The organism is Pseudomonas sp. SLFW (assembly GCF_009905615.1).
Taxonomy (GTDB): Bacteria; Pseudomonadota; Gammaproteobacteria; order Pseudomonadales; family Pseudomonadaceae; genus Aquipseudomonas; species Aquipseudomonas bambusae.
The window spans coordinates 1-50,773 of record NZ_JAAAKW010000029.1; the positions used below are offsets into that span (position 1 = coordinate 1).

The window sequence follows — 50,773 nt, forward strand, 5'->3', positions numbered from 1 at the left end:
TGTAACTCGTTGATCTTCAAGGAGTTTTCGGTTCCGACTGCGCCGGAAGTGGGGCGAATTATAGACACATCCGGAGGAGCGTCAACCCCTAATTTGAAATTAGCTGGAAGTTTCACGTTTTGAGCTGCAAGAGGCCGTGTAGATGGCCCACCCACGGCCATCGCTCACCCAGTTGTCAGCCGCGGCCATGCCGTCTTCTATATATAGCCACTCACTTTATCGCGGTGCCGCGCCATAACCTCAGACGCCTTGATCGCCGAAGCTGCGCCTGTGAAGAACTGAAAGAAGACTCAGTCGATCTGATTGAGCGCTTCGCCCACTGCGTCGAACATGCGGTCCAGATCTTGGGGTTTGCTGTTGAAGGTTGGCCCGAACTGCAAGGTGTCGCCACCGAAGCGCACGTAGAAACCCGCCTTCCACAGTTTCATCGCGGTCTCGAACGGACGGACAATCGCGTCACCATCCCGTGCGGCGATCTGAATGGCGCCAGCCAGACCGTAGTTGCGGATGTCGATCACGTTTTTGCTGCCTTTTAAACCGTGCAGCGCGTTTTCGAAATGCGGCGCTGTCTCGGCCACCTGCTGCACCAGATTCTCGCGTTGGAGGATATCCAGTGCCGCCAGACCTGCAGCGCACGCTACCGGATGCGCGGAGTAGGTATAGCCATGAGGAAATTCCACGGCGTACTCAGGCGTCGCTTGATTCATGAACGTCTGGTAAATCTCGCTGCTGGCAATCACCGCACCCATCGGAATCGCGCCGTTGGTGACTTGTTTGGCAATGCACATCAAATCCGGGGTCACACCGAAGCTGTCGGCACCGAACATCGAGCCAGTACGACCGAAGCCAGTGATCACTTCATCGAAGATCAGCAGGATGTTGTGCTGATCGCAGATTTCACGCAGGCGCTTCAAATAGCCCTGCGGCGGAACGATCACGCCCGCCGAGCCCGCCATAGGTTCCACGATGACCGCTGCGATGTTCGAGGCGTCGTGCAGCTCGATCAGCTTGAGCATTTCGTCGGCCAATGCGATCCCGCCTTGCTCTGGCATGCCTCGAGAATAGGCATTGCTCGCGAGCAACGTGTGAGGCAGATGATCAACGTCCATCAATTGACCGAACATCTTGCGGTTACCGTTCACGCCACCCAGGCTGGTGCCCGCAATGTTCACGCCGTGGTACCCACGGGCACGACCGATCATTTTGGTTTTGGTCGCCTGCCCTTTAAGGCGCCAGTAGGCTCGCACCATTTTCACGGCAGTATCGGCGCACTCGGAACCCGAGTCGGTATAGAACACATGGTTCAGGTTACCCGGCGTCAGGTCTGTGATCTTTTCGGCAAGCTGGAAAGACAGTGGGTGGCCGAACTGGAAGCCCGGCGAGTAATCCAGCGTGCCCAGCTGTTTCGAGACGGCTTCCTGAATTTCCTTGCGCGTATGCCCGGCACCACAGGTCCACAGACCAGAAAGTCCATCGTAGATCTTGCGGCCCTTATCGTCTGTCAGATAGCTGCCCTCTGCCGCAACGATCAATCGGGGATCGCGCTGGAAATTGCGGTTTGCGGTGTAGGGCATCCAGTGCGCGTCGAGCTTGAGCTGACTGGCCAAGGACATATCGGACGATTCGGGCATGTTCATTGGAATAACCTCACAAGGACGTGGGTGGTCGGTCATCAAAAGCCCTGAAGCCGGGCCGGGTTGCAGCTACGTTGCCACGGGCATAAAGTCGCTAAAACCCCGCTTTTATGATCTTTAGTTCATGGACCACTAAACAATGAGCACACGCCGTTCCGATCCTTTGGCGCAAGTCAGCGACTTCGATATCCGCCTGTTGCGAATCTTTCGAAGCGTAGTCGAAGCGGGTGGGTTCTCTGCCGCCGAAAGTAGCTTGGGCATTGGCCGCTCTGCCATTAGTCAGCAGATGAGTGATCTTGAGCAACGGCTCGGATTGCGCCTCTGCCAACGTGGCCGGGCAGGGTTTTCGCTGACGGAAGAAGGCCGTGAGGTGTATCAGTCATCGCTACAACTCTTGAGCGCACTTGAGAGTTTTCGCACAGAGGTGAACGGCCTTCACCGACACTTACGGGGTGAGCTGAACATTGGGCTGACCGATAACCTGGTCACCCTCCCCCATATGCGGATCACCCATGCGTTGTCGGAGCTCAAGGAGCTCGGTCCGGACGTGCACATCAATATCCGTATGGTCGCGCCCAACGAAGTTGAACAAGGCGTGCTCGATGGCAGCTTGCACGTGGGTGTAGTTCCCCAAGCCAACGCGCTGTCAGGCCTTGAATATCAGTCGCTCTACAGCGAGCGCTCGTTGCTGTATTGCGCCGTTGGTCATCCCCTCTTCTATGTAGACGACGCGCAACTTAGCGATGGACGTCTGGCCGACCAGGAAGCGATCGCGCCGACCTTTCGCCTGCCGGCAGATATCCAGGCGCACTATCAGGCGCTGAAATGCACCGCCAGCGCGTCTGACCGGGAGGGCATGGCCTTCCTGATCCTCACCGGCCGTTACATCGGCTATTTGCCAGACCACTATGCGACGTTCTGGGTGCAACAGGGTCGGCTGCGAGCCTTGAAACCTCTGTCGCGCTTTTACGATTTGAGTCTGGTGACGGTGACGCGCAAAGGTCGCCGCCCGCATTTGGTGCTGGAAAGCTTTCTAGAGAGCCTGGCCGCCACACGATGAGGCAGCAGCGCCGTAACCCAGGCCTTACGCACCCCCTTAAAAATCGCCAATAAAATTTTAATCGTCTGATTTATATAGGTTTATCTAAATAAACAGAAGCCGTATCTGATCATGTGGACAGGTTTTTGCAACGAGGCTTTCAATAGAGGTTCGATAGCTGAACGCTCCCGATCACGAGTCTGCTCACGCCTGCGGGTTCGCGATGTTTCGCCGGGGCCAGACTTATCGAACAGGCCAGACACAAAACCCGAGAGTCCAGCATGCAACCTGAAGCGCCAGACAATAACGATCTGATCTACGGCCTCAACGACCGCCCGAAACCTGCGCCGGCCATTCTGGCTGCTGCTCAGCACGTACTGGCGGCATTTGTCGGCATCATCACGCCGCCGCTGATCATTGGGTCCGCGTTGGGACTGGGTGCCTACCTGCCTTACTTGATCAGCATGGCGTTGATGGTGTCGGGTGTAGGCACTTTCATTCAGGCGCGTCGTCCGTTCGGCATCGGCGCCGGGATGATTTGTTTGCAAGGCACCAGCTTCGCGTTTCTCGGTGCCGTGCTGTCCGCAGGATTCATGGTCAAGCAACGCGGGGGCAGCCCCGAAGACATCATGGCCATGGTGTTCGGCGTGTGTTTTTTCGGCGCTGTCGTGCAGATCGTGCTCAGCCGTTTCATTGGCCAGTTGCGTCGGGTCATCACGCCGCTGGTGACCGGGATCGTCATCACCCTGATCGGCGTCAGCCTGATCAAGGTGGGTGTGACCGACCTGGGCGGCGGCTTCAATGCTCCTGATTTTGGCGAACCGGTCAATCTGATGCTGGGCGCATTCGTGTTGTTGGTGATCATTTTGCTCAATCGTTCGAGTACGCCTTGGGTGCGGCTGTCGGCAATTATCATCGGGTTGGCAGTGGGCAGTGTCGCAGCCTGGTTCAGCGGCAAGCTGGTCCCTCATTCCATAAGCGATGTCGCGTTGGTCAGTATTCCTACGCCCTTTCGGTTCGGTTTTAACTTCGATTGGGCGGCCTTCCTGCCTGTCGCGTTAATTTATCTGATCAGCAGTATCGAAACCGTCGGCGATCTGACTGCCAATTGCATGCTCTCCCGCGAACCGATCAAAGGCCCGACCTACATTGCACGTCTCAAGGGTGGTGTATTGGGGGATGGCGTGAGCTGCATGATCGCCGCGACGTTCAGTGCATTTCCCAACACCACGTTCGCGCAGAACAACGGAGTGATTCAGCTGACGGGCGTGGCCAGCCGCTACGTCGGTCTCTACATCGGAGCGATTCTTTTTTTGCTCGGTCTTTTCCCGGTCATCGGTGCGATTCTTCAGCAAATTCCAAAACCTGTGCTGGGTGGTGCGACGTTGGTGATGTTCGGAAGCGTTGCCGCTGCGGGCGTGCGCATCCTCGCGCAAGCCCAGCTGGATCGACGCAGCATGTTGATCATCGCCACCTCGTTCGGCGTTGGGCTGGGCATCGCCGCTCAACCGGCATTGCTGCAACATCTACCGATGCTGGTACAAAACCTGTTCGACTCTGCGATTACCAGCGGCGGCCTCACCGCCATCGTCATGTGCCTCGTACTGCCAGAAAGCAAGGAGGTTCGCGCTGAAAAGGAAATGGAGGCCCTCGGGCACTAATTTCCACCACGAACGCTTGTCGGATCGCCTTGGGTGCGTTATCTGTTCACCCCGTCGCACCCAATGATCCGTCTGGAACCGCACATGGCCCTTGAAGTCCCCGCTCACAGCGTCAGCGCCGCCAAACCGGCGAGCCGAATTCGTCAAAAGAATGAAGAAGCGATCATGAAGGCTGCCGAAGACGAGTTCGCTCGTCACGGGTTCAAAGGCACCAGCATGAACACCATTGCGCAGAACGCCGGGCTGCCCAAGGCTAACTTGCATTATTACTTCACCAACAAATTGGGGCTGTACATCGCGGTCTTGAGCAGCATCATTCAGCTGTGGGACAGCACGTTCAATAACCTGAAGGTCGAGGACGATCCCGCTCAGGCGCTGGCTCAATACATTCGCGCGAAGATGGAGTTTTCCCGCCGCCAGCCACAGGCCTCGCGCATTTTCGCGATGGAAATCATCAGCGGCGGCGAATGCCTGAATGAGTATTTCAGTCAAGATTACCGGGCCTGGTTCCAGGGACGGGCCGCGGTGTTTCAAGCGTGGATCGATGCTGGAAAAATGGACCCGATCGATCCGGTGCACCTGATCTTCCTGTTGTGGGGCAGCACTCAGCATTACGCCGATTTCGCCACGCAAATCTGCCAGGTGACCGGACGCTCGCGCCTGACCAAGCAAGACATGGACGATGCCGGCACCAACCTGATTCGCATCATTCTCAAAGGTTGTGGGCTGACGCCTCCGATCTGAATGTACGAAACGTCCTGATTTCAGCTGGAACCGTCATGCCTTCGACCCTCATCGGCCCTTGCGAATTTCGCGAGGAAATTCGCAAAAGCCGCTTCATCACCTTTGCTGCGCCTATCAGCAGCCCCGCCGACGCTCAAGCCTTCATCGAGCAAAACAGTGACCTTAATGCCACGCACAATTGCTGGGCCTGGAAGCTAGGCGCGCAGTACCGCAGCACGGATGACGGCGAGCCCGGCGGCACGGCGGGGCGCCCCATTTTGGCGGCCATCGAGGCGCAGGATTTCGATCAAGTCGTGGTGTTGGTGATTCGATGGTACGGCGGCATTCAGTTGGGCACCGGCGGCCTGGCCCGAGCGTACGGTGGCGGTGCAAACAAATGCCTGCAACAAGCGGAGCGCCTGCCGCTGGTCAACCGTGTCTTGCTCCACTTCGACTGCACCTTCAGCGAACTGACGCTGGTCAAGCTGCGACTGGCTGAACTGAACGGGCTGCTACAGGACGAGCAGTTCACGGCGGTAGGTGTGGATCTCTCGGTCGCACTGGGCCCGGATCACATTCAGACTTTTCAACGTCAGCTGTCCGACATCAGTCGCGGGCGTATTGTTTTGCGCGAGGATGACGCTGACTGACATGCGTGGGCTTGAGAAGCGAGGACTGATCGTTGCCCACATCTACTGTGCATCCGGCTGTGGACAAACTGAGCATATCCAGCTGCAGGCCTTGATTTATATAGCGCGCACGATTCTGATCATTTTTCGCACAATTCCCTTATCCACTGCGTAAAACGGCCAAAAAACAGGGGGTTAGCACGCCTTATCGCGACGGGGTCCTACGCGCACGGCCCTTATACCCACTGTTTGAGCTTGCGCACATTAACTGTGGAGCAACCTGTGGATAACACGTGCAACGTTGTCCACAATGCCGAAGCTATCTTGCTCAGCGGGATTTGGTCATTTTTTGTACAAGAAAACTGAACCAAATTGACATTACGCTGCAACACTGTTCTGTTCGCGACAACTGCCGGAGGTTCGGCCACCACCACAGGGATCGCCAGAGCCAGCGGACCGTTACGCCGGAAAAATAAATTCCTGGCTCTGCGTGCGGTCCAGTCTGCTAACCCTGCCCGTTTAGTTCTTCAAGGAGTGACATTCATGTCTGCCAAAAAAACTGCGCTCATCATTGGCGCCTCTCGTGGCCTGGGCCTTGGGCTGGTGCAACGTCTGACTGAACAAGGGTGGGACGTTACGGCCACCGTTCGTGATGCGCTCAAGGCCGATCACCTGAAAGCCACCCCCGGCGTGCATATCCAGACGCTGGACATGGATGAGCAGTCCTCGCTGGAGGTCCTCACTCACAATCTCAAGGGTCAGGTTTATGACCTTCTCTTCGTCAACGCCGGCATCATGGGCCCGTTGCACCCCTCTCCTACCGATGCCACCGCGGGCGAACTGGGCCAGTTGTTCCTGACCAACGCCGTGGCACCCATTCGGCTGGCCAAACGCTTCGTCGACCAAATCCGGCCGGACACGGGCGTCATTGCTTTCATGAGCTCGGTCCTGGGCAGCGTGACCATGCCTGACGCCCCCGAAATGGCGCTCTACAAAGCGAGCAAGGCGGCGCTCAACTCCATGACCAACACCTTCGTCACTCAACTGGGCGACAACAAACCTACCGTGCTGTCCATGCATCCGGGTTGGGTCCGTACCGCCATGGGCGGCGAAGGCGCCGACATCGACGTGGAAACCAGCGTTCGCGGAATGGTTGAGCAGTTGGAACGGTTCGCCGGGAAAGGTGGGCACCATTTCGTGAATTACAAAGGGGAAACGATTCCTTGGTAATCGCTTCGCTTATGTAGCCGTGCGGCTTGCCGGCGGTGACTTCAATAACGCCGCAGGCAACGTGCTGCTGAAGATTCCACACACGGCATCTTGCATCGCCTCAACGGACGCACCTAAACTCCCCTTCGCCTCGCGACCGATCCAACGGCGCGGCGACCCTGGATCAGCAGACAGGGCAAAACTGAGCTGGCTACCTGAATCCACTTTTCAGAGGAGCCGGCCCATGCCCGCGATCCGTATCTGGTTGAAAAATCCCCTCGCCGTGTTTACCGCCAATGACCTCGATGCCCGAGGTGGGCTGGTGGTGCAGAACGGTGTGATTGTCGAAATGCTCGCCTCGGGCCAATCGCCTGCCCAGCCGTGCGATCAGGTCTTCGATGCCCGCGAACATGTGCTGTTGCCGGGGCTGATCAACACCCACCATCACTTCTACCAAACCCTTACCCGTGCCTGGGCGCCAGTGGTCAATCAGCCTTTGTTTCCATGGCTGAAAACCCTGTACCCGGTATGGGCACGACTCACGCCGGAAAAGCTGGCGCTGGCGAGCAAGGTTGCACTGACCGAACTGTTGCTGTCCGGCTGCACGACTGCCGCCGATCATCATTATCTGTTTCCGGACGGTCTGGAGCAGGCTATCGATGTCCAGGTCGAGATTGTGCGGGAGTTGGGCATGCGAGCGATGCTGACGCGAGGGTCGATGAGTCTCGGCGAGGCCGATGGAGGCCTGCCGCCACAGCAAACGGTCCAGCAGGGGCAGGTGATTCTGGAGGACAGTCAGCGGCTGATCGAGCGTTATCACGAGCGTGGCGAAGGTGCGCAGATCCAGATCGCGCTGGCGCCCTGCTCGCCGTTTTCCGTCACCACCGAGATCATGTCCGAGAGCGCAGCGCTGGCTGAAAAGCTCGATGTTCGCCTCCACACCCACTTGGCCGAAACGCTGGATGAAGAGGGTTTTTGCCTGCAACGTTTCGGTCTGCGAACGGTGGATTATCTCGACAGCGTGGGTTGGCTCGGACCTCGGACCTGGCTCGCTCACGGGATTCATTTCAACGAGCAGGAAATCGCCCGGCTGGGCGCTGCGGGAACCGGTATTTGCCATTGCCCGAGTTCGAACATGCGCCTGGCGTCGGGGATCTGTCCGACGCTCGACCTAAGCGCAGCGGGCGCTCCGATTGGCTTGGGGGTCGATGGCTCGGCGTCCAACGACGGGTCGAACATGATTCTCGAAGCGAAGCAGGCGTTGTACTTGCAACGATTGCGTTATGGCGCCGAGAAGATCACCCCCGAGGCGTCATTAGGCTGGGCGACGCGAGGTTCGGCGCAACTGCTTGGCCGCAGCGACATTGGCGAACTGGCCGTAGGGAAACAGGCCGACATGGCGCTGTTCAGGCTGGATGAGCTGCGTTTTTCCGGCAGCCATGACCCGCTGTCAGCCTTGTTGCTGTGCGGGGCTGATCGTGCGGACCGGGTGATGATTGGCGGCGAATGGCGGGTGATCGATGGGAAGGTCGAGGGGCTGGATTTGAAAGGGTTGATCGCAGACCACCGACAGGCGGCAGCGGAGTTGATCAAAGGGTGAGGTGACACGCTGTAGCAGTCCGGCTTGCCGGCGGCAGTGATTTTGAAGACGCTATCGCCAGCAAGCCTTGCTGCTACAGATCATCTATAAGCCCATCAACGACAGCATCACAAACGTTGCGAACAACACGAAGTGAGTCATGCCTTCGATGGCATTGGTTTCGCCGTCGTTGAGGTTGATGGCGCTCACCAGCAGGGTGACGAAGATCATCACGGTTTGCACCGGCGTCATTGCCATCTGGAACGGCTGGCCGGTGTACAGCGCCATCGCTTCCATCACAGGAACCGTCAGGATCACCGTCGACAATGACGCACCCAACGCGATGTTGACCACCGACTGCATGCGGTTGGCCAACGCGGCCCGCAAGGCGGTAAGGATTTCGGGCGCCGCGGAAATCGCGGCCACCAGAATTGCGGTCATGACTGGCGGCGCCCCGCTGCCTTCCAGTCCGAGGTCCACGGTCTTGGACATGACTTCCGCCAACGCGCCGATGATCACCACACCAAACACCAGAATGCCGATGGAAAGCGACAGGTTCACCTCTTCGGCGGCGTGCTCCGGCTGATCCTTGCGACGCTTCTTATCGGGATAGCTGTAGCTGAAGAAGTAACTGTGCGGCCCCACTTGCATGCGCAGGAACAGCGCGTAAAGCAGGATCATCGCGCCGATCGTGAAGCCGGAGTACACCTTCCAGTTCGACTCGGGGATGAACTCGGGCACGACCATCGACACGGCCATCGCGGTCAGAATCATCACGCTGTAGGAGCGTGCGGAGTCATCGTTGTAAGACTGTTCTCCATGCTTGAGCCCACCCATCAACGCGGCGAGACCGAGAATGCCGTTGATGTCGAGCATGACCGCCGAATAAATGGTATCCCGCACCAGCGTCGGTGAGGGTTCGTTGCTCATCATGATCGCCAGAATGACGACCTCGACCAAGACCGCCGATAGGGTCAGGATCATGGTGCCGTAGGGGTCCCCGACCTTTTCCGCCAGCAGTTCGGCGTGGTGCGCCACGCGCATCGAAGCACAGACGATAAAGGCTACCAGGACAATTCCCGCGATCAGCGCGACGGTGTTGCCGTGGCTGAGCAGCTGGTGCTCGAACGGGTAGGCGAAACAGGTCGCGATTGCCGCTAACAGAAGAAACTTTTCTTGCTTGAGAATCGTGCCCATCGTTGCCTCTTGTCCTCGCGACCGAGGCCGCACATCCATGGAGTGATTAGTGCTCACGGCGATGAGAATGCTTGTTGTAAATAAAGGTTTCAAGACACGTGTGTCACGCACTGCAGCCCGATTCCGTACGGGAGCATGATCGTTGCCGTCCGGACCTGAACCTTTCGGTCAGGTTTTTAACCAGTCGATGCGCATGACTCTGTAGAATGCCGGCCATTGCACCTGATGAGAAAAAGCACATGTACGACTGGCTGAACGCCTTACCCAAGGCTGAATTGCACCTGCATCTGGAAGGCTCGCTGGAGCCTGAACTGCTGTTCGCGCTGGCCGAACGCAACAAGATCGCCCTGCCTTGGACGGATGTTGAAGCGCTGCGCAAGGCCTATGCCTTCAACAACCTCCAGGAGTTTCTCGACCTCTATTACCAAGGCGCGGATGTGCTGCGCACCGAGGAGGATTTCTACGATCTGACGTGGGCGTACCTGCAGCGCTGCAAAGCGCAGAACGTGATTCACACCGAGCCCTTCTTCGATCCACAGACCCACACTGATCGGGGCATCCCCTTCGAAGTGGTCCTCAACGGGATTTCGAAAGCACTGAAAGATGGCAAAGAGCAACTCGGTATTGGCAGCGGCCTGATTCTGAGCTTCTTGCGGCACCTGAGTGAAGACGACGCCCAGAAAACCCTCGACATGGCCCTGCCCTATCGCGACACCTTCGTTGCCGTCGGTCTCGACAGTTCAGAGATGGGTCACCCGCCGAGCAAGTTTCAACGTGTGTTCGACCGCGCGCGCAGCGAAGGCTTCCTGACCGTGGCGCACGCTGGAGAGGAAGGCCCCCCTGAATACATTTGGGAAGCGCTCGATCTGCTGAAAATTCAGCGCATTGATCACGGCGTACGGGCGATTGAAGATGAGCGATTGATGCAACGGATCATCGACGAGCAGATTCCGCTGACCGTCTGCCCGCTGTCCAACACCAAACTGTGCGTATTCGACCACATGAGCCAGCACAACATTCTTGACATGCTGGAACGAGGCGTGAAGGTCACCGTCAACTCCGATGACCCGGCGTATTTCGGCGGCTATGTAACCGAAAACTTCCACGCGCTGCATGAACACCTGGGGATGACGCAAGACCAGGCGAAACGCCTGGCTCAGAACAGCCTGGATGCACGGCTGGTAAAACCCTGAACGGGTGATTCGTGGGGGGCGAATCGTGTCGCCCCCACGGTTTGATCGTTAGCCTGCCGCCCCTTGAAAGCGTTTCCCTCCTTCCGCCTGATCAAGCCGCTGCCGCTATCTTGCTGATTTCCCGTTGCCCGTTTGAAGAAACCTGCAACGTGCACGCCTCTTCCGTAGCACGCAACCAGCCCAACTGCATGAATAGCTGCAGCAGCCCGGCTCCCAATGCCCCGCCAAGATGCGGGTGCACATCACTGCAATCGATGCAGGCGCACACGGTTTCGCGCTGCCGAAGAGCAAGCGCTGGAACGAAGATGCCCCGCTCGGCGAACCGGGAAATGCCAACACTGGTGACTTCCAGCCGTTGATCGCATTGCTCGATCCAGCCAGCACCGAGTAACCGTTGATACAGCGCTGTCGCCAACTCTCCGCCCAAATGATCGGAGCACACGCTGGCTCGACGTAAAGGCAGCTGCGGCAACGGCTGTGCGACGCTGCGGCTGATGACTTCCGCGCTGATCACCGATGCACTGGCTAACGCCTGAACTGCGGTGCCGACCTCCGGTGCAGCCAGCCGGAAATATCGCTTTTTGCCTCGCGTTTCCAGCCTGAGCAAGCCACCGGACGCCAACCGTGCGAGATGCGCGCCTGCCGATGACGTGGATAACCCCACCAGCAGTGCCAGTTCATCCGCCGCCCGAGAGGCCCCATCCAACAATGCCCACATGATCGCGCTGCGTTTCGGGTCCGCCAGCAGTGCGGCAATCTGGCTGATGCAAGGTGCATGTTCCATGTTTTCACTCCCTGTTGAAACATTCGTATAACGGTGGCCGGGTCGCCACATATCGTAAGCAGCCAACAGTGTTGCCATGACCGAATGATGGCCTTGATTTACGTCATATCTTGAAAACTCTGTGCAACAGAAGTCGTGTGGCAATACAGATTCGTCCGCGCGACCACAACAGGTTCAATGTCTTGTCATTAAATCAGATTCACAGTGGTGGCATAGTATAAGCGTTGCATCACGCGAGAGAATCGGCTCGCGGATACTTGATACTGAAGTTTGTCAGTATTGTCAGCAAAACGTGACGCAAAGGCTCCCCTGTGTGGCGTGCCCAACAAACATTCACCAAGCGTCAGCATGCACGACTCGCGGGGCTTTCAGGCCGATTCACGCAAACGTCTCATCCGACGACCACGGTAATTGCCTACAACAAACTCTCCGATACCTCTCAAAAAAAACATCCATTAGTCTAACTCTGACCACGAGATTCTCTGATTGAAAAATCAGCTGTTTTATTTTTACAGAAGCGGAGCTGTAAGAAATGTCTTTTTTAAAGTAGTAAAAGGCAACCTATTAGTTTCGATTCTTCTACGCACCGGACACGATCAAACAGGTTCGGAGACGTCCGACACTCTGGATCAGGGCCGCCTGACTGCGACGCGCCGTGCGTCGCAGTGCAGGGTTCAGACGCGGACGTCGGCGTGAGGCATCGCCGCATCACGTTTTTGCTGAGCGCGGCGGGTCACCATCGCCAACCCTACCGCCAACACACCACACAGCGTGATGACGGTCGCCATTGGAACCGCTGTGCCGTCGTGGAGAAACCCCACTAACGACGCCGCACCCGCTGCCACGCTGAATTGCAGGCAACCGAGAAGAGCCGACGCGCTTCCGGCACGCTTGCCTTGTCCGGCCATTGCGCACGCGGAGGCATTGGGAATGATGCAGCCCAGGCTGGCAATGTAAATGAACAGCGGAATCAACAACGGCCACAGTTGTTGAGTGTGCAGCGAGGCAATCGTCAGCAGCACGACGGCTGCGCTGCAATAAAGCCAGACCGCACGGGACAGCAGCCATGCCGGACCGAAACGCCCCACAAGGCGGGCATTGACTTGCGCCACCAGGATGAAACCTGCGGCATTGGTGCCGAACAACCAGCCGTAATGCTCAGCAGGAACGCCATACAGTTTGATAAAGACGAAAGGAGATCCCGCGATGTAAGAAAACATACCGGCCATCGCAATCCCGCCGGTCAAGGCGTGGCCCAGAAAGATCCGGTCGCCGAACAGCGCCCAATAAGACCCCAATGCGCCCGAAAGTGGTAAGCGCGGATGCCCGGGGGGCATGCTTTCCGGCAATCCAAGCGCAACGGCGAGCGCCGTGAGTGCGCTGAACAGGGTCAGCGTCAGGAAGATGGCTTGCCAACCGTAGACGTTCACCAGCAGGCCGCCGAGCATCGGTGCCAGAATGGGCGCCAATCCCATCACCAGCATCAGTTGCGAAAATACTTTGGCGGACTGCACCGGGGAGCATTTGTCGCTGACGATTGCGCGAGACAGCACCATTCCCGCGCAGCCGCCCAAGGCCTGTACGAAGCGGGCGGCGATCAACCATTCAAGCCCAGGGGCAAAGGCGCAGGCCAGAGAAGCCAGGGTGAACAGCCCTACTCCGAACAGCAGCGGGATGCGTCGCCCGAAACGGTCAGCAATCGGGCCATAAGCCAGTTGCCCGATACTCAGCCCGAGAAAGTAGGACGCCAGGGTCATCTGGACGTGCTTCTCGTCAGTCCCGAATGCCAACGCCATCGCGGGGAAGCCAGGAAGATAAAAGTCGATGGCCATCGGGCCAAATGCGCTGAGGGCGCCGAGAATAAGGATCGTTCTAAGGTTCATCAATCTTCCTAAGCCGTTTTACGCAGCTCGGCAGTTTAACAACCTTGGCTGTTTTTCAGGTTGTCTAGAAAAAAATTACCAGAAGTTTTTTCACCCATGGCGGCCGTCAGGCGGAAATCGGGAACTAATCAGGGCTGACCGAGCATCGGTTAATGGATTTATCACACGCCTTTTACAAATAACTTACGAATCCGCTTCTAGACTTTTTACATAAGTCGAGGAATACGGAAATGAATACGCGCTGGGTTGTGCTGTGGTGCTGTTTAGTGGTGGCCGGATGTCAGTCTACCCACGACCAGTTAGTGTCTGAAGGCTATCCGCCTGCTTTCGCTGACGGGTTTCAGGATGGTTGCGGCAGCGGTCGTCAATCCATCGACCCCATGAAGGGGCAATACAAAAAGGATGTGCAGCGTTACTTGCGCGATACGATTTATGCGCAAGGCTGGAGCGACGGTTTCAATCAATGTCAGGGCCAGTTGGCCAATCGCAATGTTCAGGACCAGGGCCGGGACAGCATCTGGAATGATCGTGATCGAGCCTGGGACCAACAGAAAACCCAGGACGCCGCCAAGGCCTATCGCTCCCACTGATGCCTGTGTCGCTGCCAGGCATTTCGCGAAACTTACGGGATGCCAACATGGCCCAACGCGTAGGCAGTCAGTCACGAAAGGGAGCACGCCATGAGTCGGGCCTTCGTCAATGAAGACCATGCCGCTGCGCAGGCCAGCCAGCCGGTGGAGCGTCACGTCAGCACACATCCCAATTACGTCACCGCCCGTGGGCTTGCTCAGTTGCAAGCCCACGTCGCGGCGTTGCAGGAAGAGCACGGCACGCAGTCGGCACTGGGCGAGGCGGCAGACAGACAGCGTCTGGCCGATATCGAGCGTGACCTGCGTTACTTCAATCAACGGGTGCAGAGCGCGCAGGTGGTCTCGGCGGCAAACACCACCGACAAGGTGCAGATTGGCTGTTGGGTGACGTTCGCCGATGAGGAGGATCGTCAGCAACGGGTGCAGTTGGTGGGAGAGGATCAGGCCGACGCGGCGGCTCTGTTGATCAATTGGGCCTCCCCGCTGGGCAAGGCGTTGCTGGGCGCGCACGAAGGGGATGAGGTGACGTGGAAGCGTCCGGCGGGAGATCAGGTGATTGAAGTGGTGCGGATCGATGCAGATGTTTGAGTAAGGGTGAGCCATGGGCGCCGAATTACGCGGCGATGGATAACCCTGTGGGAGCGATTCATTCGCGATAAGGGCTCACAGCCGATGCGTATTTATCGTCTGGCCTATTCTTCGCGACTAATTCGCTCCCAGTGAAACCCTGGCACCTGCCGAAAAATGAGTGCCGCAGATTTTTTCCCATAAAAAACGGAGCCCGAAGGCTCCGTTTTTATGACACCGACCCCAAGGGATCAGGCCAGTTTCTTGTGTCGCACACGGTGCGGCTGGGCAGCAGCATCGCCGAGGCGTTTTTTGCGGTCGGCTTCGTACTCGGTGTAGTTACCTTCGAAGAAGACTGCTTGCGAGTCGTCTTCGTACGCCAGGATGTGAGTCGCCACACGGTCCAGGAACCACCGATCGTGAGAAATCACAATGGCGGCGCCCGGGAAGTCCAGCAGGGCTTCTTCCAGGGAACGCAGGGTTTCGACGTCGAGGTCGTTGGACGGTTCGTCGAGCAGCAGAACGTTGCCGCCCTCTTTCAGCGTCAGCGCCAAATGCAAACGACCGCGCTCACCACCGGACAGGTCCTTCACGAACTTCTGCTGATCGCCGCCCTTGAAGTTGAAACGTCCGACGTAGGTGCGCGACGGGATTTCGTAGTTGCCGATCTTGATCTGATCGGAACCGTCGGAAATCTGCGCGAACACGGTTTTGCTGCCGTCCAAATCGTCGCGGCTCTGATCGACGCACGCCAGTTGCACGGTTTCACCGATTTCGATGGAACCCGAATCCGGCTGTTCCTTGCCCATCAGCATACGGAACAGTGTCGATTTACCGGCACCGTTACCGCCGATCACGCCGACGATGGCGCCTTTGGGCATGGAGAACGACAGGTTGTCGATCAGCACGCGATCGCCGTAGCCCTTGCTGACGTTCTTGAATTCGATGACCTTGTCGCCCAGACGTGGACCGGCCGGGATGTAGATCTCGTTGGTCTCGCTGCGCTTCTGGAATTCCTGCGATTGCATTTCTTCGAAGCGTTGCAGACGGGCCTTGGATTTGGACTGACGAGCCTTGGCGCCTTTGCGCACCCACTCCAGTTCTTCCTTCATGGCTTTTTCGTGGGCCGATTGCTGCTTGGATTCCTGGGCCAGACGATCGGATTTGGCTTCCAGCCAGCCCGAATAGTTGCCCTCGTAAGGAATGCCCGCGCCGCGGTCGAGCTCCAGAATCCAGCCGGCAACGTTGTCCAGGAAGTAACGGTCGTGCGTGATCGCAACCACAGTACCCGGGAAGTCGTGCAGGAAATGTTCGAGCCAGGCAACGGAATCGGCGTCCAGGTGGTTCGTCGGTTCGTCGAGCAGCAGCATGTCAGGCGCCGACAGCAGCAGGCGGCACAGGGCCACGCGACGCTTTTCACCACCGGACAGGTGTTCGACCTTGGCATCCCAGGCGGGCAGACGCAGCGCATCGGCGGCGACTTCCAGTTGACGCTCAAGGTTATGGCCATCGCTCGCCTGAAGGATGGCTTCGAGCTTGGCCTGTTCGGCCGCGAGTTTGTCGAAGTCGGCATCCGGCTCAGCATACGCCGCGTAAACCTCGTCCAGACGCGCTTGAGCGTCCTTGATCACGCTGACGGCTTCTTCGACCACTTCACGCACGGTCTTGGTCGGGTCCAGTTGCGGCTCTTGCGGCAGGTAACCGACGTTCAGTTCCGGCATCGGGCGCGCTTCGCCGTCGAACTCGGTGTCGACCCCGGCCATGATTTTCAGCAGTGTGGATTTACCCGAGCCGTTGAGGCCGAGGACACCGATCTTGGCGCCCGGAAAGAACGACAGGGAGATGTTTTTCAGGATTTCCCGCTTCGGCGGAACAACTTTGCTCAGCCGATGCATGGTGAAGACGTATTGAGCCATGGAATGAAAACCTGGTTAGGACTGTGAAATAAAGGCGCGAGCCCGGTTTGCCGCGCAAACCCGGTGCCTCGTCGCAAAAAAAACGTTTATTTAGCGTTGCGACTTGTCGTGCGACGCATCCGGGCCTTGAATGAATAAGGCACGAACAGAAGCGTTGCGACAAAACTTCCGAGTATCGGTCGTCAAGCTGGAGCAAAGTTTGCAAGCATTGCAGCCATTTGCAGAAAACCGGCTTGCAGATTCGGGCACATCGCGCGTGGCGCAAAGCTACCCGAATGCAGTCGAGAGGGCAAACCGTGCGGGCCTTAAGGGCTGGCACTTAGCCACAACTCAGGGCATGCTAGCCGCCATTTGGGCGTCAGGCTTATAGTGCATTTCGCACACGCTGATTCAGTCCAGCAGTCAGGATCACCAGTTTGTCCACACCAACACCCACTTCCCCGTTGCGCTCACCCAAAAGCGCGACGGCCGCAGCTTTTCGAAGCTCGCCCAAAGGTGCGCTGGCAGTGCTGGTGCTGCTCATGCTCGCGCTGTTGATATGGCAACTGGTCGAACAATTTCAGCAGACTCAGGACCGCCAACGCCAGCGTAGCGTGGACTACAGCATTCAGCTGGCCGACCGTCTGAGCTTGAACATGGCGCTCAGTGCGCAGGTGGCCCTCAACATTCTGGACGACGCCAAAGGCGAACCGCCCGTGGCCGATCAACGGTCGGCAACCCTGGAACGCCTGCGCTTGGCACTGCCGGGAATGCGCAGCGTGGCGTGGCTTGATGAAGACGCCAATATTCTCAGCGACAGCGCCAACAACGGTGCAGATGTCAGTTTTTTGACTGAACAGCGCGAGCGCATCAACGGTCGCACCTATTATTACGCTGACTCACCGGACGGCTCGACGCTCTACCTGTTCGTACGCCAGCCAGGAAACCGGGAAGAATGCCATTGGGCCATCCGACTCGACCCGCAGGTGATGAAAAACCTGACTCGGCAAAGTGATCAGGATTTTCGCGCGACGTGGCGGCTTGAGAACCGCACCACCGAGCACGTCATCTATGAGGCGGAGCCTGCGGACGACAATCGGACCGACAGCGCGACCCAGACAGTCCTCCTCGAACCCCTGACCAATAGCGACTGGCAATTGCGCGGTCTGTTCGACGCCAGCAAAACCCGTCAGGCGCTGATCGCCCCGCTCGTCGCCAAATGCCTGATCGCGCTGTTGTGCTCGATCCTTCCGCTGCTGGCCCTGCGCAGCCTGCGTCGCCGCCAATTGCAATTGCACGAGAGTCGTCGCCGCTACAAGGACATCTTTGAAGGCACCGGCGTCGCGCTGTGCGTGCTGGACTTGTCCGGTCTGCCGGACTATTTGAAGCACCTGCAACTGACCACCAGCGATGAATTGCACAAACGCCTGATCAACCATCCGGACCAGTTGAGCGGCCTGTTGCATCAGCTACGCATTACCGAGGTCAACCAGGTTGCGGCCACGCTGCTCAATGCCGACTCTTCGGCGCGTGTCTGGCAGCAACTGATCGAGGGTTGCCCACGGTCGCGCAACGGCATCGGTGTGCAACTGATCAGCGCGGTGCTGGATCGCCAGCCTCAACTGGAACTGGAGATTGTGCTGCCCAACGCCGATGGCCAGGATCATCACCTCTGGCTGGTGGTTCGGTTGCCCGAGCAGCCAGAGGACTTCAACGCCGTCATCCTGAACATCAACGACATCACCAACCGCAAACAGACCGAGCTGGCGCTGCTGGAGCGCGAAAGCTTCTGGTCGGACGTGGTGCGCACGGTTCCCGATCACCTCTACGTGCAGGACGTCGTCAGCCGTCGCATGATCTACAGCAACCACCATCTGGGCCAGACCCTGGGCTACAGCAAGGAAGACTTGCAGCAGATGGGCGAGTATTTCTGGGAAATTCTGCTGCACCCTGATGACGCCGACCCTTATGAACAACTGCGCCTGACCCGCACTGAAGAAGGCCGTCGAGACCTCACGGAATGCCAGTTGCGCTTCCGGGATCGCCAAGGTCGCTGGCGGCGCTTTGATATCCGCGAACAAGCCCTGGCGCCAGACCAGAATGGTCGTGTGACGCGCATCATCGGCGTCGCCAAGGACATCACCGAACAGATCGAGGCCAGCCAGTCTCTGCGTGACAGCGAACAGCGCTATCGCATGCTCGCGGAAAGCATCAGCGACGTGATTTTCTCCACCAATCAGAAGCTGCGCCCCAATTACGTCAGCCCGTCGGTCAACGCCGTGTTGGGCTACAGCGCCGACTGGATTCTGCAGAACGGCTGGAATTCGATCATCGCCAACCCTCAACAACTGGCGAGTCTTCAGGCCCTGCTGAACCGCATCGGCAAGGCGCTCAACAAGCCCGAGACACTGACAGAGCTGCGCAACGAAGTGACCACGCAGTTGTATCTGTTCGACTGTCTGCGGGCCGATGGGCGCAAGATTCCGGTCGAGTTGCGTCTGGTGTTGTTGTGGGACGAGGCCGGTGCCTTCGAAGGCATTCTCGGCGTAGGCCGTGACATCAGTCAGCAGCGCCGGGCGGAAAAAGACCTGCGCATGGCGGCGACGGTGTTCGAACACTCGACCTCGGCGATCCTGATCACCGACCCTGCGGGCTACATCGTGCAGGCCAACGACGCATTCAGTCGGGTCAGCGGGTATGCCGTTTCCCAGGTACTCGATCAACTGCCGATGATGCTGACCGTCGAGGACCAACAGGAAGCCCACATGGGCTATATCCTCAAGCAACTGCATCAGCGCGGCAGTTGGGAGGGTGAACTGTGGCTGAAACGTCGGGACGGCGAACATTATCCCGCTTGGGTCGGCATCACGGCCGTGTTCGACGACGAAGGTGACCTCGCCAGCTACGTGTGTTTCTTCAGCGACATCAGCGAGCGCAAGGCCAGCGAGCAGCGCATTCATCGCCTCGCGTATTACGACGCCCTGACGCACTTGCCGAACCGGACGCTGTTCCAGGACCGTCTGCACACCGCCTTGCAGCATGCCGAGCGCCAGCACGCCTGGGTCGTGCTGATGTTTCTCGACCTGGATCGCTTCAAACCCATCAACGACTCCCTGGGTCACGCCGCCGGGGACCGCATGCTCAAGGAAATGGCCGCGCGGCTGCTGGGGTGCGTCGCCGAAGACGACACGGTGGCGCGCATGGGCGGGGACGAATTCACGTTGCTGCTGCAACCCGGCGCCACGCAGCAGGCGGCGCTGACCCGCGCCATCCATGTGGCCGAACAGATCCTCGCCAGTCTGGTGAAGCCCTTCGTACTGGAAGGCCGCGAGTTCTTCGTCACGGCCAGTATCGGCATTGCCCTGAGTCCTCAGGATGGCAATGAGCTGAGCCAGTTGATGAAGAACGCCGACACCGCGATGTATCACGCCAAGGAGCGCGGCAAGAACAACTTCCAGTTCTATCAGGCGGACATGAACGCCAGCGCTCTGGAGCGCCTGGAGCTGGAAAGCGACCTGCGCCATGCGCTGGAGCAGGAAGAGTTCACGCTGTATTACCAGCCGCAGTTCAGTGGCGACGGCAAGCGTCTGACCGGGACCGAAGCCCTGCTCCGCTGGCGCCACCCGACCCGCGGATTGGTGCCGCCCGGCGATTTCATTCCGGTGCTCGAAGAACTGGGGCTGGTGGTCGAAGTCGGCGAATGGGTCATCAAAGAAGCCTGTCGCCAATTGCGCGAATGGCACCTGGCGAAAGTCCGCGTGCCGAAAGTCTCGGTCAACATTTCCGCACGTCAGTTCTCCGATGGACAGCTCGGCATGCGCATCGCCAACATCCTTCAGGAGACCGGCCTGTCCCCGGCCTGTCTGGAGCTTGAGCTGACGGAAAGCATCCTGATGCGCGAGGTCAGCGAGGCCATGCAGATTCTCGCCGGGCTCAAGCGTCTGGGCCTGAGCATTGCGGTGGACGATTTTGGCACCGGCTACTCGTCCTTGAACTACCTCAAGCAGTTCCCGATCGATGTGCTGAAAATCGACCGCACGTTCGTTGACGGCTTGCCCTCGGGTGAACAAGACGCGCAGATCGCCCGCGCCATCATCGCGATGGCCCACAGCCTCAACCTGGCGGTGATCGCAGAGGGCGTGGAAACCTACGAGCAGTTGGAGTTCTTGCGCGAGCATGGCTGTGATGAGGTGCAAGGCTACCTGTTCGGCCGCCCGATGCCTCCCGCGCGGTTCGAAGCCCAGTTCAGCAATGACGCGCTCTTCATGCTGGACTAGAAGCAGCCGCGAGCTTTGAGCTGCAAGCTGCGAGCAGAAGCAGGCCTGCGGTGCTCGCACTATATGGCTTGAAGGTCGGAGCAAATAAAAGCACATGGCAAAAACAGAAGCCGTTACGCGATCAGCTTGAGGCTTGAGGCTCAAAGCTCGAAGCTGTAATCCGCTCATCTGCCGCATGACCGCCTTTCATATGCCAGATAAAACGCGATGTTGTAGAATGCCCCCCTTTTCTACTGCCCGATCCCCGAGGACCGCCATGTTCAGCCGTAATTTGACTATCGCCAAGTACGACTCCGACCTGTATGCCGCTATGGAACAAGAAGCCAAGCGCCAGGAAGAGCACATCGAGCTGATCGCCTCGGAAAACTACACCAGCCCGGCTGTCATGGAAGCCCAAGGCTCGGTGCTGACCAACAAATACGCCGAAGGCTACCCAGGCAAGCGTTACTACGGTGGTTGCGAGTACGTCGACATCGTCGAGCAACTGGCCATCGACCGCGCCAAGGAGCTGTTCGGCGCTGATTACGCCAACGTCCAGCCGCACGCCGGTTCGCAGGCCAACAGCGCCGTTTACCTGGCCCTGCTGAACGCTGGTGACACCATTCTGGGCATGAGCCTGGCCCACGGCGGTCACCTGACCCACGGTGCCAGCGTTTCGTCCTCCGGCAAACTGTACAACGCCGTTCAATACGGCATCGACGGCAACGGCCTGATCGACTACGACGAAGTCGAGCGTCTGGCGGTCGAGCACAAGCCAAAAATGATCGTGGCCGGTTTCTCGGCTTACTCGCAGGTGCTGGATTTCCCGCGTTTCCGCGCTATCGCTGACAAAGTCGGCGCCTACCTGTTCGTCGACATGGCCCACGTGGCCGGTCTGGTCGCAGCGGGCGTCTACCCTAACCCGGTTCCATTCGCTGACGTCGTGACCACCACCACCCACAAGACCCTGCGCGGTCCACGTGGCGGCCTGATCCTGGCGCGCGCCAATGCCGACATCGAGAAGAAGCTGAACTCTGCTGTCTTCCCAGGCGGTCAAGGCGGTCCTCTGGAGCACGTCATCGCGGCTAAAGCGATCTGCTTCAAGGAAGCACTGCAGCCTGAGTTCAAGGCTTACCAGCAACAAGTGGTGAAAAACGCCAAGGCCATGGCCGCTGTGTTCATCGAGCGCGGTTTTGACGTGGTGTCCGGCGGGACCGAGAACCACCTGTTCCTGCTGTCCCTGATCAAGCAGGACATCTCCGGTAAAGACGCTGACGCTGCGTTGGGTCGTGCGTTCATCACCGTGAACAAGAACTCCGTGCCGAACGATCCACGCTCCCCGTTCGTCACCTCCGGTCTGCGCTTCGGCACCCCGGCTGTGACCACTCGCGGCTTCAAGGAAGCAGAGTGCAAGGAACTGGCAGGCTGGATCTGCGACATTCTGGCTGACCTGAACAACGAAGCCGTAATCGACGGCGTTCGCGAGAAAGTCAAAGCCATCTGCGCCAAGCTGCCGGTTTACGGCGCTTGATAGCGGTTGCTTGATGTGAAAAAGCCCGGCGCTTGAGCCGGGCTTTTTTATGTCTGACGGTCGGCGATCAAACCTGTGGGAGCGACTTCATTCGCGATTGGACGGTACATCCAATACACATCTATCGGCTGTAAGACCGAATCGCGAATGAATTTGCTCCCACAGGGTTCGGCGTACTGCCTTATTGCGCCGCGACCTTCGCAAACCCTTCCCGAATCTTGTCTTCTGGCAGATCGTCGGCAATGAACACGATCACGCTCTCACGCTTCTCGTCCGTGCCCCACTCCACGTCGAAATCAAAACCATAGAGCTTGAGCACGCCCTGAAACACCAGCTTGCGGTCTTCACCGGCGATATTCAGCACGCCTTTGTAACGCAGCAATTGCTTGCCGTGCTCTTCCAGCAGGTCGTTCATGAAGGTGCTGAGCTTGTCGATGTCCAGCGCTTTGTCGCTGCGCAAGACCAGACTGCTGATGCGGTCGATGCCACGACCTGCGGGGGCTGCCGGGCGCAGGACCATGCCGCCGACGTCGGCGTTCAGGTTGAAACCGCGCACATCCAGCAGTTCGGCCAGATCGATCTTGCCGTGCTCGACCACGCGAATCGGCGCCCGGCGGTTGATACGGGTCAGCCGCTCGCTCAGGGCTTTGAACGTGGCCGCGTCCACCAGATCGGTCTTGCTCACCAGCAGACGGTCGGCAAAGCCGATCTGGGCCTGGGCGATGGTCTGTTCCAGATGGGTGTCGGCGTGAGCCGCGTCCACCAGCGTGATGATGCCGTCGAGGATGTAACGCTCACGCAGTTCTTCGTCGATGAAGAAAGTCTGTGCGACCGGCGCCGGGTCAGCGAGGCCGGTGCATTCGATCACCAGACGGTCGAACTTGATCTCGCCGCTGTCCAGTCGCTCCAGCAGCAAAACCAGCGCTTTGGTCAGGTCGGTGTGGATGGTGCAGCACACGCAGCCGTTGGACAGGGTCATCACCTGCACCGGCTCGCTGCCGAGCAACTGGGTGTCGACCCCGGCATCGCTGAATTCGTTTTCAATCACGGCGATTTTCAAGCCGTGCTCTTCCTTGAGCAGGTGACGCAGCAACGTGGTCTTGCCCGCGCCGAGGAAACCGCTCAGAACGGTGACGGGGATGGGTGTGAACACAAAAATCTCCAGCACAAAAATGACTGTAGGAGTGAGCTTGCTCGCAATGGCATTGTGTCAGATACATCAACGTGTCTGGCACAACATCATCGCGAGCAAACTCACTCCTACAAGGAACGTGTTAATCGATCAGCGGATCAACAACACTTAGGCCCGCCCTTACCACCGTAACGCGCGTCCTGGCGTTCCCGAAAGAACGCCTCGTACGACATCACCGGTTTGTCGGGGTGGGTGTTCTGCATATGCTCGACATAGTTGTCGTAGTCCGGCATGCCGACCATCAAGCGCGCAGCCTGACCCAGATATTTACCCAGACGACTCAGGTCATTGAACATGTGCAGCTCCTCGCCTCACAGCGTACTCAATGGGTTTTAGGGAAGGCCTGAAACGGCGCTTCCTTGTCGGTACGCTCTTTCTTGACCCACGCTTCGCGACCGACTTTGATCGCGTAGAACAGGATACTCAACACCACGAACAGGAACAGCGAGGTCAGCGCCGCGTTGGTGTACGCGTTGAAGATCACGTGCTGCATCTGCTCGACGCTTTTCGCCGGGGCGAGAATCTGGCCTGCATCTGCCGCTGCACTGTATTTCTTGGCCAGGGCCAGGAAACCAACGGCAGGGCTCGGGTCGAACAGCTTGATGAAGCCTGCGGTCACGGTGCAGATCAGCAGCCAAGAGGCTGGCAGGATGGTCACCCAGACGTATTGCTGACGTTTCATTTTGATCAGCACGACTGTCGCCAACATCAGCGCAATCCCGGCCAGCATCTGGTTAGAGATGCCGAACAGCGGCCACAAGGTGTTGATGCCACCCAGCGGATCGATCACGCCTTGATACAGCAGGTAACCCCACAAGGCCACGCAGCCACCGGTGCCGATGGCGTTGGCGGTCCAGGACTCGGTGCGTTTCAGTGCGGGCACGAAGCTGCCCAGCAGGTCTTGCAGCATGAAGCGTCCGGCACGGGTACCGGCATCGACAGCGGTCAGGATGAACAGCGCTTCGAACAGAATCGCGAAGTGGTACCAGAACGCCATGGTGTTCTGGCCCGGGAACGCCTGGTGCAGGATCTGCGCGATACCCACGGCCAATGTTGGCGCGCCACCGGCACGGGCCAGGATGGTGTTCTCGCCGATGTCTTTGGCGGTCGCCACCAGTTGATCCGGTGTGATCACGAAGCCCCAACTGCTCACCATTTGCGCGACAGCGTTGACGTCACTGCCAACGATGGCGGCCGGGCTGTTCATGGCGAAGTACACGCCTGGCTCGATGACCGAGGCAGCGACCATGGCCATGATGGCCACGAACGACTCCATCAGCATGCCGCCGTAGCCGATGTAACGGGCATTGACTTCGTTATCCAGCAGCTTCGGCGTGGTGCCCGAAGAGATCAGCGCGTGGAAGCCCGACACGGCGCCACACGCGATGGTGATGAACAGGAACGGGAACAGGGTGCCTTTCCAGACCGGGCCGGTGCCGTCAGTGAACTGGGTCAAGGCCGGCATTTTCAGCTCAGGCGCGAGAATCAGGATGCCGATGGCCAGCGCGATGATGGTGCCGATTTTCAGGAAAGTGGACAGGTAGTCGCGCGGGGCGAGGACCAGCCAGACCGGCAACATCGCCGCAACAAAACCGTAGCCCACCAGCATCCAGGTGATCTGCACGCCGGTGAAGGTGAACAGCGGCGCCCACTCAGGGCTGGCCGCCACCTGACCGCCGACCCAGATCGACAGCAGCAACAGCACAACGCCGACGATGGAGATTTCACCGATGCGGCCCGGGCGAATGAACCGCATGTAGACGCCCATGAACATCGCGATCGGGATCGTCGCCATGACCGTGAACATGCCCCAAGGGCTTTCGGCCAAGGCTTTCACCACGATCAGCGCCAGCACCGCGAGGATGATGATCATGATCAAGAAGCAGCCGAACAAGGCGATGGTGCCGGGGATACGGCCCATTTCCTCGCGGACCATGTCGCCGAGCGACCGGCCATTACGGCGTGTGGACAGGAACAGGATCATGAAATCCTGCACCGCACCGGCCAGGACCACACCGGCGATCAGCCAGAGGGTGCCGGGCAGGTAGCCCATTTGCGCCGCCAGCACCGGACCGACGAGCGGACCTGCGCCTGCAATGGCTGCAAAATGGTGACCGAAAAGGATGTGTTTGTTGGTCGGAACGTAGTCCAGACCGTCGTTGTTCAGCACCGCAGGGGTGGCCCGAGTCGGGTCCAGCTGCATGACGCGGCTGGCGATGAACAAACTGTAGTAGCGATAAGCGACCAGATAGATGGCGACCGCGGCGACCACGATCCAGAGTGCGTTGATTGCTTCTCCCCGACGCAATGCAACCACTCCAAGGGCCCAGGCCCCGAGAATCGCAACGATCAGCCAGGGCACATGGCGCAGCAGACTATTATTATTTTTCATTTTTGAGTTCCAGCAGAGTGGACGTGTTTTGAGCAGCACCCAGAGTTTAGCGCTGCTGGAGCGAAAGGCCACCCCCCACGATGGTCTAGCGCGGGATTTGGCCTATAGTCAGAGCAGCTGTCGCCCTCGGGGCGGAATGATCGGCGCTCGGGTCCACGAAACCTGGCCGCCAGAGCCTAGGAGAAGTCGCGTCATGACAGATGCCCACGAAGACCGTCGACGTTTTAAACGTATCTCGTTCGATGCCAAGACCGAACTGACCCAAGGCCCGAAAAGCTGGCCGGTGCACCTGATCGACCTGTCGCTCAAAGGGCTGCTCATCGAACGGCCATCGCCGTGGCAGGGCAATCCGGACGAGCCATTCATTGTCGACATTCACCTCAACGTCGATATCGATGTGCGAATGGAAGTGCGGCTGACCCACGACGACCACAATCATCTGGGGTTCGTGTGTGAGCACATCGGGCTGGATTCGGTGACGCATTTACGGCGGCTGATCGAGCTGAACCTGGCGGATCATGCTGAACTGGAGCGGGAATTGGCGGCGTTGATTAAAGTGTGACGCTGCCAGACCTGAATAACCTTGAACCCTGTGGGAGCGAATTCATTCGCGATTGGTCGGTACATTCGACACATTTCTATCGATTGCACTGGTGTCTCGCGAATGAATTCGCTCCCATAGGTATTACGTACGTCTGACGAGCTGGATTGATCGTCCTTTATTCCTCAAACAACGCATCCAACGCCTGATCCAACCGGGTCACGCCGATCACGGTCAGCCCCGGTGGCGATTCTTTTGGGGCATTGCCTTTCGGCACGATGGCGCGTTTGAAGCCATGCTTGGCCGCTTCCTTTAAACGCTCCTGGCCGCTCGGCACAGGCCGCACTTCGCCCGACAGCCCCACTTCCCCGAACACCAGCAAATCCCCCGGCAAGGCCCGATTGCGAAGACTCGACATCACCGCGGCCATCAACGCGAGGTCCGATGCCGTTTCCAGCACTTTCACCCCGCCCACCACGTTGAGAAAAACGTCCTGATCGTGCGTAGGAATTCCGCCGTGACGATGCAGGACCGCCAACAGCATCGCCAGCCGGTTCTGATCCAGCCCCAACGTCACGCGACGCGGATTGGAGAGGTGACTGTCATCCACCAGCGCCTGCACCTCGACCAGCATCGGGCGAGTGCCTTCCCACGTCGCCATGACCACACTGCCTGCGACCGCTTCCTGCGCGCGGGTCAGAAAAATCGCTGACGGGTTCGAGACTTCTTTCAGACCCTTGTCGGTCATGCCGAACACGCCCAGCTCGTTGACGGCGCCGAAACGGTTTTTCACCGCCCGCAGCAAACGCAAACGTCCGTCCGATTCGCCCTCGAAATACAGCACGGTGTCGACCATGTGTTCGAGGACGCGAGGGCCGGCCAGTGCGCCCTCTTTGGTCACGTGGCCGACGAGAAAGATCGCCGTCCCGCTCTGTTTCGCGTAACGCACCAGCAGCGCCGCGCTTTCCCGCACCTGTGCCACGCCGCCGGGTGCGGATTGCAGCTGCTCGGTGAAGATGGTCTGGATCGAGTCGATCACCATGACCTTCGGCTGTTCGACGCGGGCCGTGGCGATGATGGTTTCGATGGAGGTTTCGGTCATGACCCGCAGCTTGTCCTGGGGCAGGCTCAAACGGCGGGCGCGCATGGCGACCTGTTGTTGCGATTCCTCGCCGGTGACGTACAGCGCGGGCATGCGCTCGGCGATGGCGCAGAGGGTTTGCAGCAGGATCGTCGACTTACCGATGCCGGGGTCGCCACCGATCAACACCACTGAGCCGTCCACCAGACCGCCGCCGAGCACGCGGTCGAGTTCGGCTGAATTGGTGGAAAAACGGGGAATCTCTTCAACGCTGACTTCGGCGAGGGTCTTGATCTGTGCCTGCTGCCCGGCCCAGCCGCCACGGCCCGCTGGCGCCGCCGCGCCGCCGCTTTCGATCATGGTTTCGGTCAGCGTATTCCAGGCGCCGCATTCGCCGCATTGCCCGGCCCATTTGGGAAAGGTCGCGCCGCACTCGGTGCAGCCATACATGCGTTTGGCCTTGGCCATAACCCCTCCCGATGATCAAAAGTCGGCAATCATAACGCAGTTTGTGAGCCCCGAGACGTTGCTGATCGGGGACGTAGTGCCCCCGATTCGCAGGTCAGTCCGAGAGCTGGGCGGCCAGACGTTTGACGTGGACAAGATCGCCCCGCGCCACCTTGGTCACCCCTTTGCCGTAAGATGGATCGGCCTTGTACAAGAAGGAAAGGATGATGTGCTTGCTCACTTCATCGGCAGTGGCCAGTGAAGCACCGAAGCTCTGGATCAGGTCCTTGCGCTCCTGCTTGCTGAACGAGCGGTAAAGCTCACCGGCCTGTTTGAAGTTCTGTTCGCGCTGGATGCGCGCTTGTTGGGTCGTGCCTTCAAGCGGCAACTGGCTGTAGCGCGCCTCGGGCAGTTCCTGACGAAGATGCAGACGGCTTGGCTGATAATTCACACCGGAAATGGTTCGGCCGCTGTTGAGGGCGCCGTCCTGATTGCCATTATTGACCCGAACCCTCGGCGCATTGACGGGCAGCTGACGTGCGTTCGCCCCCAAGCGATGGAGTTGGGTATCAGCGTAGGAAAATACTCTTCCCTGCAGTAGGCGATCTTCCGATGGTTCGATGCCCGGCACTAGGTTCGACGGCGCCAAGGCGACCTGTTCGGTCTCCTGAAACACATTGCTTGGGTTGCGGTTCAGCACCATTTGCCCAACTTTGCGGGCGGGAACGGCGGGCCAGATTTTGGTCGCGTCGAGGGGGTCGAAATCGAACGTTGGCAAGTCTTCAGGCTTGAGTACCTGCACGTACAGGTCCCATTTCGGGTGATTGCCCTGGCGGATCTGGCTCACCAGATCACGGGTCATGTGACTGAAGTCGCTTGCCTGAACCTTGGCGCTTTCAGCGGGCCTGAGATTCTTGATGCCTTGCAGGCTTTTCCACTGAAACTTCACGTAATGCACCTGGCCGCTCGCGTTGACCAGCTTGTAGGCATGCACGCTGTTGCCGTCCATCTCCCGGTAGCTCGCCGGCGTACCGTAGTTGGAATACAGCTCAGTCAGAGTCCGTGTGGCCTCGGGCACGTGAGACAGGAAGTCGAAGCGTCGGGCATCGTTGTCCAGATTGTTTCGGGGGTCAGGTTTGAAGGCGTGGACCATGTCCGGAAACTTGATCGCGTCGCGGATGAAAAAGGTCGGGAGGTTGTTACCGACCAAGTCCCAGTTGCCTTCGCGGGTGTAGAACCGGGTAGCGAAGCCTCTTGGGTCGCGCAGAGTTTCGGGCGAGTGATTGCCGTGCACCACGGAAGAAAAACGCACGAACACCGGGGTGACTTCGCCCCTCTGGAATACCTGGGCCTTGCTCAAGTCACCGAGATCGTCCGTCACGGTGAACTCGCCGTAAGCCCCGGTTCCGCGTGCATGAACGACACGCTCCGGGATGCGCTCGCGGTCAAAGCGCTGCAGCTTCTGAATCAATTGGACGTCTTGCAATAAAACCGGGCCGGTGGGGCCTGCGGTTTGCGAATTCTGGTTGTCACCGACGGCCGCGCCGTTATCACGGGTGAGGGTGTGAGCCGAGGCGGAGACTGAGACCAAAAACAGGCTAGTGGCGATAAGGGACAGACGGGTCGTTTTCGACAATGCGGTTGAAACAATCGAGGCTGGCATAGATTCACTTCCATTTGGGTTTTCTGAGCGCATTCATGGGCGCCCTAGAAGGCTAAAGCACCTCCCATCGATTAAGGCGCAATCGTCACTCGCAGAAATGAATATGGAAAATTCTCTTAAAATCAGCAACTTACAAACACAGGACCCTTGAATCGACACTTTCGGCAAAACTAACGCGACCAGAACCGGTCGATTGAATGGATTACGCGAGATGCAGGTAGCTGACATACACTGCATTCACCACCCTCATCTGTAACAAAGGAATACACCATGAGCGTACTAAGCGAGTTCAAAGCCTTTGCCGTCAAAGGAAACGTGGTCGATATGGCCGTCGGTATCATTATTGGCGCGGCATTCGGCAAGATCGTTTCGTCGTTCGTCGGCGATGTAATCATGCCGCCCCTGGGGCTGCTGATTGGCGGCGTGGACTTCAGTGACCTGGCGATCACCCTCAGAGGTGCCGAGGGCACGGCGCCAGCGGTAGTGCTGGCTTACGGCAAATTCATTCAGACCGTGATCGATTTCATCATCGTGGCGTTTGCAATCTTCATGGGCGTGAAGGCCATCAACCGCCTGAAACGTGAAGAAGCCAAGGCCCCTTCGGTTCCGCCTGCGCCTACCCCACAGGAAACCCTGTTGACCGAGATTCGTGACCTGCTGAAAGAGCAGAACAACAAGCCTGCCGCGCCACTGCCGGTGAATCCTGATCGGTTGGTTTAACCCCTCAACATTGCCTGACATCGGTCACACAACCTGCTGAATCATCTGTGGGAGCGAATTCATTCGCGAGACGTGGGTACAAACGATGGAATTTCATCGGCTGATACACCGCATCGCGAATAAATTCGCTCCCACAAAATATCGTTCGCCTCAAAGACCGTGCGTACATCCCTACCAATAATTCTCCACCGCCACCTGCCCCGGCTTGCGGGTCAGGGCCAGGCGCATGTCGCGGGTTTTGAGCAAGGCGCGGGTGTCGTCGATCATCTGTGGGTTGCCGCAGATCATCACCCGTGAATGTTCAGGCGACAGCTCGACCCCCGCCGCCTTTTCCAGCTCACCGTTTTCGATCAGCGTCGTGATCCGGCCATTGAGCGCGCCGGGATGCGCTTCACGCGTCACCGTGGCGATGAACTGAAACTTGTGGGCGTACTCGGCCAGGTATTCCCGTTGAGTGAGTTCGGCGATCAGTTCCTGATACGCCAGCTCTGCGGCCTCACGCACGCTGTACACCAGTATGATGCGCTCGAACTTTTCCCACACTTCGAAGTTCTGCAGGATCGACAGAAACGGCGCCACGCCCGTGCCCGTCGAGAGCATCCAGAGGTCCCGGCCATCGTTGAAGCGATCCAGCGTCAGGAAGCCCGTCGCCTGCTTTTCAACCATGAGCGTGTCGCCCTCGCGCAACCGGCTCAGCTCGCTGGTGAACTCGCCACCGGGCACGACGATGGAAAAGAATTCGAGAAACTCGTCGAAGGGCGACGACACCACCGAATACGCCCGCCACACCGTGCTGCCGTCCGCCTTTGTCACGCCCAGACGTGCGAATTGTCCTGCGACGAAGCGAAAACCCGGATCGCGCGTCGTGCGCAGGGTGAACAGGCTGGGGGTCAAGGGGGTCACGTCGAGCAGCGTCTGCCGGGTGAATTTCTCTGCACTGGCGGTCATGGGCGCTCCTGGCTCCTGTCACTCAATCAAGTGCGCCCAGTTTCCCGCAAACCGGCCTCGATAAACACCGTGGGTTTGTAGTGGTATCCCGCTCGGCGCCACCCGAAGCGTTTTAGAGCATTTCGCGATGGGGGTTATCGCGGTCAGCGCTCAGAACAGAGGGCGGGCAACGCGTAACCGGTTGATTGCACATGCGTTGCCAAATCCGCCAAAAGAAGAAGCGCTCCCCACTCGTCAGCCTCACGCCCGAGGGTAGAAATCACCTAAGGATTCCTTACCTAGACTCCCATTAAAACGGCATTCAATTTTGATCGGTCATGGAGGCTTGTGATGGAACACTTGAGACTGGACCTTATACAGATGAGCAAAGCCGTCGCTTTGCTGCACAGCGGATTAACGCTTAGGGAAATCGAAGTCCTCAAATGGTCGGCAGAAGGCAAGACCGCAGCCGAAGTCGCGATGATTCTGGACGTCAAAATCCGCACCGTGAATTTCCACATTGGTAGCGCGATTCGAAAAATGGGGGTCAGCAACAAGACCTCGGCGGTGGTTCAAGCCGCTCTGCATGGGGTATTTCAGTCGTGAGGCGCCCGATACCCACTCGGTTTTACTGAAAAGGCCGGGTGCCAGGCCGCGAGAAAAACACGTAAAATCGCGGCTTTCGCGAGTCAGGTGGCAATGGTGCATCGGTCACCTGCGCTTCGCCGCCCATCGCGTGCCAACGAACGGAAATTCCCAGCACATGCCCCTGCTTACCACGCCTTTCGCCCAGCTCGACCTGATTCGCCAGCCGGAGCAGTCGGATGAACCGCTGCAGGCGTTCGACGCTGCTGACGAATACTTGCTCAACCACCTTGCCGAGCATGGCCTGACGCTGCAAACCCGCGTGCTGATCCTCAACGACAACTTTGGCGCACTGGCCGCCAGCCTGGCGCCCCACGCGGCAGTGTTCAGCAGCACGGATTCATTCCTCGGCGTACAGGCGCTGGAAAAGAACCTTGTGCGCAATGGTCAGGCCTACGACGCCGTGCCGGTGATTCCAGCCAGTGAACCGCTGCAAGGCCCGTTCGACTGGGTGCTGATCCGCGTCCCGAAAACCCTGGCTTTGCTGGAGGAACAACTGATTCGCCTGCAAGGCCAACTGGCGCCGGACGCCAAGGTAGTGGCTGCAGGCATGATCAAGCACTTGCCGCGCTCGGCGGGTGAGCTCATGGAGGATTACATCGGGCCGGTGCAGGCGTCGTTGGCGGTGAAGAAGGCGCGCCTGCTGTTCTGCGCACCCGAGCCGAAAGGCTTTCAGCCCTCCCCGTTCCCGACCCGCTACACGCTGGACGAACCGAAGATCGAACTGATCAACCACGCCAACGTGTTCTGCCGCGACGGTCTGGACATCGGCACCCGCGCCTTCTTGCCTTACCTGCCGACCGGCCTCGGTTCGGCTCGCGTGGCGGACCTCGGCTGCGGCAACGGCGTGTTGGCGATTGCCAGTGCGCTGGCCAACCCCGACGCGCAGTACACGCTGGTGGATGAGTCGTTCATGGCGGTGCAGTCCGCGCAGGAAAACTGGCAACTGGCGTTGGCTGAGCGTGAGGTGGAGATTCGTGCCGCTGACGGCCTCGCAGGGCAGGAACCGGATTCGCTGGACGTGGTGCTGTGCAATCCGCCGTTTCACCAGCAGCAGGTGGTGGGGGATTTTCTGGCCTGGCGCATGTTTCAGCAGGCGCGTTCGGCGCTGGTCACCGGCGGCGCGCTGTACATCGTCGGCAACCGGCATTTGGGGTATCACGCCAAGCTGGCGCGACTGTTTCGGGGCGTGGAACAGGTGGCGGCTACGCCGAAGTTCGTGATTCTCAAGGCCCGGAAGTAAACAATCGGCCTTGGTGATCGCCCTCCTCGCGGATGATCGCCCCCTCCTGTAGGAGCGAATTCATTCGCGAGAGGCCCGTTCGGTCGATGAAGCTGCGTTGACTGACCCACCTTCGCGAATGAATTCGCTCCCACAGTTGAAACAGCGTCAGACCCGAATTTTGCGGTGTTCCCCGAACACCTGTGGGAGCGAATTTATTCGCGAAACGGTATTCCTGACGACACATTTCAGCGTCCGCACGGCCCTTTCGCGAATGGATTCGCTCCCACAGGTTGAAGAGGCGCGACTGATCTAATGGGTTTTCATCCCCGCCGCCGTCATGAACATCCGCAACAACGTGGCGACGATGAACAGCGCCAGCACGCTTCCTGACCAAATCACCACCAGCCAGCCCACTCGCTGCCAGAGCGGCTTTTTCTCCGCCCCGTCGTCTTCCCCCAGAGACCCCTTGGTGCTCATCGTCATGCCCCTTAGTGGTAGCCGTCTTCGTGGGTGACCTTGCCGCGGAATACGTAGTAGCTCCAGAAGGTGTACCCGAGGATAAACGGCAGGATGAACAGCGTGCCCACCAGAATGAAGCCCTGGCTTTGCGGTGGCGAGGCAGCGTCCCAGATCGAGATCGACGGCGGGATGATGTTTGGCCACAGGCTGATACCGAGCCCGCTGTAGCCAAGGAAGATCAGCACCAGCGTCAGCAGGAACGGCGTGTAATGCGCGTTGCGTTCCACCGCCTTGAACAGCCCGTACATCGTCACCAGCACCAACGCCGGAACCGGCATGAACCAGATCAGGTTCGAAGGGCTGAACCAGCGGTCAGCGATTTCGTGGTGTGCCAACGGCGTCCACAGACTGACGATCCCCATCACCACCAGGGTTGCCAGTGCCAGCGGTCGCGCCAGATCGTGCATCGCCTTTTGCAAGGGCCCTTCGGTTTTCATGATCAGCCAAGTGCAGCCAAGCAGGGCGTAGGCCACGATCAGCGCCAGGCCGCAGAACAGCGAAAACGGCGTCAACCAGTCCAGCCCGCCGCCCGCATAGGCGCGGTTGACCACCGGAATCCCGTCGATGAACGCGCCCAGCGCCACGCCCTGGAAGAACGTCGCCACCAGCGAGCCGCCAATGAACGCTTTGTCCCAAAGATGGCGTTTGGCGTCGGTCGCCTTGAAGCGAAACTCGAAGGCCACACCGCGAAAAATCAGCCCGATAAGCATCAGGATCAGCGGCAGGTACAAGGCCTCCAATACGACCGAATAGGCCAGTGGAAACGCACCAAACAATCCTGCGCCGCCCAGTACCAGCCAGGTCTCGTTGCCGTCCCAGACCGGCGCAACGGTGTTCATCATCACGTCGCGGTCGGTCTTGTCCTTCATGAAGGGAAAGAGAATCCCGATACCCAGATCGAAGCCGTCCATGACGACGTACATCATGATGCCGAAGATGATGATCACGGCCCAGATCAGTGGAAGATCGATACCCATGGCTCAGTTCCCTTCCCGCAGGCTGTCTTTGTGGCCTTCTTCGCTGCCTTCGTCGGCGGCGGAGAGAGGACGTGCTGGAGTGCGTTTCTGGCCGGGGCCACCGTGTGGCGTGTCGGCGCTTTCATGGGTCTTCGGCCCTTTGCGCACGAGGCGCATCATGTAGCCAAAGCCGGTGCCGAACAGCATGAAATACACTACGACGAACAGCACCAGGGTCAGGGTCAACTGCCCCACGCTGTGGTTAGACGAGGCGTTGGCGGTGCGCATCAGCCCGTAGACCACCCAGGGCTGGCGACCGATTTCCGTGGTGAACCAGCCCGCGAGCATCGCGATCAGCCCGGCAGGCCCCATGCACATCACGAGCCGCAGAAACAGGCGATTGGTGTACAGCCCGCCACGCCAGCGCAGCCAGGCGCTCCACAGGCCGACGAAGATCATCAGCATGCCCAGCGCCACCATCACCCGGAACGACCAGAAGACGATCAGCGAATTGGGGCGGTCCTCAGGCGGGAACGACTTCAGCGCCGGGATCTGTTTGTCCAGGCTGTGGGTCAGGATCAGGCTGCCGAGGTACGGAATCTCGATGGCGTATTTGGTGCGCTCTTCTTTCATGTCCGGAATGCCGAACAGGATGAGCGGCGTCGGCTCGTTGCCCACGTTTTCCCAATGTCCTTCGATGGCCGCGATCTTGGCAGGCTGGTGCTCCAGCGTGTTCAAGCCATGGGCATCGCCCACCACTGCTTGAATCGGCGCCACGATCAGCGCCATCCACATCGCCATCGACAGCATCCGGCGGATGGCCGGGTTGTCACGGCCGCGCAGCAAATGCCAGGCGGCCGATGCGCCAACGAAGAAGGCAGTCGCGACGAACGCTGCAATGGCCATGTGCATGAGGCGATAGGGGAATGACGGGTTGAAGATCACCGCAAGCCAGTCCACCGGAATCACCCGGCCATCGACGATTTCGAAGCCCTGCGGGGTTTGCATCCAGCTGTTGGAGGCGAGAATCCAGAAGGTGGAAATCAGCGTGCCAATGGCCACCATCACGGTCGCAAAGAAATGCAGGCCACGGCCAACGCGGTTCCAACCAAACAGCATCACGCCCAGGAAACCGGCTTCGAGGAAGAAGGCGGTCAGCACTTCATAGGTCAGCAACGGCCCGGTGATCGCGCCAGCGAAATCAGAGAATCGGCTCCAGTTGGTGCCGAATTCGTACGCCATGACCAGCCCGGAGACCACGCCCATGCCAAAGTTGACGGCAAATATCTTCGACCAGAAATGGTAGAGGTCTCGGTAGGTGTCATCGTGGGTCTTGAGCCACAAACCTTCGAGCACCGCGAGGAAACTCGCCAGACCGATGGTGATGGCAGGGAACAGGATGTGGAACGAAACAGTGAACGCAAACTGAATTCGGGCGAGATCGAGTGCCTCTAAACCGAACATAGGTCTTCCTCTAATCAGGTGAAACCGGCTGCAGACACACGGGGCCTTCAGCGACTGCCCCCACGGTGTATTGAGTACGACGGCGTGCCGTTGTTCTTTTTGATTTCGCGCCCAGGCAAACGACCACGCGGGAGTGATGTCAAGCCGCCCGGTCAATCGCTGGAGTGTGAGAAATTGATTCAGGTCAGCCGACGCTGAAAGAGTAGTCCCATTTCGGCACATGCTCCGCGTGGTCATTTGTCGCGTGACGAGTTGCCTCACCCGGGAGGGCAGTGCAGAAGGGGAGAAAGCGGATCAGACGCGGGATAAATGTGCTTTCGCATCTGCGCGGCGCAGGCCGTGAGAGTGCAGGAGTTCACAACGAACGACGCAAAAACCCCAACAGCGCGCTGACCAACCGTCGATACAGCGCGTCCACTTCCGCCACCTGCCCCTTGCCCCGCAGGCTGCCGTGCACGAGCCCCAGTCCCGGGTCGAACTCGGTAGCAACGCCTGCTTCGCGCAAGGCCCGTTCGTAACACACGCCGTCGTCGCGCAAGGGGTCGAACTGGGCGACGGCAATGAACGCTGGCGCCAGGCCACGGAAGTCCGTCGCATTGAGGGGCATTGCATACGGTGAACGTTCGCCCTCGCTCAAATACAACTGCCGGTAAAACCCCAGATCCACTGTACTGAGCAACGGCGCATCGAAACATTCCGTGCGCGATGGGAGGTCGTCGGCCCCGCCCAGTCCTGGGTAAATCAGGGTTTGCCCTACGGGCTGCCGCTGTCCCGAATCGCGCAGGGCCAGGCACACGGCCGCGGCGAGATTTCCCCCAGCGCTGTCTCCGGCAATGGCGATGCGCTGAGGATCGATGTCCAGCCGTTGGGCCTGAATCTGCAAAGCGTGCCAGACCTCCAGGCAATCCTCGAAACCGGCCGGGAACGGGTGCTCGGGGGCCAACCGATAATCGACCGCGATGACCACCGCGTTGAGGTCAACCGCCAAGGTCGCAGTCAGAAAATCATGGGAATCCAGATCCCCGACCACCCAGCCCCCGCCGTGCAGGTACATGACACATGGGGCGGGATGTTCGACAGAAATGCGATGGGGCCGGTAACAGCGCACGTCCACCCCGGCCAGCTGGAAATCCTTGACCTCAAGGTCGGCCGGACGGGTGGGGGTGAAGGCCTCGCACATGCGCGAGTAGGCGCGGCGTTGAGCGGGAATTTCCAGCGAGTCGACGCTGAAACTCAGGGTCTTCTCAATGAAGAGGGCCATTTCTGGCGAGAGGGGATATTCAGTAGGCATCCGCGGCTCCAGCCCGTCTGACGCCGGGGGACAGGGTTGGTATGAACACAAAACCTGTAGGAGCGAATTCATTCGCGATTGGCCAGTACATCCAACGCATTTTCATGGGATGGACGGCCACATCGCGAATGAATTCGCTCCTACAGGGTGACATCAACAGCGCCGACTCACTGCGCTTACTTGTTGACAGCCACTTGCACAGCCGCCGCTGCGTCTTTGCCGTCAAACGTGGTCACGCCATCCAGCCAGCGCTTGGTGTCTTCCGGGTGATCCTTGAGCCAGGCCTTGGCGACGTCGTTCGGGGCCTTGCGGTCCATGATCGGCACCATCATCTGGCTTTCCTGCGCCGCGGTGAATTTCAGGTTGCTCATCAGCTTGTTGACGTTCGGGCAACGGGTCGCGTAATCCGGCGCAGTCACGACGGAGACTGTCGCTGCACCTTCGTTCGGGCCGAACACATCTTCACTGCCGGTCAGGTACGCGATCTTCATGTTGATGTTCATCGGGTGCGGAGTCCAACCCACGAACACCACCCACTCCTTGCGATCCACGGCGCGTTTCACAGCGGCTAGCATCCCGGCTTCGCCCGATTCAACCAGCTGGAAACCTTTGAGGCCGAACTGGTCCTTTTCGATCATGCCCTTGATGTTGGCATTGGCACCGGTGCCTGGCTCGATCCCGTAAATCTTGCCGCCAAGCTTGTCCTTGAATTTGGCGATGTCTGCGAACGTTTTCAGGCCCGCGTCCGCTTCGAATTGCGGCACGGCCAGCGTGGCCTGGGCATCGTTCATGCTCGGGGTGTCGAACACCTTGACCTGATTGGCGGACACGAAGGGTGCAATGTTCTTGTCCATCGCCGGTTTCCAGTAACCCAGGAACACGTCAAGACGGTCATCACGCAAACCGCCGAAAACGATCTGTTGCGCGGCACTGGTTTGCTTCACGTCGTAACCCAAGTTCTGCAGCAACACTTCAGCCACCGCGCTGGTCGCGATCACGTCAGTCCAGTTGACCACGCCCATCCGCACGTTCTGACACTTGGCTGGCTCGGCCGCCATCAAAGCCGTGCTGCTCAGCATCAACACACCACAACTGATCTGACGAATAAACTTCTTCATGCGTGCTCCTCGGGTCGGCTCGTTATTTTTAATCAGCTCTTTTTGGCAGTTTGTTTCTAAACCTTGAAGACCCACGACAATGCGTTGCTGCCGCGTTGATGCAAATTACGCAGCCGCCCTGCCCACGAAACGCACCAGCGCGACCTGTGCTTGCACTGTGGCGACATTGAGAAAGATGGCAGGTTGACAGCAGCATGACGAGTGCCTGTAGGAGCGAGCCCCTACAGGGTTTGCGGATGATCAGAGCACTTTATCCAAGGTGATCGGAAACTCGCGCACGCGCTTGCCCGTTGCATGATAGATGGCATTGGCAATCGCGGACGCGACACCGACGATGCCAATTTCCCCGACGCCCTTGGACCCCAACTCGTTGACGATCTCGTCGTTCTCTTCAACGAACAGCACGTCGATCTCGCCAATGTCGGCGTTCACGGGGATGTGGTATTCCGCCAGGCTGTGATTCATGAACCGGCCCAGGGTGTGATCGGTCTGAGTCTCTTCTTGCATGGCCTGACTGATGCCCCACACCACGCCCCCCAAAATCTGACTGCGGGCTGTTTTGGGATTGACCACCCTCCCCGCCGCCACCGCGCTGACGACGCGATTCACTCGGATGTTGCCCAAGTCTTCATCGACCAGCACCTCGACAAACACCGCCGAGTGCGTCGCGGTGGCGTAGCCGTTGCGCTTCTCGTCGGGTTCGGCGTCGATCTGCACGTCCAGCGTCTCGTGGGACGACTCACGGACGATGTCGGCGTAGGCAAATCGCTGATCCTGGATGATCAGGTAGCCGTCGCCAAACGCGATGTCTTCCATGTCCACCACCGCGAATTGCGGATGGGCCATGCGCACAGCGTCCAGCAGTTTGGTGCGCACGCCTCGGCATGCCTGCTGTACCGCCGTGCCCACTGATGACACGGTGAACGAGCCGCCCTGCAACGGCGCGGTCGGCAACGAAGAGTCGCCCAGGACGAAAGTCACGTCGTCATGCTTGACCCCGGCGGCTTCGGCCGCGATTTGCACCATGACGGTGTACGTCCCGGTGCCGATGTCGGTGGTGGCGCTGCTCACGGTCAACTTGCCATTGGCGTCGATGCTGGCCTTGGCACTGGCCTTCATCTGCATCGCCTCCCACACCCCGCCCGCCATGCCCCAGCCCACCAACTGCCGGCCGTTGCGCATGCTGCGCGGTTCGGGATTGCGTCGATGCCAGCCGAAGCGCTCTGCGCCTTGCTCATAGCACGCGATCAGTTCCTTGCTGGAATAGGGTTTGTCCTCGTTGCCATTGCGCTCGGCGAAATTAATCACGCGCAGCTGCACAGGATCGATTCCGGCAGCGCAGGCCAGCTCGTCCATCGCGCATTCCAGCCCGACCATGCCCGAAGTCGCGCCCGGCGCCCGCATGTCCAGCGGGGTGTAGACGTCCAGCGGCGCGAGTTTGTAGGTCAGTTGTACGTTGTCGCACTGGTAGAGCATGCCGCTCCACTCGACGACGTGTTCGGTGAAGTCCTCGAAGCGCGAGGTCTGGCCGATGACGTCGTGCCCCACTGCCACGAGCCGGCCCTCTTTGGTCGCACCGAGTCGCAGGTGCTGCAAGGTGTTGGGGCGGTAGCCGAAGGTGAACATCTGTTGGCGGGTCAGGGTCACGCGAACTGAACGCTTGAGCTGCAGGGCCGCCATCACCGCCAAGGGCAACTGGTATTGCGGACGCAGGCCGGAGCCGAACGCACCGCCCACGAACGCGGCGAAAATGCGGATCTTCGACTTGTCCAGGTCGAACACCTTGTGCAGGTAGTCCTGACAATTCTGCGGGCCTTGGGTCTTGTCGTGGATATGCAGGCTGCCGTCGGGTTGATAGAGCACGGTCGAGGCGTGGGGCTCCATCGGGTTGTGATGCTCGTTGGGCGTGCTGTAACGGGCGTCCATGGTGAACGCCGCGCTGGCCATTCCTGCGTCGAAATCACCCCTCGGTTTCGGGGTTTCCGCCGGGGCCGTATGAGCGCTGCCTTGGGCGGCGAGCAGACTCGTCTGGTGAGCCTCGGTCTCGTACTCGATGCGGATCAGCGAACCGGCATGGCGCGCAATCTCCAGCGAGTCGGCCACGACCAGCGCCAACGGCTGACCGCTGTAGAGCACGCGATCGTTATAAAGAGGCCGAAAGGGAGAGCCTTCTGCCGAGTCGGCGTCCTCGTAATCCTTGTCGTAACTGGCGACGCGGGGGCGGTTGAGGTGGTCGATCACAGCCACGACGCCCGGCACTTGCAGCGCCTGCGACGTGTCGATGTTGATCACGCGGCCCCGGGCGATGGTGCTGGAGACCACGCTGCCATGAAGCAGGCCCTTTTCCGGGTATTCACCCGCGTAACGGGCCTGGCCTGTCACTTTCAGCACGCCATCGACTCTGTCCAGTGGCTGACCCACGGGCGAGACGCGACCGGGTGGAAACATTTTGGCGTTCATCAGGCATTCCCTCCCACGGCGGCGTCGCTGAGCGCACGGACGATAGCGCGACGTGCCAGTTTGATCTTGAAGGCGTTGTGCTCAAGCGGCTGAACGTCGCGCAGCATGGCGTCGGCGGCGGCCACGAAGTTTTCCCGTGAGACCGGTTGGCCGATCAGCGAGCGCTCGACCTCTTTGTCGCGCCACGGCTTGTGCGCCACACCGCCCAAAGCCAATCGCACCTCGCGAATAACATCGCCGTCGAGTTCCAGCGCGGCGGCCACAGAGACCAGCGCGAACGCGTAGGACGCGCGATCACGGATTTTCAGGTAATGGCTGTGCTGCTGAAACCGTGCAGGGGGCAGTTCGATGGCGGTGATCAGTTCATCGTCCGCCAGTTGATTGTCCCGTTCGGGGGAGTCGGCAGGCAGTCGATGGAAATCCGCGAATTCGATCGTGCGTTTCCCGGCGCGCCCTTCGACATGAACCACCGCTTCAAGCGCCGCGAGTGCCACGCACATGTCTGACGGATGAGTCGCCACGCAGTCGTCGCTGGCGCCCAGAATCGCGTGAATCCGGTTCAAGCCTTGTTTCGCAGGACAGCCAGAACCCGGCTCGCGCTTGTTGCAGGGCACGGTCGAATCGTAGAAGTAGTAGCAACGGGTGCGCTGCAACAGGTTGCCGCCGGTGCTGGCCATGTTGCGCAACTGAGGCGACGCACCCGCGAGTACGGCCTGTGACAGGAGCGGGTAACGGGTTTCGATCAACGGGTGCCAGGCCAGGTCGGCATTGCTGACCAGCGCGCCGATCATGACGCCGCCTTCGGGCGTCTCGCGGACGTCCTTCAGCGGCAGTCCGGTGATGTCGATCAAGTGCTCGGGGTGGGCGATGTTCTCCTTCATCAAGTCCAGCAGGTTGGTACCGCCCGCGATGAAGCGGCTGGCGGGTCCCGCAAGGTTGATGGCTTGAGCCACATCGGCTGGTTTGCTGTAACTGAACGGGGTCATGACTGGCGCCCTCCCTGACCGGGTGCGGCGTCGAGTTGAGGCAGCACCTCAACGACGGCCGCACGAATGTTGCTGTAGGCGCCGCAACGGCATAGATTGCCGCTCATCAGCTCTTTGATGTCGTCTTCGCTGTTCGCGCGCCCTTCGTTGGCCAGCCCTACGGCCGAACAGATCTGGCCCGGCGTGCAGTAGCCGCACTGAAAGGCGTCATGTTTGATGAACGCCTGCTGCATCGGGTGCAGGGTGTCGCCTTCGGCCAACCCTTCGATGGTGGTGAGTTCGGCGCCGTCGCACATGATCGCCAGCGTCAGGCAGGCATTGATGCGCTTGCCGTCGCGCAACACGGTGCACGCCCCGCATTGGCCGTGGTCGCAGCCTTTTTTGGTGCCGACCAGATCGAGCTGTTCGCGCAGCAGGTCAAGCAACGTGGTCCAGGGTTGCACGTTCAATTGCCGGGGTTGGCCGTTGAGCGTCAGGGCAATGGAATGCTCTGCGAAGGCCTGTGGGTTCGTCGCACTCATGGGAAAGCCTCACGGTTGTTACGCATCAGCGCAGTGAATCTGCGTCTCTGGTTTACGACGTGTGGTGTTTCGCAATCGTTCAGGGAATGTGATGAGTGAGCGTCGGGGCGCTCGATCATCGACGGCCAGACGGTTTGAGCCTCAACGCCGCGGCGAATGGAGGGGCAATCCTGACAAATACCGTCCCCCGACGGGCTCCCGCCCCCATCCCGCAAAGCTGCTGGTATGATGCGCGGCTTTTTTGCGACTGGCAGATTTTGTGCAGTGAATTAATACGAGCCGTTTCAACGGCTGTGCTTTGCTGTTACTAGTCGATTCATTAAAGGCGCATTGCGCCACCGGGGAGCCATACATGCTGGAGCGGCTGTTTCAACTCAAGGCACATGACACCAATGTGCGTACCGAAATTCTGGCCGGGGTCACGACGTTCCTCGCCATGGCCTACATCCTGTTCGTCAACCCGAGCATCCTCGGCGCGACCGGCATGGACAAGGGCGCCATCTTCGTTGCGACCTGCCTGGCGGCCGCCATCGGTTCCACGGTCATGGGCCTGATCGCCAACTACCCGATCGCGCTGGCACCGGGCATGGGCCTGAACGCCTTCTTCACCTACACCGTCGTCCTGCACATGGGTCACACCTGGCAAGTGGCGCTGGGGGCGGTGTTCATTTCGGCCGTGATGTTTTTCCTGCTGTCGATCTTTCGCATCCGCGAGTGGATCATCAACAGCATCCCGCTGCCGCTGCGCTCGGCCATTGCCGCCGGTATCGGCCTGTTCCTGGCGCTGATCGCCCTGCACAACGCCGACATCGTGGTCAGCAACCCGGCGACCATGGTCGGCCTGGGCGACCTGGCCAAGCCTGCGCCCATTCTTGCCGCGCTCGGTTTTGCCCTGATCGTCGCCCTCGACGCCCTGAAAGTGCGCGGCGCGGTGCTGATCGGCATTCTGGCGGTCACCGTTATCTCCATCGTCCTCGGTTTTTCGCCGTTCGGTGGCGTGATGTCGATGCCGCCATCGCTGGCCCCCACGTTCCTGCAACTGGACATTCCGGGCGCGCTGAACATCGGTCTGGTGAGCGTGATCTTCTCGTTTCTCTTTGTTGATCTCTTTGATAATTCGGGCACCCTGATCGGCGTCGCCAAGCGCGCCGGCCTGATGGGCAAGGACGGTCACATGCCGAAGATGGGCCGCGCCCTGATCGCCGACAGCACCGCCGCCATGGCCGGTTCGCTGCTGGGCACGTCAACCACGACCAGTTACATCGAGTCGGCAGCAGGCGTCAGTGCCGGGGGCCGCACCGGTCTGACCGCCATCGTCGTCGCTGTGCTGTTCTTGCTGGCGCTGTTCTTCGCCCCGTTGGCGGGCAGCGTTCCGGCGTTTGCCACCGCTCCGGCGTTGCTGTTCGTTGCCGTGCTGATGACCTCGGGTCTGGCGGAAATCAACTGGGACGACATCACCGAAGCCGCCCCGGTGGTGCTGACCGCGCTGGCGATGCCGTTCACCTATTCCATCGCCAACGGCATCGCCTTCGGTTTCATTTCCTGGACCGTGATCAAGCTGTTGTCGGGCCGGGCCCGTGAGCTGAATTCGGCCTTGGTCGTACTGTCGATTCTGTTTGTGATCAAGTTGGGCTTTTATCCATGAGTGCTGCGTTCGACCCTGCCAACTACACCCGACAGCTCGATGAAAAGGCCCAGCGCCTGCGCGAGCTGTTGCAGCCCTTCGATGCACCCGAGCCGCAAGTGTTCGACTCTCCGCGCGAGCATTACCGCTTGCGCGCCGAGTTCCGGCTGTGGCGCGACGAGGGCGTGCGTCACTACGCGATGTTTGCGCCGGGCGATAAATACACCCCGATCCTGATCAACGAATTCCCCATCGCCAGCCAGCAGATCAACGCGCTGATGCCGGTGCTGCGGGACCGTTGGGAAGCCAGCAAGACGCTCAATCACAAGCTGTTCCAGGTGGATTTCCTGACCACGCTGGCGGGCGACGGCATGATCACCCTGTGCTATCACCGCCCGCTGGATGACGCCTGGCAGGCTGATGCCGAGCAGTTGGCGTCGGACCTCAACGTCAGCGTGATCGGGCGCTCCAAAGGCCAGCGTCTGGTGATCGGTCGTGATTACGTGACCGAGGAACTGGAAGTGGCCGGGCGTACGTTCAGCTATCGCCAGCCCGAAGGCGCGTTCACCCAGCCCAACGGCGCGGTGAATCAGAAAATGCTGGGCTGGGCGTACGACGCGCTGGGCGACCGGGACGATGACCTGCTGGAGCTGTATTGCGGCAACGGCAACTTCACCCTGCCGCTGGCGACCCGCGTGCGCAAGGTGCTCGCGACCGAAATCAGCAAGACGTCGGTCAACGCGGCCCTCAGCAACCTGGCTGACAACGGTGTGGATAACGTGTCGCTGGTGCGTCTCTCGGCAGAAGAGCTGACCGAGGCGCTGAACGACGTGCGTCCGTTCCGCCGTCTGGCCGGTGTCGATCTGAAAAGCTACGACTTCGGCAGCGTGTTCGTCGACCCGCCCCGCGCCGGGATGGACCCGGACACCTGCGAGCTGACCCGACGTTTCGAACGCATTCTGTACATCTCCTGCAACCCGGAAACCCTGGCCGCCAACATCGCCCAACTGCACGACACCCACCGGGTGGAGCGCTGTGCACTGTTCGACCAGTTTCCGTACACCCACCATATGGAATCGGGTGTGTTGCTGGTTCGTCGGTAATCCTGATCGTTGCTTTGATCGTTCCCATGCTCCGCGTGGGAACGATTATCTGCGATGAGCCTTTCGCGACAGCCCTCAAAACGCGCCTATTCCCTACCATCCATCATTAAATTTCTGACAGTAAGCGGCATATACCTCCTTGGCGGTGTATAACAGTCGGCCGTCTTTCGCTTCGATGGATGTCCTGCCTTGAGTTCCGATTCGTCCGCCTCACCTTCCGACGCCGTTTCTGGAAGTGCCCTTAAGCAGCCCGGCTTTTTTGCCTTCCTGACCGCCCGCCTTGCCGCCGTCTTCGCCATGCAAATTCAAGCCGTTGTCGTGGCCTGGCAAGTCTATGACATGACCCGCGACCCGATTTCGCTGGCGTATGTGGGACTGGCGCAGTTCATTCCGATGCTGTTGCTGCTGATGCCGGCCGGTGACCTGATCGACCGCTACGACCGCAAACTGATCCTGACCATCAGTTGGACCGTGCAGGCCACGTGCAGCCTGATTCTGATGCTGTTTTCCGTTACCCACCACCAGGACACCCGCCTGATCTACGCGACGCTGGCCCTGTTCGGTTGTGCCCGGGCGTTCACCGGTCCGGCGCTGCAAAGCCTGCTGCCGCAAGTCGTGCCTCGGGAAAAACTGGCGTCGGCGATTGCGACGAACAGCATGATCATGCGCATCGCGACCATCGCCGGGCCTTTGGTCGGCGGCGGTCTTTACGCGGCAGGCGGTGGCGGGCTGACCTACACCGTGTGCACGGCAAGCTTCATCGCAGGCGTGCTGTTGCTGATTCGCGTGCCGGTGCTGTACGCCGGTAAAAAGCAGATCCTTGAATCCACCGCCTGGAAACGCTTCACCGCCGGGATCGCCTTCATTCGTTCTCGCCCGATCATTCTCGGCACCATTTCCCTCGACCTGTTCGCCGTGCTGCTCGGCGGCGTAGTGGCGTTGCTGCCGATCTACGCCCACGAAGTGCTGCACCTCGGTCCTCAAGGGCTGGGCGCGTTGCGCAGTGCGATGAGCCTGGGCGAAGTGACCACCGGCCTGTATCTGGCGGCGCGTCCGTTCGATCGCCACGTCGGCATGGTGATGTTCATCGCCGTGGCGGTGTTCGGCGTCGCTAACCTGGTGTTCGCCCTGTCGACGCTGTTCTGGCTCTCACTGATCGCGCTGATGTTCGCCGGTGCGGCAGACATGGTGAGCGTCTACATCCGCTCGACGCTGGTGCAGTTCTCCACGCCGGACGACATGCGCGGGCGGGTCAACGCCGTGAACATGCTGTTCATTGGTTCCTCCAACGAGCTGGGCGAATTCCGTGCAGGCAGCAGCGCCTCACTGTTCGGCGCTGTGCCTGCCGCGATCCTCGGCGGGCTGTGCACGCTGGGCGTGGTGGGCACCTGGATGGTGGGTTTCAAAGCGCTGCGGCAGGTGAACCATTTCGCCGATGCATCGCCTGTGGAAGTGTCCGAGAAGCAGACCGCGCGGGTGTGATTAGGCTCGGTTTGATGTAGGAACGCTTGCCGGCGATACGTCAGATCAAGCGCCAAGGGCTAATCGACGGTTGCTGACCGCGTGCTGCCCGACGGCGTCAGTCGGGCAGTCAGGTAATCCAGCAGCGCCCGCACTTTCGGCAGATTTACCCGGTTCCTGCGCCAGACCAGATTCATCGGCATACTTTCGGTAGCCAGGTCTGGCAGGACTTCCACCAACGCCCCCGAATCCAGATGACGCTGCACCAGCCACGTGGGCAACTGCGTAATACCCAACCCCGCCAGCGCTGCCATCACCACCCCTTCCCCATCGCCCACGGCCACGTGGGGGTGCATGATTCTGCGCTCCATGTCGCCGGATTGCCGCCCCTTGAAATACCACGGGCTGATCGTGCCCGCATGCATCGAATAGCCCAGGCACCGATGCGCTTCGAGGTCGTGCTCAAACGCCGGTATGCCGAACTGGGCCAGGTATTCGGGGGACGCGCAGAACACCAGTCGCTGACTGCCAAAATAGCGATGTCCTACGCTGGACGCCCACGCGTCTGGCCCGCCAATCCGCACCACGATGTCGATTTCTTCGTGCACGGGGTCGACGAAGCGGTCCGCGAACGAAATGTGCGGCATCAATCTCGGGTGCTGTTTGACGAAGTCCAGAATCAAAGGCAGGACGTGCAACCGTCCATAGGCCGCGGGCAAATCGATGCGCACCTTGCCCTGAGGCTCATCCTGCTCGGAATGCAGCACCTGCTCGACTTCTTCAAGGTCCGAGAGCACGGCGGTGCAGGTCTGGTAAAACGTCAGTCCCGCATCAGTCAAAGACAGGCGTCGAGTGGTGCGGTTGAACAGCCGCGTCCCCAGTCGGTTTTCCAGCCGACCGATGCTTTTGCTCACGGCAGAATTGCTGAGATTGAGGCGCTCGGCAGCGGCGGTGAAACTGCCCAGATCGGCGACGATGACAAACACGTCGATGCCTTTGAGGCGTTCGGAAGAAAACATCAGCGACCCCGCGATTAGTGAACCTGTTTCACATCATTTCAGAAAAAATGACCGGAATAGACCTTAAATTCTCCAATAGGCTAGCGCCATACTTTTTTCTGGAGTTTTCCCATGTCTTCCCCCTCAACGGCCAACGCCGACGCGCTGCCGTACGAGTCCTCGCGATCCGGCGTGCAGATCCTGATCATGGCCATCGCGGCCTTCATCATCGTAACCACCGAGTTTGTCATCGTCGGGCTTCTGCCTGCGCTCGCGCAGGATTTGAACGTCTCGATCACCGTTGCCGGTCAGGTCGTCACGCTGTTTGCCTTCACGGTGATGTTGTTCGGCCCAGTGCTGACGGCCAAGCTGGCTCGCGTGGAGCGCAAAAAACTGTTCACACTGATTCTGATCGTCTTCGCTTTGTCGAACGCCTTGGCGGCTGTTTCGACCAACATTTGGGTGCTGGCCATCGCCCGCTTCATTCCAGCGCTGGCGCTTCCCGTGTTCTGGGGCACGGCCAGCGAAACCGCCGGGCAACTGGCCGGTCCCGGCAACGCGGGCAAAGCCGTGTCGAAGGTCTACCTCGGCATCTCGGCGGCGCTGGTGTTCGGCATCCCGCTGGGCACCGTGGCAGCAGACCTGATTGGCTGGCGTGGCAGCTTCTGGGTGCTGTCGGGACTCTCGCTGATCATCGGCATTCTGATGCACCTGATGATGCCGACACTGCCCAGCGCCCCCGTTGCGGACGAAGGCGAGAAACAGACCGCCATCTTGCGTCAGCCTCGGTTCCTGGCGCACATCCTGCTGTCGGTGCTGACCTTTACCGCGATGTTCACGGCCTACACCTACCTGGCCGACATCCTCGAACGTCTTGCGAATATTCCGTCGAGTCATGTCGGCTGGTGGCTGATGGGTTTCGGCGCCGTCGGCATGATCGGCAACCATCTGGGCGGCGCCATGGTGGACCGTCGGCCGTTGGGGGCGATGGTGCTGTTTCTGCTGGTGCTGGGGTTCGGAATGCTCGCGGCAGTGGCGCTGGCGGCGGACACCCCGTGGCTGGTCGCGTCGCTGATCATCTGGGGCGTCGCCTACACCGCGCTGTTCCCGGTCTGCCAAGTGCGTGTGATGACGGCTGGCGCTAAAGCGCAAGCGCTGGCAGCGTCGATGAACATTTCGGCGGCCAACGCTGGGATCGGCCTTGGTGCCATTTTTGGCGGCTTGGGCATTCATCATTACGGGCTGGGTTCGCTCGGGATCATCGCCACGACCCTCGCCGCCCTTGGCGTTATCGTGGCGCTGTTGATGATGCGCGGTCAGCGTTAACAACGTGGCTCGCGCGAGGAAACCCCTCGCGCAGCACACTCTATGAGCCAGTCTTGTAGGAAAGAATCACGCCCAAAGTAGGGCCGTTCTGAATTCTCTGTAACCCCGCCCCAGCCCCTCGAAAAGCCCGCTGCCCTTTTCCTATCCTCGCGCTTTCATGCACGCTCAGGGACAGGAAAATGGCAGTCGCAGGCAAGCCGTATGTGTTCATCAACGATCAGGTTCAGCACTACCCCGTCATCAAGGCGCAGGTCGGCGGTGGAGCAAAATTCGACCAGCTTAACGCTCATGTCCGCAACACGATGGTCATGCCGGGGCAGCTCATGGTCGTCGCCGATGAATCGACGTCGCGAGTGACGCCTGAGGAGGCGGAGATGATGAGACTCGCCTACGGCACTCACCATTCGCTCTTCCAGCATCAAGCGGACAAAGACATCGTCAAGAATTACGACCTGTTACAGCACATGCTGGGCTACGGATCATTGGGCATCGGTGCCGCCACCGGGAGCTGGGAAAAGCACCTCAAAGGTGTTGAAGCCACGCTGAAAGACATCGAGCAGCTGTATCAACTCGCCCTCAAACGCGGCACCCCCATCGCTCGGCAGGAATTCATCAACCAACGCCGCGTGCACTTCGTCAAACTCGCCACTCAACTCAAAGGCATCGCCCACTGGGGCACAGGTATGCGCAATAACGGGTCAATCAAGAAAATGTTGGGGGTTTCGACGAAAAGCTATCTGCACAACCCGGAGATGCGTGGCTATTCGCAACGGCTGGCGCATATTGCCAAGGCTTCGAAGTTGCTGAGGATGGGGACGCCGATCGGGATCGGGTTGAATGCGTGGTCAACGCATCTGGAGATCAAGGAAGCGTGTTCGATGGGGCGGGAGGAAATGTGCAGGAAGGCGAAGTATGTCGAAGGGTCGAAGCTGGTCGGCGGCATTAGCGGCGGCCTGATAGGGGGCACTATTGGAATGGCCACCCTTACACCGCTTTGCATGGTCGTGTTCGGAGTACCAACCGGCGGTTTGGGCGCGATTGGATGCGGTATCGTCGCGTCTGCTATAGGCGGATACGCTGCAGGCTCTGCAGGTGAGTGGGGTGGTGAACACATTGGCGAAATGATCTACGAATGGAGGCCGTAATGCCGATTTTTGTCGTCCTGGGCTTGGCTTGGCTCATTTCCTCGTGGATCAATCTCATGGCAATGGGATGGTTCACGTACAAGAATATTGATGTACTTGAAGCGCATTTGTCCGACTGCCAAGGTGTTACAAACACCCGAAACCTGTGGCAAGGCGGCGTGATAGGTCGACAGATGCGACTCAGCATCATTTTCGCAATTATGTACATGCCGAGAATCATGTACCGCCGAGGTGACATTACCCAAGACGCTCACCTCAGGATCCCCTTCCGTTTGAGGCGACATATCTGGGGACTTCATATCTGGCTTTTCATCAACGGCGGCGCCCTAGCTGCACTGTGTTACGCCATTGAAAGCTCTCGATAGTCAGCAAGGTTAGGGAATGCTCCGCAATCACCGAGCCCCCCCTGAACCATTCCCCCCGCTTCGCCCTCTTAGTCCCAGCAGTCAGACGCCGTACCTCCCCCGGCGTCTACACTTCCTACACGACCAAAAGAGGATTCTTCCATGCTCTGGAAAAAAGGACGTCGCAGTGACAACGTCGTCGATGCACGCGATGACTCCGGTGGTGGGGGTGGGATGCGCATCGGGGGCAAGGG

Annotated in this window: 40 protein-coding genes and 1 pseudogene; 21 read left to right on the forward strand and 20 right to left on the reverse strand. The window is 59.5% G+C overall.

What is annotated here, in order from left to right:
- Positions 1 to 290 precede the first annotated feature (290 nt).
- On the reverse strand, positions 291 to 1,637 hold the full coding sequence (locus GVN17_RS27215; protein ID WP_166598390.1) for an aspartate aminotransferase family protein: 1,347 nt from the start codon (positions 1,635 to 1,637) through the stop codon (positions 291 to 293).
- Between the two features lie 136 nt (positions 1,638 to 1,773).
- On the opposite strand from GVN17_RS27215, the gene GVN17_RS27220 reads away from it, so the two are divergent.
- The 6 genes from GVN17_RS27220 to GVN17_RS27245 all read left to right on the forward strand — a co-directional run bounded on the left by GVN17_RS27220 (position 1,774) and on the right by GVN17_RS27245 (position 8,495).
- Entirely contained in the window at positions 1,774 to 2,694 is a 921-nt protein-coding gene (locus tag GVN17_RS27220) for a LysR family transcriptional regulator (RefSeq protein WP_166598391.1), read from the forward strand.
- 260 nt (positions 2,695 to 2,954) lie between these two features.
- The gene (locus GVN17_RS27225; protein WP_166598392.1) at positions 2,955 to 4,334 is read left to right on the forward strand and encodes a uracil-xanthine permease family protein; all 1,380 of its coding nucleotides are present in this window, start codon (positions 2,955 to 2,957) and stop codon (positions 4,332 to 4,334) included.
- 84 nt (positions 4,335 to 4,418) lie between these two features.
- Positions 4,419 to 5,078 (forward strand): TetR/AcrR family transcriptional regulator, encoded by a 660-nt coding sequence (locus GVN17_RS27230; RefSeq protein WP_166598393.1) that lies wholly within the window; start codon positions 4,419 to 4,421, stop codon positions 5,076 to 5,078.
- Positions 5,079 to 5,113: 35 nt separating this feature from the next.
- On the forward strand, positions 5,114 to 5,707 hold the full coding sequence (locus GVN17_RS27235; RefSeq protein ID WP_166598394.1) for a YigZ family protein: 594 nt from the start codon (positions 5,114 to 5,116) through the stop codon (positions 5,705 to 5,707).
- Positions 5,708 to 6,229: 522 nt separating this feature from the next.
- A complete protein-coding gene (locus GVN17_RS27240) occupies positions 6,230 to 6,916 on the forward strand; it encodes an SDR family oxidoreductase (protein ID WP_166598395.1) in 687 nt (228 codons plus the stop codon).
- A gap of 223 nt (positions 6,917 to 7,139) precedes the next feature.
- The gene (locus GVN17_RS27245) at positions 7,140 to 8,495 is read left to right on the forward strand and encodes an 8-oxoguanine deaminase (RefSeq protein WP_166598396.1); all 1,356 of its coding nucleotides are present in this window, start codon (positions 7,140 to 7,142) and stop codon (positions 8,493 to 8,495) included.
- An 84-nt stretch (positions 8,496 to 8,579) separates the two neighbouring features.
- On the opposite strand, the gene GVN17_RS27250 is transcribed toward GVN17_RS27245, so the two are convergent.
- Complete coding sequence (locus tag GVN17_RS27250) at positions 8,580 to 9,671, reverse strand: calcium:proton antiporter (protein ID WP_166598397.1); 1,092 nt, start codon at positions 9,669 to 9,671, stop codon at positions 8,580 to 8,582.
- A gap of 239 nt (positions 9,672 to 9,910) precedes the next feature.
- Between GVN17_RS27250 and GVN17_RS27255 the strand changes: the two genes are divergently transcribed.
- The gene (locus GVN17_RS27255) at positions 9,911 to 10,864 is read left to right on the forward strand and encodes an adenosine deaminase (protein ID WP_166598398.1); all 954 of its coding nucleotides are present in this window, start codon (positions 9,911 to 9,913) and stop codon (positions 10,862 to 10,864) included.
- A gap of 91 nt (positions 10,865 to 10,955) precedes the next feature.
- Here GVN17_RS27255 and GVN17_RS27260 read toward each other — a convergent pair whose 3' ends face one another.
- Together GVN17_RS27260 and GVN17_RS27265 are read right to left on the reverse strand one after the other, a co-directional pair.
- Complete coding sequence (locus tag GVN17_RS27260; protein WP_166598399.1) at positions 10,956 to 11,648, reverse strand: helix-turn-helix transcriptional regulator; 693 nt, start codon at positions 11,646 to 11,648, stop codon at positions 10,956 to 10,958.
- A 674-nt stretch (positions 11,649 to 12,322) separates the two neighbouring features.
- Complete coding sequence (locus tag GVN17_RS27265) at positions 12,323 to 13,531, reverse strand: multidrug effflux MFS transporter (RefSeq protein WP_166598400.1); 1,209 nt, start codon at positions 13,529 to 13,531, stop codon at positions 12,323 to 12,325.
- Positions 13,532 to 13,761: 230 nt separating this feature from the next.
- Between GVN17_RS27265 and GVN17_RS27270 the strand changes: the two genes are divergently transcribed.
- Positions 13,762 to 14,121 (forward strand): hypothetical protein, encoded by a 360-nt coding sequence (locus tag GVN17_RS27270; protein WP_166598401.1) that lies wholly within the window; start codon positions 13,762 to 13,764, stop codon positions 14,119 to 14,121.
- A gap of 90 nt (positions 14,122 to 14,211) precedes the next feature.
- A complete protein-coding gene (locus GVN17_RS27275; RefSeq protein WP_166598402.1) occupies positions 14,212 to 14,709 on the forward strand; it encodes a GreA/GreB family elongation factor in 498 nt (165 codons plus the stop codon).
- Positions 14,710 to 14,939: 230 nt separating this feature from the next.
- Here GVN17_RS27275 and ettA read toward each other — a convergent pair whose 3' ends face one another.
- The gene (gene ettA / locus GVN17_RS27280) at positions 14,940 to 16,604 is read right to left on the reverse strand and encodes an energy-dependent translational throttle protein EttA (protein ID WP_166598403.1); all 1,665 of its coding nucleotides are present in this window, start codon (positions 16,602 to 16,604) and stop codon (positions 14,940 to 14,942) included.
- Positions 16,605 to 17,020: 416 nt separating this feature from the next.
- On the opposite strand from ettA, the gene GVN17_RS27285 reads away from it, so the two are divergent.
- Together GVN17_RS27285 and glyA are read left to right on the forward strand one after the other, a co-directional pair.
- The gene (locus GVN17_RS27285) at positions 17,021 to 20,860 is read left to right on the forward strand and encodes an EAL domain-containing protein (protein WP_371928633.1); all 3,840 of its coding nucleotides are present in this window, start codon (positions 17,021 to 17,023) and stop codon (positions 20,858 to 20,860) included.
- A 256-nt stretch (positions 20,861 to 21,116) separates the two neighbouring features.
- On the forward strand, positions 21,117 to 22,370 hold the full coding sequence (gene glyA / locus GVN17_RS27290) for a serine hydroxymethyltransferase (RefSeq protein WP_166598404.1): 1,254 nt from the start codon (positions 21,117 to 21,119) through the stop codon (positions 22,368 to 22,370).
- Between the two features lie 181 nt (positions 22,371 to 22,551).
- On the opposite strand, the gene yjiA is transcribed toward glyA, so the two are convergent.
- The 3 genes from yjiA to GVN17_RS27305 all read right to left on the reverse strand — a co-directional run bounded on the left by yjiA (position 22,552) and on the right by GVN17_RS27305 (position 25,954).
- Entirely contained in the window at positions 22,552 to 23,523 is a 972-nt protein-coding gene (gene yjiA / locus GVN17_RS27295) for a GTPase (RefSeq protein WP_166598405.1), read from the reverse strand.
- 137 nt (positions 23,524 to 23,660) lie between these two features.
- Complete coding sequence (locus GVN17_RS27300; RefSeq protein ID WP_166598406.1) at positions 23,661 to 23,858, reverse strand: YbdD/YjiX family protein; 198 nt, start codon at positions 23,856 to 23,858, stop codon at positions 23,661 to 23,663.
- Positions 23,859 to 23,884: 26 nt separating this feature from the next.
- Positions 23,885 to 25,954, reverse strand: coding sequence for a carbon starvation CstA family protein (locus GVN17_RS27305; RefSeq protein ID WP_166598407.1), 2,070 nt, complete (start codon positions 25,952 to 25,954; stop codon positions 23,885 to 23,887).
- Positions 25,955 to 26,147: 193 nt separating this feature from the next.
- Here GVN17_RS27305 and GVN17_RS27310 point away from each other — a divergent pair, with 193 nt between their 5' ends.
- A complete protein-coding gene (locus GVN17_RS27310) occupies positions 26,148 to 26,516 on the forward strand; it encodes a PilZ domain-containing protein (protein WP_166598408.1) in 369 nt (122 codons plus the stop codon).
- Between the two features lie 157 nt (positions 26,517 to 26,673).
- Here the strand turns inward: GVN17_RS27310 and radA are convergent, their stop codons facing one another.
- Both radA and GVN17_RS27320 read right to left on the reverse strand, forming a co-directional pair.
- The gene (radA, locus tag GVN17_RS27315) at positions 26,674 to 28,044 is read right to left on the reverse strand and encodes a DNA repair protein RadA (protein WP_166598409.1); all 1,371 of its coding nucleotides are present in this window, start codon (positions 28,042 to 28,044) and stop codon (positions 26,674 to 26,676) included.
- 94 nt (positions 28,045 to 28,138) lie between these two features.
- Positions 28,139 to 29,686 (reverse strand): catalase, encoded by a 1,548-nt coding sequence (locus GVN17_RS27320; protein ID WP_166598410.1) that lies wholly within the window; start codon positions 29,684 to 29,686, stop codon positions 28,139 to 28,141.
- A gap of 270 nt (positions 29,687 to 29,956) precedes the next feature.
- On the opposite strand from GVN17_RS27320, the gene mscL reads away from it, so the two are divergent.
- On the forward strand, positions 29,957 to 30,406 hold the full coding sequence (mscL, locus tag GVN17_RS27325) for a large-conductance mechanosensitive channel protein MscL (protein WP_166598411.1): 450 nt from the start codon (positions 29,957 to 29,959) through the stop codon (positions 30,404 to 30,406).
- Positions 30,407 to 30,577: 171 nt separating this feature from the next.
- Here the strand turns inward: mscL and GVN17_RS27330 are convergent, their stop codons facing one another.
- The gene (locus GVN17_RS27330; RefSeq protein ID WP_166598412.1) at positions 30,578 to 31,354 is read right to left on the reverse strand and encodes a ferredoxin--NADP reductase; all 777 of its coding nucleotides are present in this window, start codon (positions 31,352 to 31,354) and stop codon (positions 30,578 to 30,580) included.
- Positions 31,355 to 31,714: 360 nt separating this feature from the next.
- Between GVN17_RS27330 and GVN17_RS27335 the strand changes: the two genes are divergently transcribed.
- Together GVN17_RS27335 and GVN17_RS27340 are read left to right on the forward strand one after the other, a co-directional pair.
- The gene (locus GVN17_RS27335; protein ID WP_256665454.1) at positions 31,715 to 31,939 is read left to right on the forward strand and encodes a helix-turn-helix transcriptional regulator; all 225 of its coding nucleotides are present in this window, start codon (positions 31,715 to 31,717) and stop codon (positions 31,937 to 31,939) included.
- Between the two features lie 157 nt (positions 31,940 to 32,096).
- The gene (locus GVN17_RS27340; RefSeq protein ID WP_166598414.1) at positions 32,097 to 33,221 is read left to right on the forward strand and encodes a methyltransferase; all 1,125 of its coding nucleotides are present in this window, start codon (positions 32,097 to 32,099) and stop codon (positions 33,219 to 33,221) included.
- A gap of 291 nt (positions 33,222 to 33,512) precedes the next feature.
- On the opposite strand, the gene GVN17_RS27345 is transcribed toward GVN17_RS27340, so the two are convergent.
- The 8 genes from GVN17_RS27345 to GVN17_RS27380 all read right to left on the reverse strand — a co-directional run bounded on the left by GVN17_RS27345 (position 33,513) and on the right by GVN17_RS27380 (position 42,518).
- Positions 33,513 to 33,680 (reverse strand): DUF2474 domain-containing protein, encoded by a 168-nt coding sequence (locus tag GVN17_RS27345; RefSeq protein WP_166598415.1) that lies wholly within the window; start codon positions 33,678 to 33,680, stop codon positions 33,513 to 33,515.
- Positions 33,681 to 33,691: 11 nt separating this feature from the next.
- A complete protein-coding gene (gene cydB, locus GVN17_RS27350) occupies positions 33,692 to 34,699 on the reverse strand; it encodes a cytochrome d ubiquinol oxidase subunit II (RefSeq protein ID WP_166598416.1) in 1,008 nt (335 codons plus the stop codon).
- Between the two features lie 3 nt (positions 34,700 to 34,702).
- Entirely contained in the window at positions 34,703 to 36,142 is a 1,440-nt protein-coding gene (locus tag GVN17_RS27355) for a cytochrome ubiquinol oxidase subunit I (RefSeq protein ID WP_166598417.1), read from the reverse strand.
- Between the two features lie 355 nt (positions 36,143 to 36,497).
- Positions 36,498 to 37,433: an alpha/beta hydrolase gene (locus GVN17_RS27360; RefSeq protein WP_166598418.1), complete on the reverse strand. Its 936-nt coding sequence runs from the start codon at positions 37,431 to 37,433 to the stop codon at positions 36,498 to 36,500.
- 176 nt (positions 37,434 to 37,609) lie between these two features.
- The gene (gene choX / locus GVN17_RS27365; RefSeq protein ID WP_166598419.1) at positions 37,610 to 38,551 is read right to left on the reverse strand and encodes a choline ABC transporter substrate-binding protein; all 942 of its coding nucleotides are present in this window, start codon (positions 38,549 to 38,551) and stop codon (positions 37,610 to 37,612) included.
- A gap of 240 nt (positions 38,552 to 38,791) precedes the next feature.
- Complete coding sequence (locus GVN17_RS27370) at positions 38,792 to 40,999, reverse strand: xanthine dehydrogenase family protein molybdopterin-binding subunit (protein ID WP_166598429.1); 2,208 nt, start codon at positions 40,997 to 40,999, stop codon at positions 38,792 to 38,794.
- Between the two features lie 11 nt (positions 41,000 to 41,010).
- Complete coding sequence (locus GVN17_RS27375; RefSeq protein WP_166598420.1) at positions 41,011 to 41,997, reverse strand: xanthine dehydrogenase family protein subunit M; 987 nt, start codon at positions 41,995 to 41,997, stop codon at positions 41,011 to 41,013.
- Entirely contained in the window at positions 41,994 to 42,518 is a 525-nt protein-coding gene (locus GVN17_RS27380) for a (2Fe-2S)-binding protein (protein WP_166598421.1), read from the reverse strand. The genes GVN17_RS27375 and GVN17_RS27380 overlap by 4 nt, the downstream gene beginning before the upstream one ends.
- A 352-nt stretch (positions 42,519 to 42,870) precedes the next feature.
- Between GVN17_RS27380 and GVN17_RS27385 the strand changes: the two genes are divergently transcribed.
- The 3 genes from GVN17_RS27385 to GVN17_RS27395 all read left to right on the forward strand — a co-directional run bounded on the left by GVN17_RS27385 (position 42,871) and on the right by GVN17_RS27395 (position 46,727).
- The gene (locus GVN17_RS27385; protein WP_166598422.1) at positions 42,871 to 44,163 is read left to right on the forward strand and encodes an NCS2 family permease; all 1,293 of its coding nucleotides are present in this window, start codon (positions 42,871 to 42,873) and stop codon (positions 44,161 to 44,163) included.
- Complete coding sequence (gene trmA / locus GVN17_RS27390; RefSeq protein ID WP_166598423.1) at positions 44,160 to 45,245, forward strand: tRNA (uridine(54)-C5)-methyltransferase TrmA; 1,086 nt, start codon at positions 44,160 to 44,162, stop codon at positions 45,243 to 45,245. The genes GVN17_RS27385 and trmA overlap by 4 nt, the downstream gene beginning before the upstream one ends.
- A 189-nt stretch (positions 45,246 to 45,434) precedes the next feature.
- Positions 45,435 to 46,727, forward strand: coding sequence for an MFS transporter (locus GVN17_RS27395; protein WP_166598424.1), 1,293 nt, complete (start codon positions 45,435 to 45,437; stop codon positions 46,725 to 46,727).
- Positions 46,728 to 46,786: 59 nt separating this feature from the next.
- Here the strand turns inward: GVN17_RS27395 and GVN17_RS27400 are convergent, their stop codons facing one another.
- Positions 46,787 to 47,725, reverse strand: a complete 939-nt coding sequence (locus tag GVN17_RS27400) for a LysR family transcriptional regulator (RefSeq protein WP_166598425.1) — start codon at positions 47,723 to 47,725, stop codon at positions 46,787 to 46,789.
- Between the two features lie 111 nt (positions 47,726 to 47,836).
- Here GVN17_RS27400 and GVN17_RS27405 point away from each other — a divergent pair, with 111 nt between their 5' ends.
- From GVN17_RS27405 to GVN17_RS27415, 3 genes and pseudogenes are all read left to right on the forward strand, one after another.
- Complete coding sequence (locus GVN17_RS27405) at positions 47,837 to 49,030, forward strand: MFS transporter (RefSeq protein WP_166598426.1); 1,194 nt, start codon at positions 47,837 to 47,839, stop codon at positions 49,028 to 49,030.
- 179 nt (positions 49,031 to 49,209) lie between these two features.
- Positions 49,210 to 50,175: a hypothetical protein gene (locus GVN17_RS27410; RefSeq protein WP_166598427.1), complete on the forward strand. Its 966-nt coding sequence runs from the start codon at positions 49,210 to 49,212 to the stop codon at positions 50,173 to 50,175.
- Positions 50,176 to 50,681: 506 nt separating this feature from the next.
- Positions 50,682 to 50,773: pseudogene (locus GVN17_RS27415) on the forward strand (neutral zinc metallopeptidase); the annotation flags it as partial.

Coding starts and splice junctions, on each gene's coding strand:
- GVN17_RS27215 (WP_166598390.1), bottom strand. CDS start 1,637: ATGAACATGCCCGAATCGTCCGATATGTCCTTGGCCAGTCAGCTCAAG.
- GVN17_RS27220 (WP_166598391.1), top strand. CDS start 1,774: ATGAGCACACGCCGTTCCGATCCTTTGGCGCAAGTCAGCGACTTCGAT.
- GVN17_RS27225 (WP_166598392.1), top strand. CDS start 2,955: ATGCAACCTGAAGCGCCAGACAATAACGATCTGATCTACGGCCTCAAC.
- GVN17_RS27230 (WP_166598393.1), top strand. CDS start 4,419: ATGGCCCTTGAAGTCCCCGCTCACAGCGTCAGCGCCGCCAAACCGGCG.
- GVN17_RS27235 (WP_166598394.1), top strand. CDS start 5,114: ATGCCTTCGACCCTCATCGGCCCTTGCGAATTTCGCGAGGAAATTCGC.
- GVN17_RS27240 (WP_166598395.1), top strand. CDS start 6,230: ATGTCTGCCAAAAAAACTGCGCTCATCATTGGCGCCTCTCGTGGCCTG.
- GVN17_RS27245 (WP_166598396.1), top strand. CDS start 7,140: ATGCCCGCGATCCGTATCTGGTTGAAAAATCCCCTCGCCGTGTTTACC.
- GVN17_RS27250 (WP_166598397.1), bottom strand. CDS start 9,671: ATGGGCACGATTCTCAAGCAAGAAAAGTTTCTTCTGTTAGCGGCAATC.
- GVN17_RS27255 (WP_166598398.1), top strand. CDS start 9,911: ATGTACGACTGGCTGAACGCCTTACCCAAGGCTGAATTGCACCTGCAT.
- GVN17_RS27260 (WP_166598399.1), bottom strand. CDS start 11,648: ATGGAACATGCACCTTGCATCAGCCAGATTGCCGCACTGCTGGCGGAC.
- GVN17_RS27265 (WP_166598400.1), bottom strand. CDS start 13,531: ATGAACCTTAGAACGATCCTTATTCTCGGCGCCCTCAGCGCATTTGGC.
- GVN17_RS27270 (WP_166598401.1), top strand. CDS start 13,762: ATGAATACGCGCTGGGTTGTGCTGTGGTGCTGTTTAGTGGTGGCCGGA.
- GVN17_RS27275 (WP_166598402.1), top strand. CDS start 14,212: ATGAGTCGGGCCTTCGTCAATGAAGACCATGCCGCTGCGCAGGCCAGC.
- ettA (WP_166598403.1), bottom strand. CDS start 16,604: ATGGCTCAATACGTCTTCACCATGCATCGGCTGAGCAAAGTTGTTCCG.
- glyA (WP_166598404.1), top strand. CDS start 21,117: ATGTTCAGCCGTAATTTGACTATCGCCAAGTACGACTCCGACCTGTAT.
- GVN17_RS27300 (WP_166598406.1), bottom strand. CDS start 23,858: ATGTTCAATGACCTGAGTCGTCTGGGTAAATATCTGGGTCAGGCTGCG.
- GVN17_RS27305 (WP_166598407.1), bottom strand. CDS start 25,954: ATGAAAAATAATAATAGTCTGCTGCGCCATGTGCCCTGGCTGATCGTT.
- GVN17_RS27310 (WP_166598408.1), top strand. CDS start 26,148: ATGACAGATGCCCACGAAGACCGTCGACGTTTTAAACGTATCTCGTTC.
- radA (WP_166598409.1), bottom strand. CDS start 28,044: ATGGCCAAGGCCAAACGCATGTATGGCTGCACCGAGTGCGGCGCGACC.
- GVN17_RS27320 (WP_166598410.1), bottom strand. CDS start 29,686: ATGCCAGCCTCGATTGTTTCAACCGCATTGTCGAAAACGACCCGTCTG.
- mscL (WP_166598411.1), top strand. CDS start 29,957: ATGAGCGTACTAAGCGAGTTCAAAGCCTTTGCCGTCAAAGGAAACGTG.
- GVN17_RS27330 (WP_166598412.1), bottom strand. CDS start 31,354: ATGACCGCCAGTGCAGAGAAATTCACCCGGCAGACGCTGCTCGACGTG.
- GVN17_RS27335 (WP_256665454.1), top strand. CDS start 31,715: ATGAGCAAAGCCGTCGCTTTGCTGCACAGCGGATTAACGCTTAGGGAA.
- GVN17_RS27340 (WP_166598414.1), top strand. CDS start 32,097: ATGCCCCTGCTTACCACGCCTTTCGCCCAGCTCGACCTGATTCGCCAG.
- GVN17_RS27345 (WP_166598415.1), bottom strand. CDS start 33,680: ATGAGCACCAAGGGGTCTCTGGGGGAAGACGACGGGGCGGAGAAAAAG.
- cydB (WP_166598416.1), bottom strand. CDS start 34,699: ATGGGTATCGATCTTCCACTGATCTGGGCCGTGATCATCATCTTCGGC.
- GVN17_RS27355 (WP_166598417.1), bottom strand. CDS start 36,142: ATGTTCGGTTTAGAGGCACTCGATCTCGCCCGAATTCAGTTTGCGTTC.
- GVN17_RS27360 (WP_166598418.1), bottom strand. CDS start 37,433: ATGCCTACTGAATATCCCCTCTCGCCAGAAATGGCCCTCTTCATTGAG.
- choX (WP_166598419.1), bottom strand. CDS start 38,551: ATGAAGAAGTTTATTCGTCAGATCAGTTGTGGTGTGTTGATGCTGAGC.
- GVN17_RS27370 (WP_166598429.1), bottom strand. CDS start 40,999: ATGTTTCCACCCGGTCGCGTCTCGCCCGTGGGTCAGCCACTGGACAGA.
- GVN17_RS27375 (WP_166598420.1), bottom strand. CDS start 41,997: ATGACCCCGTTCAGTTACAGCAAACCAGCCGATGTGGCTCAAGCCATC.
- GVN17_RS27380 (WP_166598421.1), bottom strand. CDS start 42,518: ATGAGTGCGACGAACCCACAGGCCTTCGCAGAGCATTCCATTGCCCTG.
- GVN17_RS27385 (WP_166598422.1), top strand. CDS start 42,871: ATGCTGGAGCGGCTGTTTCAACTCAAGGCACATGACACCAATGTGCGT.
- trmA (WP_166598423.1), top strand. CDS start 44,160: ATGAGTGCTGCGTTCGACCCTGCCAACTACACCCGACAGCTCGATGAA.
- GVN17_RS27400 (WP_166598425.1), bottom strand. CDS start 47,725: ATGTTTTCTTCCGAACGCCTCAAAGGCATCGACGTGTTTGTCATCGTC.
- GVN17_RS27405 (WP_166598426.1), top strand. CDS start 47,837: ATGTCTTCCCCCTCAACGGCCAACGCCGACGCGCTGCCGTACGAGTCC.
- GVN17_RS27410 (WP_166598427.1), top strand. CDS start 49,210: ATGGCAGTCGCAGGCAAGCCGTATGTGTTCATCAACGATCAGGTTCAG.